This is a genomic window from Lampropedia hyalina DSM 16112, from assembly GCF_900129055.1.
Taxonomy (GTDB): domain Bacteria; phylum Pseudomonadota; class Gammaproteobacteria; order Burkholderiales; family Burkholderiaceae_C; genus Lampropedia; species Lampropedia hyalina.
Window position 1 is genome coordinate 1 of sequence record NZ_FQUZ01000001.1, and the last position, 57,671, is coordinate 57,671.

47 protein-coding genes (1 of these 47 running past the window's edge) are annotated in these 57,671 nt (G+C 62.9%); 22 read left to right on the forward strand and 25 right to left on the reverse strand.

Annotated elements, in window-relative coordinates:
- Positions 1 to 11: 11 nt before the first annotated feature.
- On the forward strand, positions 12 to 1,052 hold the full coding sequence (locus BUE21_RS00005) for an IS110 family RNA-guided transposase (protein WP_073353485.1): 1,041 nt from the start codon (positions 12 to 14) through the stop codon (positions 1,050 to 1,052).
- A 439-nt stretch (positions 1,053 to 1,491) separates the two neighbouring features.
- Here BUE21_RS00005 and BUE21_RS00010 read toward each other — a convergent pair whose 3' ends face one another.
- From BUE21_RS00010 to BUE21_RS00015, 3 genes are all read right to left on the reverse strand, one after another.
- Entirely contained in the window at positions 1,492 to 2,394 is a 903-nt protein-coding gene (locus BUE21_RS00010; RefSeq protein ID WP_073353135.1) for an HNH endonuclease, read from the reverse strand.
- A gap of 16 nt (positions 2,395 to 2,410) precedes the next feature.
- Positions 2,411 to 2,473, reverse strand: coding sequence for a DUF1010 domain-containing protein (locus tag BUE21_RS15155; protein WP_407656049.1), 63 nt, complete (start codon positions 2,471 to 2,473; stop codon positions 2,411 to 2,413).
- A 204-nt stretch (positions 2,474 to 2,677) separates the two neighbouring features.
- Entirely contained in the window at positions 2,678 to 2,923 is a 246-nt protein-coding gene (locus BUE21_RS00015; RefSeq protein ID WP_073353137.1) for a hypothetical protein, read from the reverse strand.
- A 107-nt stretch (positions 2,924 to 3,030) separates the two neighbouring features.
- Between BUE21_RS00015 and BUE21_RS00020 the strand changes: the two genes are divergently transcribed.
- A complete protein-coding gene (locus BUE21_RS00020) occupies positions 3,031 to 3,342 on the forward strand; it encodes a hypothetical protein (protein ID WP_143164341.1) in 312 nt (103 codons plus the stop codon).
- Positions 3,343 to 3,448: 106 nt separating this feature from the next.
- Complete coding sequence (locus tag BUE21_RS00025) at positions 3,449 to 4,459, forward strand: integron integrase (RefSeq protein WP_073353141.1); 1,011 nt, start codon at positions 3,449 to 3,451, stop codon at positions 4,457 to 4,459.
- Between the two features lie 51 nt (positions 4,460 to 4,510).
- Here the strand turns inward: BUE21_RS00025 and BUE21_RS00030 are convergent, their stop codons facing one another.
- From BUE21_RS00030 to BUE21_RS00055, 7 genes are all read right to left on the reverse strand, one after another.
- On the reverse strand, positions 4,511 to 5,407 hold the full coding sequence (locus tag BUE21_RS00030; RefSeq protein ID WP_143164342.1) for a DUF423 domain-containing protein: 897 nt from the start codon (positions 5,405 to 5,407) through the stop codon (positions 4,511 to 4,513).
- Entirely contained in the window at positions 5,407 to 6,792 is a 1,386-nt protein-coding gene (locus tag BUE21_RS00035) for a tetratricopeptide repeat protein (protein WP_159435774.1), read from the reverse strand. Before BUE21_RS00035 ends, BUE21_RS00030 begins: the two co-directional genes overlap by 1 nt.
- A gap of 15 nt (positions 6,793 to 6,807) precedes the next feature.
- Positions 6,808 to 7,425: a biliverdin-producing heme oxygenase gene (locus BUE21_RS00040; RefSeq protein ID WP_073353150.1), complete on the reverse strand. Its 618-nt coding sequence runs from the start codon at positions 7,423 to 7,425 to the stop codon at positions 6,808 to 6,810.
- Between the two features lie 201 nt (positions 7,426 to 7,626).
- Positions 7,627 to 8,076 (reverse strand): hypothetical protein, encoded by a 450-nt coding sequence (locus tag BUE21_RS14285; RefSeq protein WP_143164343.1) that lies wholly within the window; start codon positions 8,074 to 8,076, stop codon positions 7,627 to 7,629.
- 43 nt (positions 8,077 to 8,119) lie between these two features.
- Positions 8,120 to 8,566 (reverse strand): transcriptional regulator NrdR, encoded by a 447-nt coding sequence (nrdR, locus tag BUE21_RS00045; RefSeq protein WP_073353151.1) that lies wholly within the window; start codon positions 8,564 to 8,566, stop codon positions 8,120 to 8,122.
- A 155-nt stretch (positions 8,567 to 8,721) separates the two neighbouring features.
- Entirely contained in the window at positions 8,722 to 9,966 is a 1,245-nt protein-coding gene (gene glyA / locus BUE21_RS00050) for a serine hydroxymethyltransferase (protein WP_073353154.1), read from the reverse strand.
- Positions 9,967 to 10,328: 362 nt separating this feature from the next.
- Entirely contained in the window at positions 10,329 to 11,909 is a 1,581-nt protein-coding gene (locus BUE21_RS00055) for a TerC family protein (RefSeq protein WP_073353157.1), read from the reverse strand.
- A 441-nt stretch (positions 11,910 to 12,350) separates the two neighbouring features.
- On the opposite strand from BUE21_RS00055, the gene BUE21_RS00060 reads away from it, so the two are divergent.
- On the forward strand, positions 12,351 to 18,344 hold the full coding sequence (locus BUE21_RS00060; protein WP_084522563.1) for an alpha-2-macroglobulin family protein: 5,994 nt from the start codon (positions 12,351 to 12,353) through the stop codon (positions 18,342 to 18,344).
- Between the two features lie 56 nt (positions 18,345 to 18,400).
- Here BUE21_RS00060 and BUE21_RS14625 read toward each other — a convergent pair whose 3' ends face one another.
- The 9 genes from BUE21_RS14625 to BUE21_RS00100 form a co-directional block, all read right to left on the reverse strand.
- A complete protein-coding gene (locus BUE21_RS14625; RefSeq protein WP_159435775.1) occupies positions 18,401 to 18,562 on the reverse strand; it encodes a hypothetical protein in 162 nt (53 codons plus the stop codon).
- Between the two features lie 113 nt (positions 18,563 to 18,675).
- Positions 18,676 to 18,921: a cysteine-rich CWC family protein gene (locus BUE21_RS15160; RefSeq protein WP_073353160.1), complete on the reverse strand. Its 246-nt coding sequence runs from the start codon at positions 18,919 to 18,921 to the stop codon at positions 18,676 to 18,678.
- Positions 18,909 to 19,433, reverse strand: a complete 525-nt coding sequence (locus tag BUE21_RS00070; RefSeq protein ID WP_073353162.1) for a phosphoribosyltransferase — start codon at positions 19,431 to 19,433, stop codon at positions 18,909 to 18,911. The genes BUE21_RS15160 and BUE21_RS00070 overlap by 13 nt, the downstream gene beginning before the upstream one ends.
- 163 nt (positions 19,434 to 19,596) lie before the next feature.
- Complete coding sequence (locus tag BUE21_RS00075) at positions 19,597 to 20,976, reverse strand: adenylosuccinate synthase (RefSeq protein ID WP_073353165.1); 1,380 nt, start codon at positions 20,974 to 20,976, stop codon at positions 19,597 to 19,599.
- Positions 20,977 to 21,087: 111 nt separating this feature from the next.
- Entirely contained in the window at positions 21,088 to 22,251 is a 1,164-nt protein-coding gene (locus tag BUE21_RS00080; RefSeq protein WP_073353168.1) for an ATP phosphoribosyltransferase regulatory subunit, read from the reverse strand.
- A 202-nt stretch (positions 22,252 to 22,453) separates the two neighbouring features.
- A complete protein-coding gene (locus tag BUE21_RS00085) occupies positions 22,454 to 24,265 on the reverse strand; it encodes a DEAD/DEAH box helicase (protein WP_073353171.1) in 1,812 nt (603 codons plus the stop codon).
- A 339-nt stretch (positions 24,266 to 24,604) separates the two neighbouring features.
- Positions 24,605 to 25,933, reverse strand: a complete 1,329-nt coding sequence (serS, locus tag BUE21_RS00090) for a serine--tRNA ligase (protein ID WP_073353172.1) — start codon at positions 25,931 to 25,933, stop codon at positions 24,605 to 24,607.
- Positions 25,934 to 26,058: 125 nt separating this feature from the next.
- Entirely contained in the window at positions 26,059 to 27,060 is a 1,002-nt protein-coding gene (gene gap, locus BUE21_RS00095; RefSeq protein WP_073353174.1) for a type I glyceraldehyde-3-phosphate dehydrogenase, read from the reverse strand.
- A 101-nt stretch (positions 27,061 to 27,161) separates the two neighbouring features.
- Positions 27,162 to 27,806, reverse strand: coding sequence for a YqiA/YcfP family alpha/beta fold hydrolase (locus BUE21_RS00100; protein WP_073353177.1), 645 nt, complete (start codon positions 27,804 to 27,806; stop codon positions 27,162 to 27,164).
- Between the two features lie 113 nt (positions 27,807 to 27,919).
- Here BUE21_RS00100 and nrdA point away from each other — a divergent pair, with 113 nt between their 5' ends.
- The 8 genes from nrdA (at position 27,920) to BUE21_RS00140 (ending at position 35,213) form a co-directional block, all read left to right on the forward strand.
- Positions 27,920 to 30,199 carry a class 1a ribonucleoside-diphosphate reductase subunit alpha gene (nrdA, locus tag BUE21_RS00105; RefSeq protein WP_073353180.1) on the forward strand — a complete coding sequence of 760 codons (2,280 nt, stop codon included), beginning with the start codon at positions 27,920 to 27,922 and terminating at the stop codon, positions 30,197 to 30,199.
- Between the two features lie 17 nt (positions 30,200 to 30,216).
- Entirely contained in the window at positions 30,217 to 31,350 is a 1,134-nt protein-coding gene (nrdB, locus tag BUE21_RS00110) for a class Ia ribonucleoside-diphosphate reductase subunit beta (protein WP_073353182.1), read from the forward strand.
- Positions 31,347 to 31,664 carry a class I ribonucleotide reductase maintenance protein YfaE gene (gene yfaE, locus BUE21_RS15130; protein ID WP_073353183.1) on the forward strand — a complete coding sequence of 106 codons (318 nt, stop codon included), beginning with the start codon at positions 31,347 to 31,349 and terminating at the stop codon, positions 31,662 to 31,664. The genes nrdB and yfaE overlap by 4 nt, the downstream gene beginning before the upstream one ends.
- 30 nt (positions 31,665 to 31,694) lie before the next feature.
- A complete protein-coding gene (locus BUE21_RS00120) occupies positions 31,695 to 32,171 on the forward strand; it encodes a hypothetical protein (RefSeq protein WP_073353186.1) in 477 nt (158 codons plus the stop codon).
- Positions 32,172 to 32,222: 51 nt separating this feature from the next.
- Positions 32,223 to 32,618, forward strand: coding sequence for a pyridoxamine 5'-phosphate oxidase family protein (locus BUE21_RS00125; protein WP_073353189.1), 396 nt, complete (start codon positions 32,223 to 32,225; stop codon positions 32,616 to 32,618).
- A gap of 67 nt (positions 32,619 to 32,685) precedes the next feature.
- Positions 32,686 to 33,354: a response regulator transcription factor gene (locus tag BUE21_RS00130; RefSeq protein ID WP_073353191.1), complete on the forward strand. Its 669-nt coding sequence runs from the start codon at positions 32,686 to 32,688 to the stop codon at positions 33,352 to 33,354.
- Positions 33,351 to 34,712, forward strand: a complete 1,362-nt coding sequence (locus tag BUE21_RS00135; RefSeq protein WP_073353193.1) for an ATP-binding protein — start codon at positions 33,351 to 33,353, stop codon at positions 34,710 to 34,712. Before BUE21_RS00130 ends, BUE21_RS00135 begins: the two co-directional genes overlap by 4 nt.
- A gap of 87 nt (positions 34,713 to 34,799) precedes the next feature.
- Positions 34,800 to 35,213, forward strand: a complete 414-nt coding sequence (locus BUE21_RS00140; protein WP_073353195.1) for a YgiW/YdeI family stress tolerance OB fold protein — start codon at positions 34,800 to 34,802, stop codon at positions 35,211 to 35,213.
- Positions 35,214 to 35,254: 41 nt separating this feature from the next.
- Here the strand turns inward: BUE21_RS00140 and BUE21_RS00145 are convergent, their stop codons facing one another.
- Positions 35,255 to 36,595: an LLM class flavin-dependent oxidoreductase gene (locus tag BUE21_RS00145; protein WP_073353197.1), complete on the reverse strand. Its 1,341-nt coding sequence runs from the start codon at positions 36,593 to 36,595 to the stop codon at positions 35,255 to 35,257.
- 211 nt (positions 36,596 to 36,806) lie between these two features.
- Between BUE21_RS00145 and BUE21_RS00150 the strand changes: the two genes are divergently transcribed.
- Together BUE21_RS00150 and BUE21_RS00155 are read left to right on the forward strand one after the other, a co-directional pair.
- Positions 36,807 to 38,642, forward strand: a complete 1,836-nt coding sequence (locus tag BUE21_RS00150) for an ATP-binding protein (RefSeq protein WP_073353200.1) — start codon at positions 36,807 to 36,809, stop codon at positions 38,640 to 38,642.
- 59 nt (positions 38,643 to 38,701) lie between these two features.
- Positions 38,702 to 40,102, forward strand: coding sequence for a sigma-54-dependent transcriptional regulator (locus BUE21_RS00155; RefSeq protein WP_073353203.1), 1,401 nt, complete (start codon positions 38,702 to 38,704; stop codon positions 40,100 to 40,102).
- 181 nt (positions 40,103 to 40,283) lie between these two features.
- Here BUE21_RS00155 and BUE21_RS00160 read toward each other — a convergent pair whose 3' ends face one another.
- The gene (locus tag BUE21_RS00160; RefSeq protein ID WP_073353204.1) at positions 40,284 to 41,630 is read right to left on the reverse strand and encodes a dicarboxylate/amino acid:cation symporter; all 1,347 of its coding nucleotides are present in this window, start codon (positions 41,628 to 41,630) and stop codon (positions 40,284 to 40,286) included.
- Positions 41,631 to 41,980: 350 nt separating this feature from the next.
- Here BUE21_RS00160 and BUE21_RS00165 point away from each other — a divergent pair, with 350 nt between their 5' ends.
- The 3 genes from BUE21_RS00165 (at position 41,981) to BUE21_RS00175 (ending at position 46,598) form a co-directional block, all read left to right on the forward strand.
- Entirely contained in the window at positions 41,981 to 43,294 is a 1,314-nt protein-coding gene (locus tag BUE21_RS00165) for a polyamine export protein PaeA (protein WP_073353207.1), read from the forward strand.
- A 490-nt stretch (positions 43,295 to 43,784) separates the two neighbouring features.
- Positions 43,785 to 45,035, forward strand: coding sequence for an L-lactate MFS transporter (locus tag BUE21_RS00170; protein WP_073353210.1), 1,251 nt, complete (start codon positions 43,785 to 43,787; stop codon positions 45,033 to 45,035).
- 189 nt (positions 45,036 to 45,224) lie between these two features.
- Positions 45,225 to 46,598, forward strand: a complete 1,374-nt coding sequence (locus BUE21_RS00175; RefSeq protein ID WP_073353213.1) for an NAD(P)/FAD-dependent oxidoreductase — start codon at positions 45,225 to 45,227, stop codon at positions 46,596 to 46,598.
- 108 nt (positions 46,599 to 46,706) lie between these two features.
- On the opposite strand, the gene BUE21_RS00180 is transcribed toward BUE21_RS00175, so the two are convergent.
- The 3 genes from BUE21_RS00180 to BUE21_RS00190 are packed head-to-tail and all read right to left on the reverse strand — an operon-like array spanning position 46,707 to position 49,614.
- On the reverse strand, positions 46,707 to 48,128 hold the full coding sequence (locus BUE21_RS00180) for an NAD(P)(+) transhydrogenase (Re/Si-specific) subunit beta (protein WP_073353215.1): 1,422 nt from the start codon (positions 48,126 to 48,128) through the stop codon (positions 46,707 to 46,709).
- Positions 48,129 to 48,452: an NAD(P) transhydrogenase subunit alpha part 2 gene (locus tag BUE21_RS00185; protein WP_073353218.1), complete on the reverse strand. Its 324-nt coding sequence runs from the start codon at positions 48,450 to 48,452 to the stop codon at positions 48,129 to 48,131.
- A 28-nt stretch (positions 48,453 to 48,480) separates the two neighbouring features.
- Entirely contained in the window at positions 48,481 to 49,614 is a 1,134-nt protein-coding gene (locus BUE21_RS00190) for a Re/Si-specific NAD(P)(+) transhydrogenase subunit alpha (protein ID WP_073353221.1), read from the reverse strand.
- A gap of 948 nt (positions 49,615 to 50,562) precedes the next feature.
- Here BUE21_RS00190 and nadC point away from each other — a divergent pair.
- The 5 genes from nadC to rrtA all read left to right on the forward strand — a co-directional run bounded on the left by nadC (position 50,563) and on the right by rrtA (position 56,158).
- A complete protein-coding gene (gene nadC / locus BUE21_RS00200) occupies positions 50,563 to 51,438 on the forward strand; it encodes a carboxylating nicotinate-nucleotide diphosphorylase (protein WP_073353227.1) in 876 nt (291 codons plus the stop codon).
- 103 nt (positions 51,439 to 51,541) lie between these two features.
- Entirely contained in the window at positions 51,542 to 52,747 is a 1,206-nt protein-coding gene (gene nadA, locus BUE21_RS00205; protein WP_084522567.1) for a quinolinate synthase NadA, read from the forward strand.
- Positions 52,747 to 54,408, forward strand: coding sequence for an L-aspartate oxidase (gene nadB, locus BUE21_RS00210; protein ID WP_084522569.1), 1,662 nt, complete (start codon positions 52,747 to 52,749; stop codon positions 54,406 to 54,408). The genes nadA and nadB overlap by 1 nt, the downstream gene beginning before the upstream one ends.
- Before the next feature lie 82 nt (positions 54,409 to 54,490).
- The gene (locus BUE21_RS00215; protein WP_073353494.1) at positions 54,491 to 55,504 is read left to right on the forward strand and encodes a Bug family tripartite tricarboxylate transporter substrate binding protein; all 1,014 of its coding nucleotides are present in this window, start codon (positions 54,491 to 54,493) and stop codon (positions 55,502 to 55,504) included.
- A 39-nt stretch (positions 55,505 to 55,543) separates the two neighbouring features.
- Positions 55,544 to 56,158 (forward strand): rhombosortase, encoded by a 615-nt coding sequence (gene rrtA, locus BUE21_RS00220; protein WP_084522571.1) that lies wholly within the window; start codon positions 55,544 to 55,546, stop codon positions 56,156 to 56,158.
- A 92-nt stretch (positions 56,159 to 56,250) separates the two neighbouring features.
- Here rrtA and BUE21_RS00225 read toward each other — a convergent pair whose 3' ends face one another.
- Positions 56,251 to 57,671 carry the 3' portion of a choice-of-anchor tandem repeat GloVer-containing protein gene (locus BUE21_RS00225; protein ID WP_143164345.1) on the reverse strand. It continues 670 nt past the right edge of the window, so only the last 1,421 of its 2,091 coding nucleotides appear in the window; its start codon lies off the right edge, out of view — the gene reads right to left on this strand; it ends in the stop codon at positions 56,251 to 56,253.

Consider the following 57,671-nt stretch of genomic DNA (forward strand, 5'->3'; position numbering starts at 1 on the left):
GGGGAAAGAAAATGGCAATTATCACCGTAGGAATCGACCTGGCCAAGAACATCTTTGCCGTGCATGGCATCCATGCCGCAGGCAAACCCGAACTGGTACGCCCCAGCGTCAGTCGCGCCAAACTGCTCGACCTTCTCGCCAGCCTGCCGCCTTGCCTGATTGGCATGGAAGCATGTTCCGGTGCCCACCACTGGGCACGGCAATTACAGAAGTTGGGCCACACTGTGCGCATCATCGCCCCCAAGTTCGTCGCTCCATACCGACTCTCAGGCAAACGCGGCAAGAACGACGCTGCCGATGCGGCTGCCATCTGCGAAGCCGTCAGCCGCCCGCACATGCGCTTTGTGCCCATCAAGAACGAAGAACAGCAAGGCCAGCTCATGGTGCATCGCGCACGGCAAGGCTACATTGAACAACGCACCGCCACCATCAACCGCATCCGGGGTCTGTACAGTGAGCTGGGCATTGTCATGCCACTGAAGGCGGCCACGGTACGCCAGCAAGGCCATCAACACCTCGAAGCCCTGCCGGGCTGGGCGCGTACCGTCATCACCGACTTGCTCGATGAAGTCCAGCATCTGGATACGCGAATTGCCCAATACGACCGCCACATTGCCAGCATGGCCCGCCAACACAGCCAGGCCCAGCAGCTCATGCAACTCGGTGGGATTGGAGAGACGACTGCCAGCGCACTCATCAGCACCATAGGCAACGGTCACGACTTTGCCAATGGCAGACAGTTGAGTGCATGGCTGGGCCTGGTGCCGGGCCAGTACAGCTCGGGAGGCAAAAGCAGGCTGGGGCGCATCACCAAGACGGGAGACCGCTACTTGCGCAGTCTGCTCACCCTGGGAGCCAGGGCCGTGCTGGCTGCGGCCATGCGCAAAACAGAGGCTGGAGGCTATGACAAGCAAGACAGCATCAGTCGCTGGGCCAGAAGCGTGGCAGAGCGCAGAGGATACTGGAAGGCAGTGATTGCGATAGCGGCCAAGAACGCACGCCTGTGCTGGGCGGTGCTGAGCAAAGGAGAGCACTTCAAGCTGCCCACCTAGAGCAGAGCATGGGTAGTCAGACAGAGGGAGAAAAGCCGACCACCGTGAGAGAGGCCATCGTTGATGAGAAGCAAGTAAAGGTCAGGACCTGCGCAGGGGAATGCTCGGTTAATTCAATGGGGAAAGAGGCAGACCATGCCCCCAGCCCCGACTAACGAATGGAGCCCCTTGCGCGCGTCTTTCATCAGGGTTTGCAGCCAGCAAACGAAGGCTGCATCAATGACCGTTTGTAGTCACGCCGTCCACAGCCCTTTACCGAGACATCATCGACCCAGGCTCCAAACAGAGTATTGGTGGAAATGAGAGACAGGCACGCCAACAGGCCTGAACCATTGCATGGCAATGATTCAGGGGGGAGTTTTATTGCTTGCTACGGTGGGGAAGCCCTTGTAGCCTGAATTAAGCCGCGCCGCGAAGCGGCTTCGGCTTGAATGAATTGTTAGCCACGGCTGCGACTTATCTGCTCTTTCATCTTGCTTATGCTGAGCATTGGGTCTGTACGATGGATTACGCGGTGGCAGTTTGAACAAACTACCGCCAGATCCTTTAACTCTGTTCTAGTTTTTCCGTCAGATTTAGAGAGTGGCAGGAGATGGTGAACCTCGCAGAACCCCTCACCAATCTCGCCGTAAGTCTCTTGAAAATCAAAATCGCAGACCTCACAGCACAGCCTTCCTGTTGCTTTAAGCGTTGCGGCTTTCTTTGCCTTTACAATTGCCGCACTTCTTTCTCGCCTCAAGTGAGCTACCAATCTTGGGTTGCCTTCTTGAATAGACTTGCTTTGGTCAACGTCGGGGAGCGGTTCGAATATCTTTCTATCAATCAAAGCCGTGACTTGTTCTACAAGTTTCCGGCTTTCTTTGCTCTCCGCAAACCAAACGTTGCTTTGCCCAATGCCACCCTTTACGGCACGCGGGATAATCAACTCCCGCTGCTCTACAGGAAGTAGTACAGCATTTTCTGCTGAGGCATTGGCCCTAAAGTAGGTTACGCCGTTCTCTGTCTGTAGCTTGTTCGGGCTTTTTATCCTTTGGAGATTGCGGTATACCGTTGCCTCTCTGTACCAGCCTACAACTACTGTGCCGCCACTCTCGGGGCCGGCTGTCCAAACGACTGTCACACCATCAATACGGTCATCCTGCTTGGAAGCACCAAGCTTCTCGATTTTTATTGACTCTCCGACGGGTTGCACGTACCCGTACAGGGTGCCTTTGTTATTAGTGAAATTACAAACTTCATGACCGATAGAGTGCTGATTGTACTTTCCGCCGCGTTCAATCGAATCGCCAGCAATGCCGTTGTACTTATTCATCCAGCCGATGTTGAAGAAGATCAACGCCATGATGTCCCCTGAGTGGCTAACGGCCAAAGTAAGCGGCTGGCCGTAGGCCAGTCCGCTTGACTGCCGGGTTAGATTGAATTTATTTTTTTACAGGACAATTTCTAGCATCGTGCCCCCTGCCATTGCAGATACTACAACGACGTGCCTCAGGACATGTTTGTGCGTTGTGCCCAGGTTTATTGCAGACGGAGCAACGATTGACGTTTGGACAATTTCTAAGAGTGTGATTACCGGCACCACAGTGACTACAAGACATAATTTGAAATACCTTTCTTTTCTATTTTTAAGAAATTCTCTCTTTGATTTCTTCTGGCGAGTAGCCTCTACTCTTTAGTTCCTGCATCGCGGCGCCAGCTTTTAGCATAGAGCTTGTTCTTTCCCGTTGAACGATACGAAACAGCTCGTCATCACCCTTGAGCGGCATTTCTTCTTTGTACTGCTTCGTACGTTCCCCTGCGGCTTTCGCTTCGCTTAATGCCGCACTTCCTGCCTTCAACGCAAGATCACCGGCTTTCTTCCAAAAACTCATGCTACGTTCTCCTTTGGACTAACACCGGAGCTAACCCGCGCCGTGAAACGGCGTCGGGTTGAGCGAATTGTTAGGCGGAACGCCACCACAAATACGAGGAACAGCAAGTGGGAATTGACGAACTGAAAAAGCAGTGGAATGCGCAAGCCGACGCGATGAATGGATGGGATGAACTTGGCATTGACGAGATCGTTGAGTTTGCACAAACCGCAGGCAAATGGCAGCCGATTGCGACAGCGCCACATGACAAGCAATTACTGCTGTACAAAGACGGCGGAGACATGCACGTAGGGCGATGGGTAAAAAACCCGTACACGGGCGACGAAGCCTTTGCGATTGCAGAGCTTGGCGAACATGGCCGTGCGATCGTTCACCCCACGCATTGGGCAGAGTTGCCCATGCCACCTAACTACATTTAGACCTACTGATGCTACAGAAAACCAGCGGCCTATGTCAATGAATTGACTGCCACTATACTCGAAAAATGTTTGCATTTGGTGATTTAGACCGCCTAAAATTTCGCGGATGGATAGATCACCAACTGTATCAGCGACACCATTGTCGCAAGATAGGGACAGGCCGGTCAAGCTGCTGGATCAGGTACGTGCAGCGATTCGGGTACGTCACTATTCCATTCGTACGGAGCAGGCTTATGTGGACTGGATTCGTCGCTTCATCTTGTTTCATGGGAAGCGGCATCCGGCTGAGATGGGTGTGGAGCATGTCACTGCTTTTTTAAGCTATTTGGCAGTGGAGCGGGGCGTTTCTGCTTCCACGCAGAATCAAGCCAAGGCTGCCTTGCTGTTTTTGTACAAAGAGGTGTTACAGCAGAATTTGCCTTGGCTGGCCGAGGTGGTGGCAGCCAGAGCGTCGCGTCGTTTGCCGGTGGTGCTGACGCAGCGCGAAGTACGGGATCTGCTGTTGCAAATGAATGGCACGATGTGGCTGGTGGCCTCTTTGCTGTATGGCACAGGAATGCGCCTGCTGGAGTGTTTGCGCTTGCGTGTGAAGGATATTGAGTTTACGCGCCGTGAAATCATGGTACGCGAGGGCAAGGGCAACAAAGACCGGGTGACGGTATTACCTGAAAATCTGCTGGTTCCTTTGCAGGAGCAATTACAAAAGGCACGGGTACTGCATCACAAGGATTTGGGGGGCGGCCTGGGCGAGGTGTATTTACCAGATGCTCTGGCGGTGAAATACCCGGCAGCGGCGCGTGCCTGGGGTTGGCAATATGTATTTCCCAGCCCGGTGCTTTCAGACGATCCGCGCACGGGCAAGCGGCGCAGGCATCATATTTACGAGCAATCGATACAAAAAGCAGTGGCTGCTGCGGCCAAGCGTGCGGGTATAGCCAAACCCTGTACACCGCATGTACTGCGCCATTCGTTTGCCACGCACATGCTACAGGCGGGTTATGACATTCGCACCGTGCAGGAGCTATTGGGACACTCCGATGTGAAAACTACCATGATTTACACCCATGTGCTCAATAAAGGTGGGCGCGGCGTGCTCAGCCCGCTGGATTCTTTATGAGCGGCCCTACAAAAAATAATCAATGCGTGATATTCGTTTTTCTTGAGTAGGCTACTGCACCGATTTGCCCCCCGCCCCCCAGGCGGCTGCTCCCAGCGTGAGCCACGCCAGAATGAGGCTGGAGCCGCCCCAGGGCACAAATGGGCGCAGGGTCTGGATGCTGGTGAGGGTCTGGAGGTAGATCAGGCCGCTGAACAGCAGTATGCCTGCCAGAAACAGCAAGGCTGCTGCCACCAGAATGCGGTTGCCCCCGGTGAGGCGGAACCACAGCCCCACGGCAAGCAGCACGACCGAGTGCAGCAACTGGTAATTGACGGCGGTGTGCATGCTGGCCCGTGCCGCTTCGCGGGCTTCGGGGGATGCGATAAAGCCCAGTCCATGGGCGGTGTAGGCTCCCATGACCACGCCGCTGGCTCCGAGCAAGGCGGCCAGCATGATGCAGAATCGTCCCATTGTCTTTGTTCCTTTTCGGGTTTCAGAATTGGCCATGACCGAGCGGCCCATGGCATTGGCATTGTCAGGCTCCGGTCTGCGCCACAGCCAGACTTGCACGCCAACCATGCAGGCAATGGCGGCAGCGACGAACCAGGGGTGCGGCACGGTCAAAACCATCAGCACGGCACAGGCCGACATGGAAGCGGTGGCCGCCCACTTGGCCTTGCGGCTGACCATTTTGCCCTGTTGCCAGTGGCGCAGCATGGCTCCAAACAAACGATGGTGCAGCAGCCACTGGTGAAAACGCGTGGAACTGCGTGCCGCCGCCCAGGCAGAGAGCAGCACAAATTCGGTGCTGGGCAGGCCCGGCACGACCAGCCCGACACATGCCAGCCCCAGACTGAGTACGGCCACCAGCAGCCAGAAGCCACGCATCCACCTGGAGCGCGAGCGTGTGGATGCGATCTCCGGCTCGGTGGCCATCGCCACAACGGGCATGGGCGTGGGTGGCATTATGGCTTCTGCGCCTCTTTGATGCGTTCGACCCGACGGCGATACTGTGCGGCTTCGGAAGATCGGCCCTGGCTGATTTTGAGGGTTTCCAGATTTTCCAGTACGGGCAACAGGCGTTCGTCATCCGTGCCCACGGCCTGCTCCAGCAGATTCAGGGCTTGCAGAAACTGTGCTTCGGCTTCGCCAAAGCGGCGTTTGCGGTAGTCGAATCCTGCCAGAAAATTCAGGGTTTGCGCCTGCCCCAGCAGCACCGGTTGTTCGCGTGGCAGTTGCTCAAAAAGGGCCAATGCCTGCTGGTGCAAGGTCTTCGATGGGTTTTCATGGCCCTGCACGCCTTCGAGTTGCGCCAGATTGCTGGTCATATGGGCCACAGGCAGGCTCACGTCGCCCTGGTGTTGCCGTGCCAGCTCCAGTGCCTGCTCCAGCAGTGGGCGGGCCTGTTCGTATTCCTTGCGTTGCCAGTGCCACAACGCCAGTTCGTTGAGGTGTCCGGCCAGTGCCGGGTCTTGCGGGTTGGCGGCACGGCGCAGTTCCACGGCCTGGCGATGCAGCGGCTCGGCCAATGCGTATTCATTCTGCTGCTGGTAGAGGGCCGCCAGCGCGGACAGGGCATTGATGCGGCTGCCATGGGGCGTTTGCCCCGGTTCGGCCTGTGCCTGGTAGAGCTGCACGGCTTGTTCCAGCAGCGGGCGTGCCTGTGCCAGTTGCCCTTGTTGCTGCAATTCCAGCCCCTGCCGCAACAGGGTTTCGGCATGCCGTGCTTGCGGCAGGGCCGTCGTGCCTTCCAGCAACCGCTGGTGGTAGGCCGCCGCCTGCTCGGATTGTCCCAGGGCGGCATGGACACGTCCCAACGATGCCAGGGCCTCCTGCTGCACCTGTGCCGTGTGGGGGTCGCTGGCATCGGCCAGCGCGTCGGTGATTTGCAAGGCACGGGCATAGGCTGGCAGGGCCTGCTGCGGCTGTTGCAGGCCATCGAGCGCGTTGCCCAGATTCAGTGCCAGCGAGGCCGTATTCAGATGCTCGCCCAATGCGGTTTCGCTGATTTCCAGTGCGCGGCGCAACAGGGCCACGGCTTCTTCCGGCTCTCCCTGCTGCTGGCGCACCAGCGCGAGGATGTTGAGGCTGCTGGCAATATACGGCTGGACATTGCCCTGCCCGGCTTCGGCCACACGCAGGGCTTCTCGGGCAGCCTGTTCGGCAGCCGCGTGATCCTGGGACTGGTAGTGTTGCTGCGCCTGCTGGTAGAGGGTCTGCCACTGGGCCTGTGTGCGTCCTTCGGCCTCTGCACCGCTGGCGAGAGCGGCACTGCCTGCCAGTGCCAGCAATACGGCGGCCAGTCCCGAACGCCACAGAGGTTTTGCGGCAGGCGAATGCGGCCATTTCATGGGCATGGCCTTCATTCAAGCCTGGGCAGGCAATGGGCAATACTGCTCGACATAGGCCAGCACCTGGGCAAATGCGGCCTGCGCACCGGCCACGGCACGGCTTTCTTCTTCGGCGGTGAGCGATACCTCATCGAGTTGTTCAATGAAGTTGCGCCAGTTGGCAGCCCGGCCATCGGGGTGAGGGGCCAGATGGCGTGCGCCGTGGCTGGCATCCAGACCCAGTTTGGCGGCAAACTTCAGCAGGAATGCCGCGCCGATATTGGAGCCTTCCACCGCATACAGCCAGCCCAGTGCCGTGGCAGCATCGATGGCAGACCCCTGGGTGAAGGCGGGTGGCGGCAGGCTTTGCGCCGGTACGGCAACGCCCAGGTCCTGCAAGTCCTGCTCCACGAGTGCCAGACGGCTGCGTTGCCCCAGTTGCGGCAGCAACTGGTTCAGATTCGGGTCATCGAACAGTGCCTGAACGTCCCGATGCAGGCGGAATTGGGTGTGCAGAAAATCGGCGTAATGCGTGCGGTCTGCAAAGGGGTTGAAGGCCATGATGCGTTGATCCAACACATCGTGAATATCGTGGGTGGCAGCTTTCAGGCGCAGGCGGCGGCTGGTTTCGGGAGTGGCGTGGTGTGCGGTCATGGCAATGCAGAAAAATGGCAAGCCCCTGCTCCCGGCAATGCCCGTTCAGTGGCATGGTTCGGGTGCGACAGGGGCCATCGCAAAAAGAGGCCGTCCACCCACACGGCATCCGTGTTGCGGGTGAAACTGCCAGCGGTGGGTTCAACAAACCCTTCGCCTTCTATAGGGAAGACGAACGAGCAGGCCAAAACCCTCCATATTTTACGAATTTTTACAACAATCGAACACAAATGCTGCTTGCGGCGGTTTTGGCGGCAGATTGCTGCGGAATCGGCTTGAGTTTTTGCGCAAGGCATCACGCCCTAGCACGTCATTCCAGTCTGCGCGCACTGCTGTCCGGAACGTTTTGGAAGAAGTTTGCCAAGTGGCCATTGCAGCCTTACTCAAAGCACCAGACATCGTCATGCCGGACTTGATCCGGCATCCAGTCGCAAAGCAAGCCATTGGCAAACAAGGTGTTTTCGCAAGCGTCGTCACTGGATGCCGGATCAAGTCCGGCATGACGTGGCGGGGATCAATACGACGCTCAAAAATGGGGCTCTCTTTTCGTGGAAATCGCAAAAGAATCCGATAGTTCTTGGCATTGCAGACATTTCCGAAATTTATTCCGGACAGCAGTGGACAAACCCAGCATGACGGGGTGATGGACATCCACCGTGGCCAGAATCGCCCTGCCTGCCCCTCAGCTTGGTGGCTACCGCACTTCGTCCACCAGACTTTTGAAGTCCTCGATGCGGTCAAAGCTGCGATAGACGCTGGCATAGCGGATGTAGGCCACCTTGTCGAGCTTGCGCAGTTCGCCCATGACCCATTCGCCTATGAGAGTCGAGGGCACTTCGCGGCTGCCCTGGGTGAAGAGGTTTTCCTCGATGCGGGCAATGGCGGTGTCCACGTCCACGGTCTTGACCGGGCGTTTGCGCAGTGCCAGATTCAGTGAGCTGCGCAGTTTGCCGACTTCGTATTCCACGCGACGGCCGTCTTTCTTCACCACGGCAGGCATCAGCAACTCTGCCCGTTCGTAGGTGGTGAAGCGTTTTTCGCAGGCTGCACACTGGCGGCGTCTGCGGATGGAGGTGCTGTCTTCCGACAGGCGGGTTTCCACGACCTGGGTTTCGGTGTGGCTGCAAAACGGGCACTTCATGGGTGCTCACCTGCCTGCGGCAGCGTGGCCGGGCACAAAAAAGCCCCTGCCAGCCCGGTGAACACCACAGGGCAAAGGCGAGGGGCATGGAGGGAGCATGGCATCCCTCTACAGTCCATTGCGAATGGCAACAGCGTCCATACGGCGGTTCAGGCTCAGCCGTACACCGGGAAGCGGTAGGTCAGTTGGTGCACCTGTTCGCGGATTTTCTCGATGTGCTTGGCATCGTGCGGATTGTCCAGCACATCGGCGATCAGGTTGGCGGTGAGGAAGGCTTCCTCGTCCTTGAAGCCACGGGTGGTCATGGCCGGGGTGCCGACGCGGATGCCGCTGGTGACCATGGGTTTTTCCGGGTCGTTCGGGATGGCATTCTTGTTCACGGTGATGTGCGCCTCGCCCAGCACGGCTTCGGCTTCCTTGCCGGTGATGTTCTTGGCGCGCAAGTCCACCAGGGCCAGATGGCTCTGGGTGCGGCCACTGACGATGCGCAGGCCACGCTGGGTCAGCACGCTGGCCAGGATGTTGGCATTGGTCAGCACCTGCTGCTGGTACACCTTGAAGTCGGGTTGCAGGGCTTCCTTGAAGGCCACGGCCTTGGCGGCAATGACGTGCATCAGCGGGCCACCTTGCAGGCCGGGGAAGACGGCACTGTTGATGGCCTTCTCGTGTTCTTTCTTGCACAGGATGATGCCGCCGCGCGGGCCACGCAGGCTCTTGTGGGTGGTGGAGGTGACCACATCGGCATGGGGCACGGGGTTGGGGTACAGGCCAGCGGCCACCAGACCGGCATAGTGCGCCATATCGACCATGAAGATCGCGCCGACTTCCTTGGCGATGCGGGCAAAGCGCGCAAAGTCAATGTGCAGGCTGTAGGCGGAGGCACCGGCGATGATGAGCTTGGGCTTGGATTCGCGGGCCTTGCGCTCCATTTCCTCGTAGTCGATTTCTTCGGCGGCATTCAGGCCATACGAGACGACGTTGAACCACTTGCCGCTCATGTTGAGGGCCATGCCGTGGGTCAGGTGGCCGCCTTCGGCCAGGCTCAGGCCCATGATGGTGTCGCCGGGCTGGAGGAAGGCCAGGAACACGGCCTGGTTGGCCGACGCGCCACAGTGCGGCTGCACGTTGGCAGCTTCCGCGCCGAACAGGGTCTTGACGCGGTCGATGGCCAGTTGTTCGGCCACGTCCACGAATTCACATCCGCCGTAGTAACGGCGGCCAGGGTAGCCCTCGGCATATTTGTTGGTCAGTTGCGAGCCTTGTGCCCACATGACGGCGGGCGAGGCGTAGTTCTCGCTGGCGATCAGTTCGATATGGTCTTCCTGACGCTGGTTTTCTGCCGTGATGGCTGCAAACAGTTCGGGATCGGCTTGTTCAACCAGAATATTGCGTTGGTACATGGTTTCGGTAGTCCTATGGTCTCTAGCAAGTCCCCGCGATGCGGGCGGGGCTACCCAGGCGAGCGATGATGGTGCGCCATGCCTCTTTCTGGTCTGTCCGGGTCAAACCGGCATCCAGAACAGCCGACGGTACGCTTCCAAGTGGTTGATGATGGAGTGGGGCAAGGCCTGTGTGCCTGCCGCCATCCATGCCACATCAGCACGGTTGCCCGGAGGGAAGACCCCTCGCAGGCAGCCCATTGCCTATCGCCAGTTGCGTACAGCCGCTAGTGTAGTGCGGCGATTCGGAAGGAATCGGGAAAACAGCGGTTTTTTGTCTCAGGCCGGGCGAAAACGGCGGTCACAGCGGCTGGCTGAGGGCATCAGGCTCCCTGCTGGCCTTCCGCCTGCAATGGCTCATCGTGGAGTTTGCGCACGTCCACACGGGTGACGCGGCGGTCGTCCATTTCGGTGATTTCCAGCCGCAGACCGGCGTATTCCAGCGTCTGGCCCACTTCCGGCAGCATCTCCAGCTCGTGCAGCATCAGGCCCGCCACGGTGGTGTACTCCTCGTCTTCGTCGGTCAGTTGGTGGATGCCGGTGGCCTGTTCCAGCGCGTGCAGGTTGGCTCCGCCATCCACGCTCCAGTGCTCGGCTCCCACAGGCTGGATGTCCAGCACTTCGCCCACGTCGGGGAATTCACCGGCAATGGCTTCGAGCACGTCCATGGGCGTGACCAGCCCCAGGATGGTGCCGTACTCGTCGCTGATGAGGGCCATCTGGCGGCGCGAGTGGCGCAGCATTTCGGTCAGCTTGATGACGGAAATGGATTCGGGCACGATCAGCGGCTGGCGCACGCTGGCCTTGGTGTCAATGCCACCGCTCTGCACCACATCGGCGAGCAAATCCTTGGCACGGGCAATGCCCAGTACGTTGTCCAGGCCGTTGCGGTCGCACACCGGGAACAGGCCGTGGGGATTGGCCACCAGTTGCTGGTACAGGTCTTCCTTGCTGGCGGTGATGTCGATCCACTCAACATCGGCACGCGGGGTCATGACGGACAGCACCGAGCGTTCGGCCAGCGTCAGCACGCCACTGACCATCTTGCGCTCCTCGTCGCCGAAAGCTTCGGGCAGGGAGTTGGCCACCTGGCTGGCTTGCGAGGAGCCAGTTTCTTCCAGGCCGTGACGGTCGCCCAGCAGACGCAGCACGGTGCGGGCCGTGCGGTCGCGGTAGGGCGTGAGCGATTCATGCCGGAGCATGTTGCGCTGCCGCCACTGATTGAGCGACTCGATCAGGATGGAGAAGCCAATGGCTGCATACAGATAGCCCTTGGGGAAGTGGAAGCCCAGGCCTTCGGCCACCAGCGTGAGGCCGATCATCAGCAGGAAGCCCAGACACAGCACCACCACGGTGGGGTGGCGATTGACGAACTGGGTCAATGGCTTGGATGCGACGATCATCACCACCATGGCGATGATGACGGCGGCCATCATCACCGGCAGATGCTGCACCATGCCCACGGCAGTGATGATGGAGTCCAGCGAGAACACCGCGTCCAGAATCACGATCTGCACCAGCACCAGCCCGAAGCTGGCGTAGCCCTTGCGGGCCGGGCCGGCGTGCAGCACGCCTTCAAGGCGTTCGTGCAGTTCCGTCGTGGCCTTCCAGAGCAGGAACAGCCCGCCACCGAGCAAAATCAGGTCTCGCCAGGAGAAATCGAAAATCCAGAAGCCAAAAATCGGGGTGGTGAGCTTGATGATCTGTGCCATCACGCTCAGCAATGCCAGCCGCATCACCAGTGCCAGCGTCAGGCCGATGATGCGGGCCTTGTCGCGCTGGTGCTGCGGGAGTTTGTCTGCCAGGATGGCGATGAATACCAGATTGTCGATGCCCAGGACGATTTCGAGCACGATCAACGTCAAAAGACCGATCCAGACGGCCGGGTCAGATAACCATTCCATAGTGATAAAAAGCCGTCACACCTTGCGGCACTCCGGCATTTGAAGTGAGGGGGAGAGGGGATGGGATACCGGCACACAGCCCGTCAATGGGGATGCAGGACTGGGTGCGGTCGAGACAACAGCCAGTCGGGAGCAACTGGCTGCCAGGGGAAAATGAAAGCGATTCCGCCGAGGGAGGTTCCATGATTGCAGGCATTCTATGTGATTCTTGGCGGCAGTGCCCATGAATTTGTGGTGGTGTGGGCGACCTGCCTCCCGCGACTGGGCGAAAACATCACACCCCATGTCCCTTGCCGGTTCGGCCATTTCCCTCTGATGGCCAGCGCGAATGGCCGGGAGCAGTTGCGCAATATATGGACGATAATCGGCCTTGTTCTGGCAACCCATTCCCGGCTGGCCGGTTTGCCCGTCGCAAGCCATGCCCGCAGAAAGAGACCGACCATGTCCCCTGTATCGCGCGTGTGGAAATTGAAGCGTTCGAGGAAAACACCGCTCCTCGTCGGTCTGGGACTGCTGGCAGGGTTGGGCGGATCGCTGGCCCATGCGAATGCCGTGCAGCGCGTCTTGCCGCAAGGCTCCGTCTCGCAGGTGCGGCAGGTGCAGGTGGACTTTGCCCAGGCCGTGGTGGCACTGGGGCAGCCCGATGCCACCGCACCGGTGCAATGGCAATGCGAGGGCGCGGATGCCCGGCAGATGCAGGGACAGGGCCGCTGGCTGAATGCGCAACGCTGGGTGTTCGAGTTTGCCGAACCACTGCCTGCCGGGGTGCGTTGTGCCGTCAGCGCGAACCCCAGCTTCCGGGGGCTGAACCAACAGGCCATCAGCGCACTGGGCACACACCGCTTCGACACCGGCGGGCCGCGCCCGCTCACGGTGCTGCCCTACCCGTGGAACGACATCGACGAGCAGCAGCACTTCCTCATCCAGACCTCCGGCGTGGCCACGCCGCAAAGTCTGCTGGCCAACGTCTGGTGCGAAGCCGCCGATGTGGGCGAACGCATTCCCGTGCGCCTGCTCAGCGACGTGGAATTGCAGGCGGCCCTGCAAGCCACCGACAACCAGGAGCAGGCACAACAGGCTCCCGAGCAGTGGCGCGGACTGGCCTGCCAGCGTCGCCTCAGCCCCGGCGTGGACGTGCAACTGGTGTGGGGCGCGGGCGTGGCCTCACCTGCGGGCGTGGTATCGCAACAGGCCGAACGCCACGACTACACGGTGCGTGAACCCTTCACCGCCGAATTCACCTGCCAGCGCGAACAGGCCAGCCAGAAGTGCATCCCCCTGCTGCCCCTGCGCCTGAACTTCAATGCCGAATTCGACCGGCAATGGGTCGAACAATTCCGGCTGGTCAGCGGCGGACGAAGCTGGCCGGCCACCGTGGAAGGCGACGAGGCCAGCGGCAAGGGTACGCCCCCGCCCACCACACCGGTGGACAGGCTGGTGTTCCAGGGGCCATTCCCGGCCAACACCGCATTCACACTGGAAGTGCCTGCCGGTCTGCAAGACGATGCCAGCCGCCCCCTGCGCAACGCTGCGGCCTTTCCGCTGCAAGTGGCCACTGGCGACATCCCGCCGCTGGCCAAGTTCGCTTCGGGGGATTTCGCCATCATCGAACGCTTTGCCGAAGGGCGCGATGCCCCGGCCCTGCTGCCCGTGACCCTGCGCAAGGTCGAATCGGAACTGCCCCTGAAGGTGCTGCGCTTGCAGGACGACCGTTCCATTCTCGACTGGATGCGCCGCATGGAGCAGTTCAGCCCCGGCAACCACGTCGCCCGCGAACAGGCCGAGCAGGCTGGCCTTGGCGCACTGCCGCCCCGCGCCAGCGCATCGGAAGACGACGACGGCTGGCTGCCCACCCGCACCCTCTCGCTGCTGAATGCCCAAGCCCAGGCACGCGCCCTGCGCATCCCCGCCCCTGCCAGCACCCCCCAGCGGCAGGAAGCCGAAGTGGTCGGCATTCCGCTGGAGCCGGGTTACCAGATCGTGGAAATCGCCTCGCCGCTGCTGGGCAAGGCCCTGCTGGATGCCACCGAAGGCGCGCCCCCTGTGCTCTATGCCCGCACCGCCGTGCTGGTGACCAACCTGTCCGTGCACTTCAAGCTGGGGCAGGAAAACGCGCTGGCCTGGGTGACTTCGCTGGACGATGGCCGCCCGGTCAAGAATGCCACGGTGCGCGTCAATCACTGTGACGGCAGTGTGCTGGCCGAAGGCAAGACCGACTCGCAGGGACGCGCGCTGTTCCCACAGATTCGGGGCACCGCCCCGGAATGCGAATATGCCGATGGCGGCTACCGCAACGCCTACTTCATCACGGCCCGTTCGGCAGACGAGAAAGACCTGGGGCTGGTCTGGAGCGACTGGCAGAACGGCATCGAGCCGTGGCGTTTCAACGTGCCCACCCAGTACGGATACCACGAGGGCGAAGACCTGACCGCCCACAGCGTCACCGACCGCAGCCTGTTGCGGGCGGGGGAAACCATCTCGATGAAGCATTACCTGCGCCGCCCGACGCTGCAAGGCTTTGCCACCCCCGAACAGCCGCCTGCCGAAATGATCGTCACCCACCAGGGCAGCGGCCAGGAATTCACCCAGCCCTTGCAGTGGTACCAAACTGCCGATGGCGGCCTCAATGCCCACAGCAGCCTGAAACTGCCTGCCCTCGCCCCGCTGGGACACTACAGCATCCGCCTCTACGGCGACGGCGTGAACCACTACAGCGGCAGTTTCCGCGTGGAAGAATTCCGCCTGCCGGTGTTCCGTGGCTCCCTTGTGCCGGTGGGCAATGCCCCGCTGGTGCACGCCAGTGCGGTAGACATGAACGTCCAGCTTCAGTATGTGGCCGGTGGCGCGGCGGCGCATTGGCCCGCGCAGGCATCCGCCCTGCTGGAGCCGCACGACATCCGGTTCGCTCAGTACACCGACTACCGCTTCACCAGCCCGCTGACCCCGGCTGAACGCCAGGCGCGCGAGAGTGGCCGCAGCATCGAGACCACCCGCCAACTGGTGCTCGACAAGCAAGCCCTCACCCTGGATGCCCAGGGCAATGCCCGCATCGCGCTGGCCGGTCTGCCCACTCCGGCGGGCCTGCCCCAATCCCTGCGCACCGAAATCACCTACGCCGACCCCAGCGGTGAAACCCATACCCTGAGCCAGCAGCAAACCATCTGGCCCGCCAGCGTGCTGGTCGGCCTGAAAACCGAAAGCTGGGTGTCCGAGCGCGAACCCGTCAAACTCCATGCCATCGTCCTCACCCCGGATGGCAAGCCCGCTGCGGGCATTCCCGTACAGGTCGTCGCGCAATCGCACACCACGCTGAGCACCCGCAAGCGGCTGGTGGGCGGCTTCTACCAGTACGACCACCAGTACCAGAGCCGCACTCTGGGCACGGTGTGCGAAGGCAAGAGCGACCGCAGCGGACGGGTGGAATGCAGCATCACCCTCCAGCAATCGGGCGAAGTGGAGCTGATTGCCACCGTGCAGGACGATCAGCAGCGTCGCCACAGTGCCACCACCAGCATCTGGGTCAGCCGTGCCGGTCAATGGTGGTTCGATGGCGAAGCCTCCGACCGCATGGACGTTCTGCCGGAAAAGCCCGCCTACGAGCCGGGCGAAACCGCCCGCTTCCAGGTGCGCATGCCCTTCCGCAAGGCCCAGGCACTGGTGGCCATCGAGCGCGAAGGCGTGCTGGAGAGCCAGGTCATCGAGTTGAGCGGCGACAACCCCAGCTTCAGCCTCAAGGTCGGCTCCAACTGGGGGCCGAACACCTACATCAGCGTGCTGGCCGTGCGCGGCCGCCTGCGCGACGTGCCCTGGCAAAGCTTCTTCTCCTGGGGATTCAAGGCCCCGGTGGTCTGGTGGCGTGCCTGGCGTGACGACCAGGGCGAAGCCGCGCCCGCCACTGCGCTGGTCGATCTGAGCAAGCCCGCCTATCGCCTGGGCGTAGCCGCCATCCAGGTTGGCCATGCCGCGCACCGCCTGAACGTCAGCGTCCAGGCCGACAAGCCACGCTACGCCACCCGCGACACCGCCACGCTCCAGATCGAGGCCAAGCTGCCCAACGGCAAACCCGCTGCCCATGCCGAAATCGCCCTCGCCGTGGTGGACAAGGCCCTGCTGGAACTCGCCCCCAACACCAGTTGGGAACTGCTGCAAGCCATGATGCAGACCCGTCCCTGGGGCGTGGCCACCGCTACCGCCCAGATGGAAGTGCTGGGCCGCCGCCACTATGGGCGCAAGGCCGCTCCGGCAGGCGGCGGTGGTGGCGCGGACGGCGCAACCCGCGAACTGTTCGACACCCTGCTGCTGTGGCAACCCCGCATCACGCTGGATGCACAGGGCAAGGCCAAGGTCTCCGTGCCGCTGAACGACAGCATCACCACGTTCCATGCCCAGGCCATCGCCGATGCCGGAACCAGCCAGTTCGGCAGTGGCAGCACCGAGCTTCAGGTGGCACAAGAGCTGCAAATCATCAGCGGTCTGCCGCCCGTCGTGCGCGAGAAAGACCACTTCGACGCGCAATTCACCCTGCGCAACAGCACGGGCAAAGCGCAGCGCACCACCGTCACTGCCCGCATCAACGGCCCCGCTGGCACGCAAACCCTGCCCGACCAGACCGTGGACGTGCCCGCCGGAGCCGCGCAGACCGTGCAATGGCGCGTGCAGGCCCCGCTGCTGGGCGAACAATTGCTGCAAGACCACTGGGAATGGCAACTGGATGCCCGCGTCGAAGGCTCGAACACCATCCGCGACAGCCTGCGCAGCACCCAGACCCTGTTGCCCGCCGTGCCTGTCACCGTGCGGCAAGCCAGCCTGCACCAGCTCTCGGCCAGCCAGCCGCTGCAACTGCAAGCCAGCCTGCCCACCCAGGCTCTGGAAGGGCGCGGCAGCCTGCGCATCGAAGCCCAGGCCAGCCTCGCCGCCCCCCTGCCCGGCGTGCTGGACTGGTGGCAACGCTATCCCTACGCCTGCCTGGAGCAGCGTTATGGCAAGAGCATCGGCCTGCGCGATGCCGCCCTGTGGGCCAGCGTGGCCGAAGACCTGCCCGCCTACCTCGACAGTGACGGGCTGGCCAGCTACTTCCCGCCACAACAGCACAACGACGGCAGCCCGCTGCTCACCGCCCACCTGCTGGCCGTCGATGCCACGCTCAAGGCACTGGGTGAAACCGGCCACTTCCGCCTGCCCGATGCCGCACGCCAGCAGATGATTCAGGGCCTGACCGGCTTCGTCGAAGGCCGTACCGAACGCACGGCCAGCCCCCTGCGCAGCATCGGCTCCGGCAGCCAGCAGGCCGCCATCTACCGGCTCAGTGCCATTGCAGCCCTGGCCCAGCACGGCGCAGCCACCCCGGCCATGCTGGAGAGCATTGCCATCAACCCGCGTGCCTGGCCCACCCACGCGCTGATCGACTGGCTGCAAATCCTGCAACATCTGCCCCAAATCCCCCAGCAGGCGCAGCACCTGCAACAGGTGCAGAACGAACTGCGCAGCCGCCTGCTCCAGACCGGCGTGCAAACCCAGTTCAGCACCGAAGCCAGCGACCACTGGTGGTGGGCCATGCAGAACGGCGATGTCAATGCCGCCCGCCTGCTGCTGGTCACCGCCGCCCTGCCCGCCTGGAAGGACGACATGGGCGCGCTTGCCACCGGCCTGCTGGCACGGCAAAGCCACGGCGCGTGGAGCACCACGGTCGCCAACCTCTGGGGGCCGCTGGCACTGCAACGCTTTGCGCAACTGCATGAAAGCACCCCGGTGAATGGCCGCCTCCAGGGCCAACTGGGTGCGCAAACGCACAGCCGTGACTGGCCCGCTCTGCCCTCCGGCAGCACTGGAAGCACGGGCAGCACTGCCGCCAACCCCCTGCGCATCGACTTCGACTGGCCCGATGCCATCGCCCGCAAGGGCAACCCGGCCAGCAGCCAGTTGCGGGTGCAACAGCAGGGCAGCGGCAGCCCCTGGGTCACCATCAGCACCCTGGCCGCCGTGCCCAGCCAGCAGCCAGTGGCCTCCGGCCTGCAAGTGGCACGCACCATCACCCCTGTGGTGCAACGCCAGCCCGGCCAATGGAGCCGGGGCGACATCTACCGCGTCCACCTGCGCATCACCGCCAGCGCGGCCACCGGCATCAGTGCCATCACCGACCCGGTTCCGGCGGGCAGCACCATCCTGGGCAGCGGCCTGGGGCGTGACTCCAGCCTGGCCACCGCCGATGAAGCCGAAAGCGACAGCTACCACCTGGCCTGGGTCGAGCGCAAGATGGATGCCATGCGCGTGTACTACCACGCCCTGCCCCAAGGCACCACCGAGTACGAATACACGGTGCGCCTGAACCAGCCTGGTGAATTCTTCCTGCCCCCCACCCGTGCCGAAGCCCTCTACAGCCCGCAGGTGTTTGGCGAAGTGCCCAACAATCCGATGCGCATACAGGGCACCCCATGAAAAACACCCACCCCGCCATGCCAATCGCCATGACGGGGTGGGTGTTATATAGAGGCTCAATGCAGCAATGCGTCGATCTCAACTGCGATTGCAGCAGCTTTGAGCTTTTTCGGTATCGTCATGCCGGGCTTGATCCGGCATCCAGCGACTAGGCTGGCAAAAACACCTTGGTTGCCAATGGTTTGCACCGCAACTGGATGCCGGATCAAGTCCGGCATGACGCTGTGGAGTGCGGATGCCTGAATCGGAAATAGCAATCGGGCTTTGCAGAAGACTGCGAACAGCACCCCATTGATTACGGACAGTATCGTAAACCCGTGGGTTTGACGAACTACGCAGGCAAATGCCACTGCCCTGCTGCACAACTCAGGCACAGGCAGGACGGTGTGGCAATTGAAGGCTGTGCCTGCCGCTGCTGTGCCAGTGCCTCGAGGGCTTGTGCGCTGATGTGGGTATTCATGCACCAGCAGGCCGATGCGTCTTCACCGCCAGCACCGGCCATGGCGCACTGATTGCCGCGCCCGCACAGCGGGCAATTGCCTTGGCCTTGGAGCTGTGGCTCCGTCACAGGTGCCATTTGCCGATCAGGCTTTCCGGGCGCAGGCTGTCGTAGTGCTCGAAGGGCTGGTGAATCCACGGATTGGTGGGCAGGTGCTCGGCGCAGTAATCGGCCTGGAAGGTGGAGATGCCCTTGGTCCAGACCACGGCGGAACGCAGGTCGGTGATGGGGCTGTAGCGTTGCCGCAGCATATCTACCACGGCATGCAGGGTGTGGCCGGTGTCGGCCAGATCGTCCACCAGCAGCACACGCCCGGCCAGTTCGGCGCGGGGGGTGGTGATGTACTTGGCAATGTCCAGATGCCCCTGCACCGTACCCGCATTGGCCCGGTAGGAACTGGTGGACATGATGGCCAGCGGTTTATCGAAAATGCGGCTGAGCACATCGCCAGGGCGCATGCCCCCGCGTGCCAGACACAGAATGGTGTCGAACTCCCAGCCAGACTGGTGAATCTGTATGGCCAGTTTTTCGATCAGGTCGTGGTATTCGTCATAACTGACGTACAGGTGTTTGCCATCTTCTGTCAGCATGGTGGTGACTCCTGGGGGTTTTCGTGGGACGGGGGAAGGATGCAAAGGCAGTCCATTAGCAACGGCCTGTGCGCCCGCACCGGAGCCAGGTGGCCGGAGCGGATAGAGGTGGTGCAACCCCTGCCCATATACGGACGGGCAGGAGATCGGGAAGCATCCGGCTTCAGAGACCGTGTTCAAACGGCTTGTGGCGCAGGATGGTGTGGTCGCGGTCGGGGCTGGTGGAGATGACGGCAATCGGCACGCCGGTGATGGCTTCGATGCGTTCCAGGTACTGGCGTGCCTGTGATGGCAGTTGCGCATACTCGGTGACACCGACCGTCGATTCTGTCCAGCCCGGCAGGGTTTCGTACAGGGGCTTGCAGGCGGCAATGTCGTCGGCTCCCAGCGGCAGGATGTCGATGGTGCGGCCATCGAGTTCATAGCCCACGCACAGTTGCAGGGTTTCCAGGCCATCGAGCACGTCCAGCTTGGTGATGCACAGGCCGGTGAGGCCATTGACCTGGGCACTGCGCTTGAGCAGTGCCGCATCGAACCAGCCACAGCGGCGGCTGCGCCCGGTGGTCACGCCTTTTTCCGCGCCCACGGTGCTCATGTGGTAGCCGGGAGTGCCAGGGGTTTCCCATTCCAGTTCGGTCGGGAAGGGGCCGCTGCCCACGCGCGTGCAGTAGGCCTTGGTGATGCCCAGCACATAGTGCAGCAGGCCGGGGCCTACGCCTGCACCCGCAGCGGCATTGCCTGCCACGCAGTTGCTGGAGGTGACATACGGATAGGTGCCGTGGTCCACGTCCAGCAGCGTGCCCTGCGCGCCTTCGAACAGCAGGTTCTCGCCGCGCTGGTGGGCGGCATTGAGTTCCACGGATACGTCGGCAATCATGGGGCGCAGCCATTCGGCATGGCGCATGGCTTCTTCGTAAATGGGGTCGAAGCGCAGTTGGCCGCCTTCCACATAGGGCTGGAGCACTTCGGGCGTGGGCAGTTCGCTGGAGTTCAGGTACTCGCGCAGAACGTGGTTGTAGAGGTCCAGCAGATCGCGCAGCTTGGCGGCGAAGCGTTCGGGGTGCAGCAAATCCTGCACGCGCAAAGCGCGGCGTGCCACCTTGTCTTCGTAGGCCGGGCCAATGCCCCGGCCCGTGGTGCCGATGCGCTGCTGGCCACCACGTTCGCGGGCGAATTCGCGCACGATGTCCAGATAGGCATGCAAAGGCAGAATCAGCGGACAGGCTTCGCTGACGCGCAGACGCTCGCGCACCTGCACCCCGGCCGCTTCCAGCCCCTGCACTTCCTCAATGAGCTTGGCCACCGAAACGACCACGCCGTTGGCAATGTAGCAGGTCACGCCTTCGCGCATGATGCCACTGGGAACCAGGTGCAGCGCGGTTTTCACGCCGTTGATGACCAGCGTGTGCCCGGCATTGTGTCCGCCGTGGAAACGCACGACCCCCTGGGCACTTTCCGTCAGCCAGTCCACCAGTTTGCCTTTGCCTTCGTCACCCCATTGGGTGCCTACCACAACCACGTTGCGGCCTTTTGTTGTGCTCATTTCAGTTCCAGTTTCACGAAAAAATCGAATCGGCGATGGCGGCCGCCTGTGACGCGCCATCCTGACAGGCCGGAGCACCATGCCCCTGCGCCCATGACGTTACGGTACCTCTCAGGCGGCAGGGGTACATGCTTGCAGCCGCCACTGCCCATCCTCCTGCACCAGTTGCCGGGTGCAGTGGAATTCCTCGGCCTCGTTGGCATGGCCGGGCATGGCGAAGATGACGGTCTGGCCACTGGCGCGCAGTTCGGCCACCAGGGATTGAAGGGCAGCATCTTCCGACCAGGGAGCCAGAATGGCCTGGCGCAGATCGCGCTTGCGCACGGCCGTGACCAGTTGCTTCAAATCCAGGCTGAACCCTGCGGCCGGGCGGTTGCGCCCGTAGGCCGCGCCCACTTCGTCGTAGCGACCGCCGCGCACCAATGCGTCGGTGCAATGCGGCGAATAGATGGTGAAGCGCATGCCGCTGTAATAGGCGTAGCCGCGCAGATCGGCCAGATCGTAGGAAACGGCGGCCTGTTGCCCCAGCCGGTCGGCCAGCCATTGCAGCCCATCCAATACCGCCAGTGCCTTGGGGAAGGCAGCCAGCACACGGCGGGCCTCATCCAGCACTTCCGGGCCGCCGTACAGCCCCGGCAAGGCCAGCAGGGCCTGCCGTGCCACAGCCGGGAAGTCGCGCGTGAGCACGGCCAGTTCGGAAACATCCTTGGCAGCGAGCGCGGCATGCACCTGGCGCAGGATATCCATGCTCACCAGCAGGCCACCCAGCAGGCTGCGGGCGACGCGCACATCGCCCATGACGGCAACGGCCTGAGCCACACCGGCCTGCCGCAGACAGTCGAGTGCGAGTTGCAGGGCTTCCAGATCGGCCTCACGCCCTTCGTGGCCGTAGATTTCCGCACCAAACTGAAGGGGTTCACGCGAGGCGTAGGGGCGTTCCGGGCGGGTATGCAGCACCGGGCCGCAGTAGCACAGGCGCGTGACACCCTGGCGGTTGAGCAGGTGCGCATCGATGCGGGCCACCTGCTGGGTGCTGTCGGCGCGGATGCCCACGGTGCGGCCAGAGAGGGAATCGACGGCCTTGAAGGTCTGCAAGTCCAGTGCCTGGCCCGTGCCGGTGAGCAGCGACTCCAGATGCTCCATCAGGGGCGGGATGACCAGTTCATAGCCATAGGTGGAAGCCGTATCCAGCAAAGTGCGCCGCAACTCTTCAATGTGGCGCGCTTCCGAAGGCAGAACATCGGCAATGTGATCGGGTAGAACCCAGGCAGACATGGCAAAAGTCGGATGCTGTTAAAAACCTTATTCTACCGGAACGGTCAGGCAGGAAAAGGTCTGTATCGTGTTCAAGGCATGGGCCTGCACCCACCCAGACATCGGCGCATGGCTCGTTGCAAACGAAACGGGTGTGGCCACCCGTTGGCAACCACACCCGTTATCCATGTCATAGGCGTTGTGCGAATGCCTTGGAACCTGTTTACGCCATGCCACCCCGGCGGCCACCACCGCTGCGGCCGTTGTTGTTGCGGGGGCCACGCGGTGCGGCAGGATGACCGTTGTTGAAATGGCCAGCTCCGCCGCCACCGCCCGCAAAGCCGCGCTGGCTGCGGTTGCGGCCATTGCGCTGGGTCATGCTGTCCACGCTGGTGCGCATGGGGTCGGGCTGACCAGTGCCACCGCTGCGACGCGGTGCGGCCAGCGAGGTACCCGCCTGGGTTCCCAGATGGGCATCTTCACGCAACAGTGGCAGGCGTTCCTTGGCTGGGTAATCCTGCGCGGCACTGCGAGGGGCTGCTCCACGCCCGTTGCCTGCATTGCCACCTCCGGCAGGGCGATTGCCCTGCCCCTGGCGGTTCTGCGGGCCACTACTGCGCGGCTTGCCTGAATGCGGGGTGGCGGCGCGGTTGCGTCCCTGTCCCTGCCGTGCCGCTGGCCGTCCACCTGATTCGTCATCGGAAAACGCCTGGGCGGCATCGCCAGCAGGAGCAGAACGGGGCGAAGCCGAGGGAGGGGTTTTGGTGCGCACGCGATCCAGCATTTCCTTGCGGGCTTTCTTGGCGGCAGCCTGCATCACGTCGCGGCCCGGTGGGCGGCCTGCACCACCCCAGAGGGTCTGGCGGCCCATGGCAATGGGTTCGGCCACTTCATCGGCTTCGGGGGCGAATTCAGACATGATGTCCACGGGAATCTCCTGCTTGGTGAAGCGTTCGATTTCCATCATGAAGCCTTCTTCATCCAGACACACCAGGCTGATGGCATGGCCATCGGCTCCCGCGCGGCCTGTGCGGCCAATGCGGTGGACGTAGTCTTCGGGCACATTCGGAATTTCGTAATTGACGACATGTGGCAGTTCGTCGATGTCGATGCCGCGTGCGGCAATGTCGGTGGCCACCAGTGCCCGCAACTGTCCGGTCTTGAAGCCGGCCAGTGCCTGGGTGCGGGCGGTCTGGCTCTTGTTGCCATGCAGGGCCATGGCACTCACGCCGTGCTTGTTCAGGTATTCGGCCACATGGTTTGCGCCGAACTTGGTGCGGGTGAACACCAGCACCTGGTTCCAGTTGCGGCTGGTGATGATGTGCAGCAGCGCGGCCTTTTTCTGGTTGCGTCCCACCGGGCAGATCACCTGGCTGATGCGCTGCACCGTGGTGTTGGGCGGCGTGACCTGCACCTGCTCGGGCTGGTTCAGCAGGGTGTTGGCCAGTTGCTTGATGTCGTCGCTGAAGGTGGCAGAGAACAGCAGCGACTGCTTTTGCCGGGGCAGCAGGGCCAGCACCTTGCGCACGTCGTGGATGAAGCCCATGTCCAGCATGCGGTCGGCCTCGTCCAGCACCAGGAATTCGACCTGGGAGAGATCGGCATGCGACTGGGATTGCAGATCGAGCAGGCGGCCCGGCGTGGCCACGAGGATGTCCACGCCCCGGTTCAGTTGGGCGATCTGCGCGGCCATGCCCACGCCACCAAAAATCACCGTGGCGCGCAATGGCAGGTTCTTGGCGTAGGCGCGGATGTTTTCCTCGATCTGTGCGGCCAGTTCGCGGGTGGGGGTGAGGATGAGGGCACGCACCGGGCGTTTGCCGCGCTCGTCCTGCGGCTGGCGCGAGAGCATTTCCAGCAGCGGCAGTGCGAAGGCGGCGGTCTTGCCGGTGCCGGTCTGTGCGCCGGCCAGCAGGTCTTTGCCCTGCAAGATCAATGGGATGGCTTGTGTCTGAATGGGGGTGGGCTGGGTGTAGCCCATGTCGCTGACGGCCGACACAATGGCCTCGGACAGATTCAATGATGCAAAAGTCACAGTTGAATGAAGGCATTCATTTGCAGATGCCTTGGGTTATGGGTTGTTGGATACTCGCCCTTCTGCCGGGTCAGGACAGTTCAGTGCAGGGCAGATCAGCGTGTGCGCGCACGGGCGACTGGAAATCCAGCCAGCAACCGGGCCGTTCCTGTTCAGGAGCGGTACGCATTCAGTGACGAACTTGCGGCTGACTGAAGGCCGCAAGGTCTTCATTTTTACACAGGTTGGCTGTTTTCGCCAAGCACAACCCACGCAAAATGCTGCTGTGCAGCGTGACAACGACACCACCGGCCCCGGATGATGCCATTGCCGCCTGCACAGCGGATGGCAAAACCCTGTTCAGCCGATTTTTTCCAGTCCACCCAGATAGGGGCGCAGAGCCGCCGGAATGGTGACGCTGCCATCGGCATTCTGGTGGTTTTCCAGAATGGCCACCAGCGTGCGGCCCACGGCCAGGCCGGAACCGTTGAGCGTATGCACGAGTTCGTTCTTGCCTGCTGCGTTCTTGAAGCGTGCCTGCATCCGGCGCGCCTGGAAGGCTTCGCAGTTGCTCACCGAGCTGATTTCGCGGTAGGTGTCCTGCGCCGGGAGCCACACTTCCAGATCGTAGGTCTTGGCCGCGCCAAAGCCCATGTCGCCGGTGGACAGGGCCACCACGCGGTAAGGCAGTTCCAGCTTCTGCAGGATGGCTTCGGCGTGGCCGACCATTTCTTCCAATGCCGCATTGCTGTGTTCCGGGTGGGTGATCTGCACCATTTCCACCTTGTCGAACTGGTGCTGGCGAATGAGGCCGCGCGTGTCGCGCCCGTAGCTGCCCGCTTCGGAGCGGAAGCAAGGGGTGTGGGCGGTGAGGCGAATGGGCAGATCGGCTTCGGCCACGATGGTGTCGCGCACGAAGTTGGTCAGCGGCACTTCGCTGGTGGGAATGAGGTAGAGCGCGGCATGGTCGGGCACGGGTTCGGCATCCTGGCCGCCCTTTTGCGCCGCGAACAGGTCGTCGGCAAACTTGGGCAACTGGCCGGTGCCGCGCAGCGAATCGCCATTGACGATGTAGGGCACATAGTTTTCCTGGTAGCCGTGCTCCTGGGTCTGCACGTCCAGCATGAACTGGGTCAGGGCACGGTGCAGGCGCGCGATCTGCCCGCGCATCACGGTGAAGCGCGTGCCGGTGAGCTTGCTGCCCAGCTCGAAGTCCAGCCCCAGCGGCTCGCCCACGTCCACATGGTCCTTGGGCGCAAAGCCCAGGCTGACCGCAGTGGCAGGCTCGCGCCCTGCCGGATGCCAGCGGCGCACTTCGACATTGGCCGCTTCATCGGCTCCCAACGGCACGGAATCCTGCGGCAGGTTCGGCACGGCCAGCAGCAGGGCCTGCAATTCGGCCTGAATCTGCTCCAGACGGGCGGCGGAAGTTTCCAGCTCTGCCTTGATGTCGGCCACCTGCGCCAGCACGACATCGGCACTCTCGCCCTTGGACTTGAGCTGGCCGATCTGGCGCGAGAGGCTGTTGCGCTGGGCCTGCAAGTCCTCGGTGCGGGACTGGAGGGTCTTGCGCTCGGCTTCCAGGGCGGTGAAGGCTTCCACGTTCAGGAAGGACTGGGGGCTTTTGCGGGTTTCCAGACGCGCGATGACGCGATCCAGTTCTTTGCGCAGCAGGAGGATGTCAAGCATGGGAGTGGATGAACAAGAAAGTCAAAACGGCTATTGTCCCCGATGACACGCCCTAAGCCAAACATCCGGGCCAAAAGCAAAAAGACGCATCGTGCGTCTTTTTGCGGGGTGGGTGCTATCGATGCTTACTTGGCGTTCACAACGCGCGCCAGTTCCAGGCACTTGTTGGAGTAGCCCCACTCGTTGTCGTACCAGGACACCAGCTTGACGAAGGAGCCATCCAGCGCGATACCGGCATCGGCATCGAAGATGGAAGTGCGGGCATCACCACGGAAGTCGGTGGCCACCACCTTGTCTTCGGTGTAGCCCAGAATGCCCTTGAGCGCGCCTTCGGACTGGGCCTTGATTTCGGCGCAGATCTCGGCGTAGCTGGCGGGGTTTTCCAGTTCCACGGTCAGATCGACCACGGAAACGTTGGAAGTGGGCACGCGGAAGCTCATGCCGGTGAGCTTGCCCTTGAGGGCGGGCAACACCACGCCCACGGCCTTGGCCGCGCCGGTGCTGGAGGGGATGATGTTCTCCAGGATGCCACGGCCACCGCGCCAGTCCTTGTTGGACGGGCCATCGACGGTTTTCTGGGTGGCAGTGGCCGCGTGCACGGTGGTCATCAGGCCGCGCTTGATGCCCCATTTGTCGTTGAGCACCTTGGCAAGAGGGGCCAGGCAGTTGGTGGTACAGGAAGCGTTGGAGACGATGGTTTCCCCAGCGTAGCTTGCGCAGTTCACGCCGCGCACGAACATGGGGGTGTCGTCCTTGGAAGGCGCGCTGAGGATGACTTTCTTCGCGCCTGCGTCGATATGCTTCTGGGCGGTTTCCTTGGTCAGGAACAGGCCGGTGGACTCGATCACCACGTCCACGTCCAGCTCGCCCCATTTCAGGTTGGCGGGGTCGCGCTCCTGGGTCAGGCGCACTTTCTTGCCATTGACGATCAGGGTGTTGCCTTCGACCGAGACATCGGCATCGAAGCGGCCATGCACGCTGTCGTACTGGAGCATATAGGCCAGGTACTCTGGCTCCAGCAGGTCGTTGATGCCAACGATTTCAATATCGTCAAAACTCTGTGTGGCGGCACGGAATACGTTGCGTCCGATGCGTCCGAAACCGTTGATACCTACCTTGATGGTCATGTCTGTCCCTTGGATTGTGCAGTGAAGAATGGGCGGCTGGCCCGTTTTCGCCAGACGGCGACGCGGGCGACGGCTGTGCGGTGCGCACAAGCAGCATCATTTTAATGGTTTATGACAGCTTGCCCCGCATCGGCACCCAGCGTGCACAGGAACTGCGCCAGCGCGGGCAGATAAAGCTCGAAACTGTCGGACAGCGCGTGATCGCTGCCTGCCAGCACGGTCTGCCGCGCCAGCGGGTAACGCGCCACCATCTCGCGCCAGTCCAGCACCTCGTCGCCCTGGGCAATCAGCCCCCATTGCGGCGCAGACGGGGGCTGTGACGGGTCGATGGCCAGTGCCTGCAACTGGCCGATGTATTCGGGCTGGAAGAACTGCTTTTCCTGCGGGTCGTGCCAACTGGTGACTTCCCCGATGTGCTGCGCCAGGTCACGCGCGGGAAACACCGCCGGGTTGAGCAGCACGGCAGGGCAGGCATATTGCGCGGCCACCCAGGTGGCGTAGTAGCCGCCCAGCGACGACCCCATCACCGCCATACTTTTCTTCGGCCAGGCGCGCACCAGCTCCTGCACCTGCTGCATGGCCTGCCGTGGTGATGCAGGCAGATGCGGAATCGCAACGTGAACCTGCGGGTGATGCCGGGCAAACCACTCCAGCGTCCGCCTGGCCTTGAAAGACTGCGGAGACGAGCGGAAACCATGCAGGTACAGCAGATGCGTGAGCACTGGGGTGGATGGCGGGGTGGACATGGCAGGCTCCTGGCGAAAAACACGACCCTGCCATTGTCCAACAGGATGCCGCACCCCAAATTAATTAGCACATGCTATACTTTTTATAGTAACAGCTTATTCTGATTGATCCCATGACCTCCTCTGGAACCCTGCAAGTGACCAAACGCGATGGGCGGCTTGAAGCCATCGACCTCGACAAAATTCACCGCGTCATCACCTGGGCGGCACAGGGGCTGGAGAAGGTTTCCGTCTCGCAGGTGGAGTTGCAGGCACAGCTCCAGTTCTACGATGGCATCCGCACCCGCGACATTCACGAAACCCTCATCAAGTCTGCCGCCGACCTGATTGCCGAAGACACGCCCGACTACCAGTATCTGGCGGCACGGCTGGCGATTTTTCATCTGCGCAAGATTGCCTATGGTCAGTTCGAGCCACCGCATTTGCACACCCATGTGAGTCGGCTGGTGGCCCTGGGCAAGTACGACGGCCATCTGCTGGACGACTACAGCGCGGCCGATTTCGACGCACTCAATGCCCACCTCGACCACTGGCGTGATATGGACTTTGCCTACGCCGCCGTGCAGCAACTCGAAGGCAAGTACCTGGTGCAGGATCGTGTGACACGGCAGGTCTATGAAAGCCCACAGTTTCTGTTCATGCTGGTGGCCATGTGCCTGTTTGCCGCATATCCGACCGCCACACGCCTGGATCATGTGCGACGCTTTTACGACGCGCTGTCGCGCTTTCGCATCAGCCTGCCCACGCCCATCATGGCCGGGGTGCGCACGCCCACGCGGCAGTTCAGCTCCTGCGTGCTGATCGAATGCGACGACAGTCTGGACAGCATCAACGCCACCACCAGTGCCATCGTGCGCTATGTATCGCAGCGGGCGGGCATCGGCATCAACGCCGGGCGCATCCGCGCGGTGGGCAGTCCGATTCGCGGTGGCGAAGCGCAGCACACCGGCTGCCTGCCGTTCTTCAAGCTGTTTCAGGCCGCCGTCAAGTCCTGCTCGCAGGGCGGTGTACGCGGCGGTGCGGCCACGCTGTTCTATCCGCTGTGGCATTGGGAGGTGGAATCGCTGCTGGTGCTGAAAAACAACCGGGGCGTGGAAGAAAACCGCGTGCGCCATCTGGACTATGGCGTGCAGATCAACCGCCTGCTGTACCAGAGGCTCATCAAGGGGCAGTCCATCACGCTGTTCTCACCGCACGAAGTGCCCGATCTGTACGAGGCGTTTTTTGCCGATCAGGAAGCCTTCGAGCGTTTGTATGTGCAATACGAACAGCATGAATCCATCCGCAAGCGCAGCCTGCCCGCCACCGAACTGTTCTCGCTGCTGATGCAGGAGCGTGCGGGCACCGGGCGCATCTACATCCAGAACGTCGATCACTGCAACACGCACAGCCCATTCGACCCGGCCAGCGCGCCGGTGCGCCAGTCCAACCTGTGCATGGAAATCGCCCTGCCCACCCGGCCCTTGCAAGACTTGCACGACCCCGAAGGCGAGATCGCGCTGTGCACGCTCTCGGCCATCAACCTGGGCACGCTGCAATCACTGGACGAACTGCCGCAACTGGCCGACCTGCTGGTGCGCGCACTCGATGCCCTGCTGGACTACCAGGATTACCCGGTCGCCGCCGCACAGCATGCCACGCGCCAGCGGCGCACGCTGGGCATAGGTGTCATCAACTACGCCTGCTATCTGGCGCGGCATGGCCTGCGCTATTCCGATGGCAGCGCGCTGGCCCTGACGCACCGCACCTTTGAAGCCATTCAATACCACTTGCTGAAAGCATCCGTGCAACGGGCGCGCGAGGCAGGAGCCTGCCCCGGCTTTTCCGAGACGCGCTACGCGCAAGGCATTCTGCCCATCGATACCTACAAGAAAGACCTTGACGGCATCTGCCACGAACCGCTGCATCTGGACTGGGAGGGCCTGCGTGCCGACATTCGCCACTGGGGTTTGCGCCACTCCACGCTGACCGCGCTGATGCCGTCGGAAACCTCCAGCCAGATCGCCAATGCCACCAACGGCATCGAGCCGCCGCGCGGGCTGGTATCCGTCAAACAGTCCAAGGACGGCATTCTGCGCCAGGTCGTGCCGGACATCGGCCCACTGCGCGACCGTTACGAACTGTTGTGGCAGATGCCGGGCAACGAAGGCTACCTCCAATTGGTGGGCGTGATGCAGAAATTCGTCGATCAGGCCATTTCTGCCAACACCAGCTACGACCCGCAACGCTTCGAGGGCGGGCGCGTGCCGATGAAGCAACTGCTCAAGGATTTGCTTACCGCCTACAAATACGGCCTGAAAACCCTCTACTACCACCACACCCGCGACGGCGCGGACGATGCCCACGGCAGCCTGCCCGAAGACGACTGCGCCAGCGGCGCGTGCGCAATTTGAGCAGGGCAGGCACCGGCATGGGCTACAGCATCTTCACCCCCGCAGACAACGACCAGTTGTGCGAGCCGATGTTCTTCGGCCAGCCAGTCAATGTCTCGCGCTACGACCAGCAGAAATACCCGGTATTCGAGAAGCTGATCGAGAAACAGCTCTCCTTCTTCTGGCGACCGGAAGAAGTGGACATCTCGCAAGACCGCATCGACTACCAGAACCTGCCCGCGCACGAGCAGCACATCTTCATCAGCAACCTCAAGTACCAGACCCTGCTGGATTCCATTCAAGGGCGCAGCCCCAACATCGCCCTGCTGCCGCTGGTGTCGCTGCCGGAGCTGGAGACCTGGGTGGAAACCTGGTCGTTTTCCGAGACCATCCACTCGCGCTCCTACACCCACATCATCCGCAACATCGTGGCCGACCCAGCCGTGGTGTTCGACGACATCATGCGCAACCGGCACGTGCGCGAACGCGCCACCGACATCGCTGGCTGGTACGACGCGCTGATCCGCGACGGCATGCTCTACGCCCAACTGGGCGCGGGCGAGCACCGCATCAACGGCACCCCCTACCGCATCGACCTGCGCGACCTCAAGCAAAAGCTCTACCTGTGCCTGATGAGCGTGAACATCCTCGAAGCCATCCGCTTCTACGTCAGCTTTGCCTGCTCGTTCGCGTTTGCCGAGCGCAAGCTGATGGAGGGCAACGCCAAGATCATCCGCCTGATCGCCCGCGACGAAGCCCTGCACCTGAGCGGCACGCAGCACATTCTGGGCATTTTGCGCAGTGGCCAGGACGACCCGGAATACGCACAGATCGCCCAGGAGCTGCAACCGCGCTGCATCGCCATGTTCCGCGAAGCCGCCGAGCAGGAAAAGCAATGGGCCGACTACCTGTTCAAGGACGGTTCCATGATCGGACTGAACCGCGACATCCTCGCGCAGTACGTCGAGTACATCACCAACATCCGCATGCAGGCCGTGGGGCTGGAGCCGGCCTTCCCGGCCACACGGCACAACCCGATTCCGTGGATCAACACCTGGCTGGCCTCCGACACCGTGCAGGTCGCGCCGCAGGAAGTGGAGCTGAGTTCCTACCTGATCGGCCAGATCGATGCCAGCGTCAGCAGCGACGACTTGCAGGACTTCGAGCTGTGAACCTGCTGTTCACCCACGCAGGCACATTCCCACTGGCCTACGACGAGCGGCTGCTGGACGCGCTGCTGCGCACCGGCCACGCCGTGGACTACCAATGCCGCGAAGGCTGGTGTGGCTCCTGCCGCACCCGGCTGCTGCAAGGCACTGTGCACTACCCGCACAAGCCGCTGGCGCACCTGAATGCAGGCGAGATATTGCCCTGCTGCTGTCAGGCCGCCAGCCCCATCGTGCGGCTGGACTGCGAGCGCGATCACCGCCTCGGCACGAACGACCTCACAAAAACAAGCCATTCATCCGATGGTTGCCCCCGATGAAAGCCACCTCAACCCAAGGAGCACCACTGCATGAGCACCACCTCACCCCCGCTGCCATCCACCACCCTGCACCCCGGCCTGGGAGAGCACTTCCTTGCCTGGGAGCAGGCCATCGAAGCCGCCAACCACGCCTGCAATGCAGCCAGCACGCACACCGCCCACCAACTCTACGAACAGGCCCAGACATTGGCACACGCCCTGCTGGCAGGCAAGCCCTGGCTGCACCCGCACTGCGCCAGTGCCTGCCAGCAGCAGATGGCACTGGATGCCAGTCTGGCTGCCGTGGTCGTCACCTGCCACAACCGCGCCCACCTCTACCAGCAGGAGAACCACGCCAGCCACAGTGCCGCCTGCTGCCAGCAGGCACATGCCTGCGTACAAAGACTGCTGGCTGACCCCAGCCTGCCCGAGCACCTCTATCCCATCGTCTCGCGCCATCTGCTGCGCACCCTGGTGCAACTGCCCGCATTGCCTGCCGACACAGCCACCCGCATGGGTCTGCACTGACGAACCGTACCCAACACCACCACTTTCTTCACCTCAACAGGAGCCTACCCAATGAACACCCTCAACGACACCATCAAGGCCATGCTGGCCACGCAACTGCCCATTCAGGCCACCGTTGGCCCGGACGGCATTCCCGACATCGGCCCCAAGCGTTCGCTGCGCGCCTATGACGACCAGACGCTGATCTACAACGAGAACACCGGCGGCCAGACGCTGCGCAACCTCAAGGATGGCTCGAAAATCGCCGTGGCCATCATCGACCGCGAAGCCCTGGACGGCTACCGGTTTCTGGGCCGTGCCGAAATCTTCCACGAAGGCAAGCCCTACGATAACGCCGTCGCTTTCGCCGCCAAAAACGGCATGAAAACCCCGCTGTGCGCCGTACTGATTCACATCGAGGCAATCTTCACGCTCCGCTCCGGCCCCACGGCGGGCACGCGGCTGTGAATCGGTCGGCACTGGTTTCAGGCACGCATCAGACTGCCTTCAGCTCCAGCGTGTAAGCTGCGCATTCATGCGCATTCTCCTGATCGAAGACGACCCCTCGCTGGGCAGTTCCCTGCAATCGTGGCTGCGGCTGGATGGCTATGCCGTGGACTGGCTCCAGCGTGGCGATCAGGCGGCAGCGGCCCTGGCCACGCACGAATACCACTGCATTCTGCTGGACCGGGGCCTGCCGGGGCTGGACGGCGATGCCGTGCTGCGCGCGCTGCGGGCCTCCCGCCCCCCTGCTGGCGAAGTGCCGGTCATTCTGATTACCGCGCGCGACACGCTGGCCGACCGCGTGCAGGGGCTGGATGGGGGGGCCGACGACTATCTGGTCAAGCCTTTCGATCTGGAAGAACTCTCGGCGCGGGTGCGTGCCGCGCTGCGCCGGGGTGCGGCCCAGCAGCATCCGACCCTGCGACATGGGGCGGTGGAACTGGACCCCTCTGCCAAAACGGTGACACGCAATGGCCAGTCCGTCACGCTGACGGCGCGTGAATTTGCGGTGTTGCAGGCACTGATGCGGCATCCTGGCCACATTCTCAGCCGTGCGCAACTGGAAGAATCGCTCTATGGCTGGGGGCAGGAGATCGAGAGCAACGCCATCGAGGTACACGTTTACAAACTGCGCAAGAAGCTGGGCAGCGGCTTCATCGTCACCGCCCGCAATCAGGGCTACACGCTGGCATCGGCATGACCACGTCCCGCACCTGGTCGCTGCGCCAACGCCTGCTGTGGATGGTGATGGGCATCAGCATGGGGCTGTGGCTGGTCAGTCTGGCCATTGTGATTGGCGTGGCGTGGTTCGCCACCAGCGAGGTTTTCGATGAGGCACTGGAAGAAGGCGCGCGCCTGGTGCTGCAACTGGGCACCGGCAGCGAGAACCCGTCCCTGCGCAACGGCCATCTGGCCGATGGACGCGGCGATACCCTGAAGCTACGCATGTACTACCAGCTCGTTGGCCCGGATGGCCGGGTGCTGCTGCGCGGTGAGGACACACCGGAAGAAGCATTCTTGCCCCATTTTCCGCACCGCAAGGGCTTTGCCACCGTACACCGCGACGGGGAGTTCTGGCGCGTGCATGTGCGCCAACGCCAGGACGGCATCGCCGCCCAGGTGGCCCAGCCCCTGGAAGAACGCCTCGACCTGCTGGAAGACATGGCCGAGAATCTGGCATGGCCCGCGCTGCTGCTGCTGGCCCTGCTGGGGCTGGCGAGCTGGTTCACCATCCGCCACCTGCTGCGGCCACTGGAGGAGCTGGCCACCCGCATCGCCAGCAAGTCTCCCACCGATCTGTCGCCCGTGAGCACGCCCCATCCGCCGCGCGAACTACAGCCCATGCTCGCCGCACTCAATTCCCTGCTGGCCCGGCTGGAAACCACGCTCGACAACGAACGCCGCTTCACCGCCGATGCCGCCCATGAGCTGCGCACGCCCCTGTCTGCCCTGCGCATGCGCACCCAGTTGATCGAACGCGAACTGGGGCTGCCCGTGCCCCAGCTTCGGCAGTTGCGGGCAGATGTGGATCGCTGCACCGCGCTGGTGGAAAGCCTGCTGGCCCTGGCGCGGCTGGATGCCCAGCCGCTGGAGCGCGAAACCGTGGCCCTGTCCGCGCTGGTGGCTTCGCTGGACCTCGCGGCAGTGCAGGCACGCGGCATGGTGCTGGAGTGCGCGCTGGCTGCGTCGCACCTACAGGCATCCCCCACCCTGCTGGCGAGTGCGCTGCGCAACCTGGTCGATAACGCCGTGCGCTATGGCCGCGAGCAGGGGCGCATCCGCATCGAATCGCAACCCTTGCCCGCTGGCGGGGTGCGGCTGGCCGTGCGCGACGATGGCCCTGGCGTTGCGGCATCGGCCCGTGCGCAACTGGGGCAACGCTTTTTCCGCATTCTGGGCACGGGCCAGAGCGGCAACGGCCTGGGCCTGTCCATCGTGGCTCGCATTGCCACCCTGCACGCGGCCACCCTGCATTTCGAGGACGGACTGGAAGGCCGGGGCCTGGGGGTGGTGCTGGACTTTCCGGGCGAAGTGCCGCCGGATACCGCATCAGATTGACTTCAGCTTGGGCTGCTCCAATGCAAGGGCAGTGCCGTTCGGGCACCCTTTTCTGTCTTTCTGCATTACCCACCACGGAGCCATACCATGCGCAAAACCACCGCTTCCCTTGCAATCGCCGCCCTTCTCGTTCTGGGCACCACTGCCAGCCTGGCACAGGCCCCCGGCTACCAAGGCCCCAGCAATGCCCCGGCCCCCCAGCCCACCGCTCCGCACTACAGCGGCCCCAGCAGCGTGCAGCTGATGACGGTCAAACAACTGCTGGACACTGGCCGCGACGACCAGCACGCCCGCCTGCAAGGGCGCATCGTCTCGCACGACGGCGGCGACCGCTACACGTTCGCCGACGACAGCGGGCGCATTACCGTGGAAATCGACAACAAGGATTTCCCGCCCGGACAGACCATCAGTGCCGAACAAAAGGTCGAACTGCTGGGCGAGCTGGACAAAGACCTGCGCAAGGTGGAACTGGAAGTCGATCGCATCACGCTGATTCCCTGAGATCGTAAACACGTTCGCCCCCTCTGACACGCAGACCCTGTTCAAGACCGGGGCGCGAAAAACCGGTTCTGCGGGCGTGGCAGCCCCAGGTTTTCGCGCAGGGTCGTGCCCTCGTATTCGCGGCGCAGCAGGCCACGCGCCTGCAACTCGGGCACCAGCTTGTCCACGAACGCATCCAGCCCGCCAGGCAGCCACGGAAACATGACGTTGAAGCCATCGGCTGCATCGGTTTCCAGCCATTGCTGCATCTCGTCGGCAATGCTGCGGGGCGTTCCCACGAACGACAGGCCCGCATAGCCCCCCAGCCGCTGGGCCAGCTGGCGCACCGTCAGGTTCTCGCGCCGCGCCAGGGCCATCACCCGCTCACGGCCACTCTTGCTGGCGTTGGATTCGGGGAGGGAATCGGGCAGGGGGCCATCGGGGTCGAGGTGGCTGACATCGCTGCCCAGGGCCACCGACAGCGACGAGATGGCACTGTCGTAGTGCACCAGAGCATCCAGCCGTGCCCGAATGGCCCGCGCTTCGTCCACGGTATCGGCCACGACCACGAAGGCTCCCGGCAGGATTTTGAGGTGATCGGGGTCACGCCCCAGGCTGCGCATGCGGCCCTTCACGTCCGCATGGAACCGCTGCCCTTCTTCCAGCGTGCCGTGTGCGGCAAACACCACTTCGGCGGTCTCGGCCGCCAGTTGCCGCCCCGCCTCCGATGCCCCGGCCTGCACGATCACGGGCCAGCCCTGCACCGGACGGGCAATGTGCAAAGGCCCACGCACCGAGAAATGCGGCCCCGCGTGCCCCAGCACATGCAGCCGCTCAGGGTCGAAATAATCGCCGCTGGCGGCATCGCGCACAAAGGCATCGTCGGCCCAGGTATCCCACAGACCGGTCACCACATCGTAGAACTCGCGCGCCCGCGCATAGCGGTCGGCATGTTCCACATGGGTTTCCAGACCGAAATTGCGTGCCGCATCGGGGTTGCTGGTGGTGACGATGTTCCAGCCCGCCCGCCCCTCGGACAGATGATCGAGCGAGGCAAAACGCCGCGCAATATGGAACGGCTCCTCGAAGGTGGTGGAAGCCGTGGCCACCAGCCCCAGGTGCGTGGTGTGCTGCGCCAGGGCCGACAGCAGCGTGAACGGCTCGAATGAAGTGACCGTATGGCTGCGCCGCAGGGCCTCCATCGGCATGTTCAGCACCGCCAGATGGTCTGCCATGAAGAACGCATCGAAGCGTCCCTGCTCCAGCCGCTGGGCCAGGTACTTCAGGCGGGTGAAATTGAAGTTGGCATCGCGCCATGCGCCGGGGTAACGCCAGGCCCCGGTGTGGATGCTGACCGGGCGCATGAATGCACCGAGCTTGAGCTGGCGGGTGACAGTACTCATGGGAAAAATCCTTGCTGGACAGTGAATGGACGGCACAGCTTAAATCGATCTTCCCGAGAGTGCTGGGGCGGGGTTTTTACTGAAGTGCAGAGAGTGGCAGCACGGGCGACACGGCACGGTCTTGCCACAGGCATCTGCCGGCCCCACGCCAAACCGCCACACCGCATAGAATGCCCGGTTTGGCCCATCACTTTTGATCGATTGCAGCAGAATGCGCACTTTTCCTACCCTGGGTATCCGTCTGCGCCTGTGGCTGGTGGCAGGCGTGGGGTTGGCAGGCGTGGTCGGCGCACTCGCCTACACCGCCGTGTGGCGCAGTGGCCTGGCAGAGCGGCAGGCCGCGCAGCAGCACCGGCTGGACCTGGTGGCTCTGGACATGCAGTCCGCACTGGCACGCTTCGATTACCTGCCCGCCCTGCTGGAAATGGGGCCGGGCGTGCTGGAGTTGCTGCGCCAGCCCACCGACACCGAATTGCAGCGCACCGTCAGCCGCTATCTGAACCGCATCAATGCCGCCGCCGGGGCCGAACTGCTGTATCTGGCCAACCGGCAAGGGCTGGCCGTGGCCGCCGACGATGCCGGTGAACCCGGCTCGCCACTGGGAGCCATTTTTGACTTTCGCCCCTATGTGCGCGATGCCCTGGCCACGGGGCATGGGCGTTTCTTCGGGGTGGGCATCACCTCGGGTCGCCCTGGCTTCTACCTCTCGTATGCCTTGCCCTACACCTCGGGCCACACCGCTTCCACGCCCGCCGACGCATGGGGCGTGGCCGTGGTGAAAGTGGGTTTTGCCGGACTGGAGGCACGCTGGCGCAACCTGCCGGGGCAGGTACTGGTGGTGGACCAACACGGCGTGGTGGTGTTGAGCACCCAAGACCCATGGCGTTACCGCCCATTGAACGACCTGCCTGCCGCCACGGTGGCTGAAATTGCCCGCACCCGCGCCTACCAAACACCACTGAACAGGCCGCTGCACTGGCACAGCCAGCCTGCCGCATCCGCAGGCCCACAGGCAGATGGCGTGCAGGAAGTCCGGCTGGATGGGCAAGCGGGCTGGCTGGCCTCGCAACGCCCGCTGGAAAACGGGCTGCTGCATGTCGTGGTGCTGGAAGAAAGCCAGCCTGTGCGGCAACAGGCCCGACTGGCCGCCACACTGGCGGCATTGGCCACCACCGTGCTGCTGCTGCTGCTGGTCCTGGTGGGGCGTTTGCGCCGCCAGAGCTGGCGGCAACGGCTGGCCACACAGGCCGCCCTGCAAGCCGCACACGACAGCCTGGAAGCCCAGGTGCAACAGCGCACCGCCCAGTTGCAGCAGGCACAGCAGGAACTGGTTCAGTCCGAGAAGATGGCCGCCCTGGGGCAAATGTCCGCCGGGCTGGCACACGAGATCAACCAGCCCCTGGCCGCCCTGCGCACCCTCTCGGACAACACCCAGCGGCTGCTGGCACAGCAACGCCACGATGACGTGGTGCGCAACCTGCAACGCATGGCGCACCTGGTGGATCGCCTCGCCAGCATCAGCCAGCGGCTCAAGGTCTTTGCCTACAAGCCGCAGACACCCCCGCAGCCGGTGGCCATCGCCGCCCTGCTGCGGCAGGTGCGCCAGTTGCTGGAGCCGCGCCTGCAAGCGGCGGGGGTGGCCTGCTCCATCGACGTGGAGCCGCACACGCTGTGCGCCGTGGCCGATGCCATACGGCTGGAGCAGGTGCTGGACAACCTGATGGGCAACGCCCTGGACGCGCTGCACACCCGCGATGCCGCCTCCACACCGCCGCACATGGCCCTGCGGGCCTGGGCGCAAGACGGGCAATGCCACATCAGCGTCCACGACAGCGGCCCCGGCATCGATGCCGCCATCCTGCTCCGGCTGTTCGAGCCATTCGTCACCAGCAAACCTGCGGGCAAGGGGCTGGGCCTGGGGCTGGTGATTTGTGCCCATCTGGTGCGGGAAATGGGGGGAAACCTGCAAGGCGGGAATGCACCGGAAGGTGGTGCGCGGTTTATCATTTCACTGCCACTGGCATCGGTTCCGGGGCAACCGGCCTGAGAACGCAAACACGTTCCAACAACCACACCACCTCCCCCCACTACGACTGCCCCACCGCCATGACCGCTGCCGCCACCACCCCGCCCATACAGGTATTGCTGATCGAAGACGATGCCGACGTGCGGCTGGGCAGCCAGCAGGCCCTGGAACTGGAAGGCATTGCCGTACAGCCTTTCGAGAGCGTGGAAGCAGCGCGCCGGGCCATCCATGCCGGCGCGCCGGTCGTGGTCGTCTGCGATGTGCGTCTGCCCGGCCTCAGCGGCCTGGAATGGCTGCCACAGGTGCTGGCGCAGGATGCGCAGATTCCCTTCATCCTCGTCACCGGCCACGGCGATGTCAGCATGGCCGTGCATGCCATGCGCGACGGAGCCTATGACTTCATCGAAAAACCCTTCTCGTCCGACCACCTCGTCAGCACCGTGCGCCGTGCCATGGACAAACGCGCCCTGGTGCTGCAAGTGCAGTCTCTGCACACCCAACTGGCCCAGCGCGACAGCGAGGCCGTGCAGGACATCCAGTCCGTGCTCATCGGGCGTTCCGCCGCCATGGAACAGGTGCGCCAGACCATCCTCGCGCTGGCAGGCACCAATGCCGATGTGCTGATCTACGGCGAAACCGGCACCGGCAAGGAACTGGTGGCCCGCTGCCTGCACGATTTCAGCCCGCGCAGAAACCACGCCTTCGTGCCCCTCAACTGCGGCGGCATGCCCGAGAACCTGGCAGAAAGCGAGCTGTTCGGGCACGAGGCCGGTTCCTTCACCAGTGCCCAGAAAATGCGCACCGGCAAGTTCGAGCACGCCCACCGGGGCACCCTGTTTCTCGATGAGATCGAGACCATGCCGATTGCCATCCAGATCAAGCTGCTGCGGGTGTTGCAGGAGCGGCAGATCGAGCGCGTCGGCTCCAACACCGCCATCCCGATTGACACCCGCGTGATTGCCGCCAGCAAGGCCGACCTCAAGCAATGGGCCGAGCACAAGCAGTTCCGGGCCGACCTGTACTACCGCATTGCCGTGGCCCTGGTGGAACTGCCACCCCTGCGCGAGCGGCGCGAGGATATTCCGCTGCTGTTCGAGCACTTCTGCCTGCTGGCAGCCAAACGCTACCAGCAAACCCAGCGCAACCCCGATGCCCGGCTGATGGCCCAGCTCATGGCCCACTCCTGGCCCGGCAATGTGCGGGAGCTGAAAAATGTGGCCGACCGGCTGGTGCTGGGGTTGCCGCTGGGCAGCGTCACCGCCGCGCCCGCCAGCGAAGCGGCTGCACCCACCGCCACCGGCACGCCCGGCCTGGGCCAGCAGATGGCGCGGTTCGAGGAAATCCTCATTACCCAGGCACTGCGCCAGCACCAGGGCGATGTGGGTGCGGCAGCACAAACGCTGCAAGTGCCCCGCCCCACGCTCTACGACAAAATGCGCAAGCTGGGCATCGACAACAGCCAGATTCGCCAGCAAGGCTAGGGAAGGTCTGCAAAACTCTTGCGGTAAGCCCGCGCCCGCCAACGGGATGCAGCGCAAGGCGGATTTTGCGGTCAATAGCGGGGCTATTGACCGCAGAAGCCAACGCGGCGATGCGCCCAGTGGCGGGATGCGGGCGGCGCAACGGGTTTTGCAGACCTTCCCTAGCGAAATCTGCAAGTCATCAGGCCGAGTGCTTGGCCGACTCGTCCGAGGTCAGCGGTGGCGGCGGGTTGTCGCTGAGCACCTTGTTCATGCGCTCGGTGTCCAGATCACCTGTCCACTTCGCCACCACGACCGTGGCCACGCCATTGCCGATGAGGTTGGTGAGCGCGCGCGCTTCCGACATGAAGCGGTCAATGCCCAGAATCAGCGCAATACTGGCCACCGGCACATGGCCCACGGCCGACAGCGTGGCCGCCAGCACGATGAAGCCACTGCCCGTCACCCCGGCCGCGCCCTTGGATGTCAGCAACAGCACCGCCAGCAGCGTGACCTGCTCCATCAGCGTCATGGGCGTGTTGGTGGCCTGCGCCAGAAACACGGCGGCCATCGTCAGGTAAATCGACGTGCCATCCAGATTGAAGGAATAGCCCGTCGGAATGACCAGCCCCACCACCGACTTGCGTGCGCCGAGGTTTTCCATCTTGTCCATCATGCGCGGCAGCACCGATTCCGACGACGATGTGCCCAGCACGATCAGCAGCTCTTCCTTGATGTACTTGATGAACTTGACGATGGAAAAGCCCGTCGCCTTGGCAATCGACCCCAGCACCATGAAGATGAAAATCAGGCAGGTGACATAGAAGGTCAGCATCAACTGGCCCAGTTGCAGCAGGGAGCTGAGGCCGTACTTGCCAATCGTGAAGGCCATGGCACCGAAGGCACCGATGGGGGCGACTTTCATGATGTAGCCCACAATCACGAACAGCACATGCGAGAACTTCTCGATGAAGTCGAACACCATGTGCCCACGCCCGCCAAAGCGGTGCAGCGCGAAGCCGAACATCACCGCCACCAGCAGCACTTGCAGGATTTCACCGTTGGCGAAGGCTCCCACGGCCGTGGTCGGAATCACATTCAGCAGGAACTGGGTGGTGCTCTGCATCTGGTCGGGGCCGGTGTAGGCCGCCACACTGCTGGCATCCAGACTGGCTGCATCGATGTTCATGCCCTCACCGGGCTTGACCAGGTTGATGATGAGCAGCCCCACCACCAGCGCAATCGTGCTGACGATCTCGAAATACAGCAAGGCCATGCCGCCGGTCTTGCCCACGCGCTTCATGTCCTCCATGCCCGCGATGCCCACCACCACGGTACAGAAGATGATGGGCGCAATAATCATCTTGATGAGCTTGATGAAGCCATCGCCCAGCGGCTTCATGGCCGCGCCGGTCTCCGGGTAAAAGTGCCCCAGAAAAATGCCGATCACAATGGCGACGATCACCTGGAAATACAGGGTGCGATACAGCGGGGTCTTGCGGCGACTGCGCTGCGAGGCAGCCGCCGGTTGGTCATGGGTAGTTTGCATGGTCTTGTCTCCTGATTGAAACGAACCGGCAGGCCAGACACGACACCAATACATGCCGCCATACCAGCCAGACCGCCGCAACGCGCGGAACCAGACTTACGCAAAACCAATGCCAAACCCAATATACTCATAACACATTGATATAAAACAATATTGAAAATGGCACGGACACGCCATGTATGAAAAACCATTGCATGGCACACCCATCTTTATGATTTTTCATAATCATCCTGTACCTTAGGGCATGTCATCCATCAGATTCACCCCGGCATGAAAAATACCCGGACGAATGGACTTGCCAGCAGCACACGCCCAGAAAAAACATGCTAATCTGATGCGGGGTTTTTTCCATGACTGCCCAACAAAGCTTTCTTTTCATCGTCGTCCTGATCGCTGCCAGCGGATTTTTTTCGCTGGCAGAAATCTCACTGGCTGCTTCCCGGCGCATTCGCCTGCGCAAGCTGGCCGCCGAAGGCGACACCCGCGCACCGCGCGTACTCGCCCTGCAAGAGCAGCCGGGCGACTATTTCACCGTCGTGCAGATTGCCCAGAACGCCGTCGCCATTCTGGGCGGCATCGTGGGCGAAGGGGCATTCAGCCCCTTCTTCACGCAACTGCTGGGATACTGGTTCAGCGAGCCGGTGGCGCAGAGCGCAGGCTTCGTGCTGTCGTTCCTGATGGTCATCTCGCTGTTCATCCTGTTTGCCGACCTGTTTCCCAAGCGGCTGGGCATGGCCGAGCCGGAAAAACTCGCCATGGCCGTGCACGGGGGCATGCGCCTGTTCACCATCCTGCTGCGGCCGCTGGTGTGGGTGTACAGCCGCCTCACCGACACCCTGTTCAAGCTCACCGGCCTGCCCATGCTGCGCGACGACCGCGTCACCTCCGAAGACGTGCTGGCCATGACCGAGGCCGTCACCCAGGCGGGCATCCTGGCGCAGAACGAACAGCGCGTCATCGCCAACGTGTTCGACCTGGACAACCGCTCCGTGGCCAGTGCCATGTCTGGCCGCGACCGCATCGCCTACTTCTTCCGCGACGACCCCGACGAAGTCATCCGCGCCCGCATTGCCGAGGAACCCTACGCCACCTACCCGGTCTGCGACGGCGACATCGACCATGTGATCGGCTATGTGGATTCGCGCGACCTCTACCAGCGGGTGCTCAACGGCCAGCCCCTGACCCTGCGCGACGACGCGCTGCTGCACAAGGTGCTGGTGATTCCCGACCGCCTATCGCTGGCCGAAACGCTCGACCAGTTCCGTCAGGTGCAGGAAGACTTCGCGGTGGTCGTGAACGAATACAGCCTGGTGGTGGGCGTGGTCACGCTCAACGATGTCATGAGCACCGTGATGGGCGACCTGATGGGGCCGGACGACGAGGAACTGATCGTGCGCCGCGACGAGAACTCCTGGCTGATCGACGGCAGCACCCCCATCGAAGACGTGCTGCATGTGCTCAAGATCGACGAATTCCCGCACTTCGAGGAATACGACACGCTGGCGGGCTTTCTCATCGTCATGCTGCGCCGCATCCCCCGCCGCACCGATTCGGTGGTCTGGGCAGGCTACAAGTTCGAGGTGATGGACGTGGACAGCTACCGCATCGATCAGGTGCTGGTCACGCGGCTGGAAACAGGCGAAGCCGCCGCCCCAACGCCATAGGGCGTGCTCCCGTGTGGCATGCCACACACACCGGGAGCCATCTGCTTTTTGCGAATCCCGAAAACGCATTTCTCCAGAAGAAAAAACATTGCAGAACATCATCTTGCAATGCCTGCTCAACCCTTCAAAACGACATTTTTCGCATTTGCACTTAATGTGAATAAGGGTTTTCCTGCACCTAGGGTTTTCGATGATAGACTGCGCACGCGCCACATGTTTGTGCGCTGCACAACCGCCCTCGGATTGCAGCTCCAGACCCTGTGGTTGGCATGAATCACCTCGTGCAGGATCGCCCCGTTTTCCGGGCTCCAGAGCGAGTTCTTTCATTTGTTCCCAGCCGTCCTGCACCAGCCCAGCCAGCCACACCGCCAGCCATCTGTGCCAATCCCGATCTGAAACCTGTTTGCACTTCAGGGTGGGGGAAGCATGGACATCGGTGCGCGACGCAAACCCCTCTTCCACTTCTTCTACCAATAAACCAGGAGGCAAGATGCAACAAAAGGATTACAACCGGTGGCTGGTCGTCACCGGCGCATTGATCTGCCAGTTCGTGATTGGCGCGCTCTACACTTGGAGCGTCTTCAGAAACCCCATTCAGCAAGCCACCGGCTGGTCGGCCACCGATGTCTCGCTGGCGTTCACCATCAACCTCGCCAGCATTCCATTCTGGATGATTTTTGCCGGTCGCCTGCTGCCCAAGATGGGGCCGACCAAGCTGGCCATCGTGGGGTCATCCGTGCTGGCCGTCGGTCTGCTGATCTCCAGCCAGACGCAGAACATTGGCTCGCTGTGGGCACTGTACCTGGGCTATGGCGTGTTGGCCGGTGCAGGCATCGGCATCGTCTATGGCATCCCGATTGCCACCTGCCTGAAGTGGTTCCCGGACAAACGCGGCTTCATCACCGGCCTGGCCGTGATGGGCTTTGGCATCGGCTCGGTTGCCTTCGCACCCGTGGCATCGTTCCTGGTGGGCGAACTCGGCCCGTTCAAGACCTTCTTCTATCAGGCCATCTACAGCATCGTGGGTGTGGGCCTGGGCGCGCAACTGATGCGCGTGGCTCCCGATGGCTACAAGCCCAAGGGCTGGACACCCCCGGCCCCCAAGCCCGGCCAGCAAGCCGTCCCCGCTGTGCGACCTGACTTCACTGCCGGGCAAATGCTCCAGACCCCCCAGTACTGGATGATTCTGGTGCTCTACGCCTTCGCCAACGTCGCCGGGCTGATGATTATTGCCCACGCTTCTCCCATCGGCCAGCAACTGGCTGAAATGACTGCCGTACAGGCCGCAGGAGCCGTGGGCATTCTCAACATCTTCAACAGCCTGGGCCGCCTCTTCTGGGGCACCGTCTCCGACAAGCTCGGGCGCATGAACACCGTGGCGGTGATGTACATCATCAGCGCGGCCGTCATGTTCAGCATGGGCAGCATCAGCAGCATGGTGCCGTATGTGATTGCCGTCTCGCTGATCGCCTTCTGCTTCGGTGGTGCCATGGGCACGTTCCCGTCGCTGACCGCCGACTTCTTCGGTGCCAAGAACCTCAGCGTGAACTACGGCCTGATCTTCATCGCCTACAGCCTGGGAGCCATCATCGGCCCCATCATGGCCACCACCGTGCTGGCGCGCACCGGCGGCAGCTACAACGCGGCGTTCGTCATCAGCGGCACACTGTGCGCCATTGGTGTGGTCATGGCATTCATCACCAAGCCACCCAAGGCACCCAAGGCACCCAAGACGGCGTAAGCTGCAAGACAGCCCAAGCCGGTTCTTCGGACAACCTGAACGGGTTCAAAAATCGCAGTTGGCTGCGGGGTTTGAACCCGTTGCTTTTTGAACCTGTTCACGACCCCGGAACCCGGCAGGCAGCGGCAGGGTGTGCGCCACTGGTGTTTCTCGTTTCTTTTTCTTTTTTTGACATCAGGAGTTTCAAGAATGGCAAAACCTCGGATCATCATCGTCGGCGGTGGCTTTGGCGGGCTGGAAGTCACCAAGGCCCTGCGCCATGCCGACGTGGACATCCTGCTCATCAACAACACCAACCACCACCTGTTCCAGCCCCTGCTCTACCAGGTGGCCACTGCCGGGCTGGCCGCGCCCTCCATCGGCGCGCCCATCCGCAGCCTGATGCGCGCGCGCAAGAACATCTCCACCATCCTGGGCGAAGTCGTGGACGTATTGCCCGCCTCGCGCGAAGTGGTGCTCTCCAACGGCCTGTACTACGGCTACGACTACCTGATCGTGGCCACCGGGGCCACCCACAGCTACTTCGGCAACGATGCCTGGCAGGCCCACGCCCCCGGCATGAAAACCCTGCGCGATGCCTTCACCATCCGCAGCAAGATCACCCACGCCTTCGAGAACGCAGAAATCGAACCCGACCCGGTCAAGCGGGCCGCCTACCTGACCTTTGCCGTCATCGGGGCTGGCCCCACCGGAGTGGAAATGGCCGGCTCGATGGCCGAAATCGCCCGCCACACCCTGCGCGGCGAATTCCGCCACATCGACCCCTCCCGGGCACGCATCCTGCTCATCGAAGGCGGCCCGCGCGTGCTGCAAAGCATGCCCGACAAACTCAGCCAGCGTGCCCTGGAACAGCTCGACCGTCTGGGCGTGCAGGTCATGCTCAACGCCCGCGTCACCCACATCGACGAAGACGGACTGGACGTGGAGCACCTCAACCCCGCCCCACCCGCCAGCACCGGGCAGAACGGCAAGCCCCACGCACCGCGCACCGAACGCATTCCCAGCCAGTGCGTCATCTGGGCAGCGGGCGTGGCCGCCTCGCCACTGGGCAAGACCCTGGCCAAGGCCACTGGTGCCCAGACCGACCGGGCCGGGCGCGTCATCGTCAATCCCGACCTCACGGTGGCCAGCGACGAGCGCATCTTCGTCATCGGCGACCTCGCATCCGCCCAAAGCCACCGCGCTGGCCAGCCCCCGCAACCCGTACCCGGTGTCTCGCCCGCCGCCAAGCAAATGGGCCAACTGGCTGCCGACAACATCCTGCGCCACCTCAAGGGGCAGGCCAGCCGCCAGTTCGTCTATACCAACTATGGCAACCTCGCCACCATTGGCCGCCTCGCCGCCGTGGTCGATCTGCCCCTGTGGCGCGGCAAACACCTGCGCATGAGCGGCATGCTGGCCTGGCAGTTCTGGCTGTTCGCGCACATTTACTTCCTGATTGGCTTTCGCAACCGTTTCGTCGTGCTGATGGACTGGGCCAGTGCCTACTGGACGTTCAACCGCAGTGCCCGCGTCGTGGCCGAAGGCGAACAGAAACCCGCCACACCGCCTTCCGAAACGTAAAAATCCCAAAAACCACAAGCACCCAAAAAAACAGGGGCGTGATGCACAACATCACGCCCCTGCGGCATTCAGGATGCTGGCACAGGCCAGCCCCCTGAACGTCGAGCCTTACTCCACGGCCTTGGTGATGTCCTCCACCACCTTTTTGGCATCGCCGAAGACCATCATGGTTTTGTCCATGTAGAACAGTTCGTTGTCCAGCCCGGCGTAGCCTGCGGCCATGGATCGCTTGTTCACGATGATGGTCTTGGCCTTGTAGGCTTCCAGAATCGGCATGCCGTAGATCGCGCTGCCCTTGACGTGTGCGGCGGGGTTCACCACGTCGTTCGCGCCCAGGATGATGGCAACATCGACCTGACCGAATTCGCCGTTGATGTCTTCCATCTCGAACACCTGGTCGTAGGGCACTTCGGCCTCGGCCAGCAGCACGTTCATGTGGCCGGGCATGCGGCCTGCCACCGGGTGGATGGCGTATTTCACGTCGATGCCGTTTTCGGTGAGCTTGGCGGCCAGTTCCTTGACGGCGTGCTGGGCACGCGCCACGGCCAGGCCGTAGCCGGGCACGATCACCACGCTTTCGGCATTGCCCAGCACAAAGGCTGCGTCGTCGGCACTGCCACTTTTGACGCTGCGCTGCTCCTGCGTGCCGCCTGCGGCAGCGGCGGCATCACCGCCAAAGCCGCCCAGAATGACGTTGAAGAAGCTGCGGTTCATGGCCTTGCACATGATGTAGCTCAGAATCGCACCCGACGACCCCACCAGCGAACCGGCAATGATGAGCATGGAGTTGTTCAGCGAGAAGCCGATGCCCGCTGCCGCCCAGCCGGAATAGCTGTTGAGCATGGAGACGACCACGGGCATGTCTGCGCCACCAATCGGGATGATGAGCAGCACGCCCAGCGCGAAGCCGATGGCAATGACCAGCACGATGTCGATCCAGCTTTGCGAATGCCAGAAGCCGAACACGAAGAAGGCCGCCAGCAGCCCCAGCGCAAGGTTCAGCCAGTGCTGCCCGGCAAACACCACCGGGCGGCCCTGGAACAGGCGGAACTTGTACTTGCCCGAGAGCTTGCCGAACGCAATGATGGAGCCGGTAAAGGTGATCGCACCGATGAACGCGCCCAGTGCCAGTTCCACGCGGTTGCCACCGGGAATCAGCCCGCCCTTTTCGGTGATCTGGAAGGCCCAGGGTTCTGCCACGGCGGCCACGGCAATGAACACCGCCGCCAGACCGATCATGCTGTGCATGAAGGCCACCAGCTCGGGCATTTTGGTCATTTCCACGCGCTTGGCCATGATGGAGCCAGCCGTGCCGCCCACCAGCAGGCCCAGCAGCACCCAGCCCAGCCCGAGCGCGCCACCGGCCAGCTCCACGATGAGCGCGGCGGTGGTGAGCACGGCAATGAGCATGCCGGTCATGCCAAAGAAGTTGCCGCGAATCGAGGTGGTGGGGTGCGACAGCCCCTTGAGTGCCTGAATGAAGCAGACACTGGCCACCAGATACAGCAGGGTTACAAGGTTCATGCTCATTTATTGTTCTCCCTCCGCCTTGGCGGGTGTCTTGCGTTCTTTTTTCTTGAACATTTCCAGCATCCGGCGCGTGACCAGAAAGCCGCCGAACACGTTCACGGCAGCCAGTGCCACGGCCAATACGCCCATGGTTTTGCCCAGCGGGGTTTCGGTCAGGGCGGCGGCCAGCATGGCACCGACGATGACGATGGCGGAGATGGCATTGGTCACGGCCATCAGCGGGGTGTGCAGCGCGGGCGTGACCGTCCAGACGACGTGGTAGCCCACATAAATGGCCAGCACGAAAATAATCAGATTGGTAACGATGGGGGATACGAAATCCATGATGGTTTCTCCTCTCGGTCTTTCAAAATCACGCGGCGCGGGTCACCTGGCCGTCGCGTGCCACCAGACAGGCGGCCACGATGTCGTCTTCCAGATCGATCTTCAAGCCTTCGTCCTTGGGCAGAATGAGCTTGAGGAAGTCCAGCACGTTGCGCGCGAACAGCGCGGAGGCATCGGCAGCCACCAGCGCGGCCAGATTGGTCTCGCCAACGATGCGCACGCCATGCTGGGTCACGGTCTGGTCGGCCACGGTCAGCGTGCAGTTGCCGCTGATGCCGTCGGCTCCCCGGCCTGCGGCAATATCGACGATGACCGAGCCGGGCTTCATGCTGCGCACCATCTCCTCGGTGACCAGCGTGGGCGCGGCACGGCCCGGAATCAGCGCGGTGGTGATGACGACATCGGCGGCGGCCACGCGCTTGGCCACTTCCACCTTCTGGCGTTCCAGCCAGCTTGGGGGCATGGGGCGAGCGTAACCGCCCACGCCTTCGGCGGCTTCTTTTTCTTCGGCGGTTTCGTAGGGCACATCGATGAACTTCGCACCCAGCGATTCGACTTGCTCTTTCACGCTGGGGCGCACGTCGCTGGCCTCGATGGTCGCGCCCAGCCGCTTGGCCGTGGCAATCGCTTGAAGGCCCGCCACGCCCACGCCCAGAATCACGACCTTGGCGGCCTTGACCGTACCGGCAGCCGTCATCAGCATCGGGAAGAATCGCTGGTACTCGTTGGCCGCAATGATGACGGCCTTGTACCCGGCAATATTGGCCTGGGACGAGAGAATATCCAGGCTCTGCGCCCGCGTGGTACGCGGTGCGGCCTCCAGTGCAAAAGCCGCCACCCGCGCATCGGCCAGGCGTTGCAGGCCCTCGCGGTCGAACGGGTTCAGGCTGCCCACCAGCACCGCACCGGGCCGAAGCTGCGTGGCCTCCTGGGCATCGGGCGCGCGCACCTTCAGCACGAGGTCTGCGCCCCACGCGCCCTGCGCGTCGGTAATTTCTGCGCCCACCGCCTGGTAGGCGGCATCGGGGGCGGCAGCAGCAATGCCTGCGCCTGCCTGCACCCGCACCACATGGCCCTGCGCAATCAGTTTCTTGGCCGTTTCCGGCGTGACTGCCACGCGGGTTTCACCAGCGGCTGTTTCTGCTGGCACTCCTATCTGCATAAAGCACTCCTTCGTTGATTTGTTTGTTGTTGCATGGATGGAAAAAATGTCCGAACCCGACCTTCGGGGCCACCGTATTCGCGCAGCATGAAGCCATCGGCAATACGGCAGATGATCCGAAACGGCAGGATTCGTACAGCAGGGAAGGCCCGCAAGGGCCAGTCTCGCGGCTTGGGCACCAGCAGGGCCAAGGCATGGAGACCCAAATCCGACGAGAAAAAGAAAAGGTGGAAAAACCCCGGCAGCGACACGCACAAGGCATGCGATGCCGGGGTCGATGGGCAGGGGCAAGGCATTGTCAGCAATGCCCAAAACCCTGTATCCCGGCGCAGTGCGCAGATTCAACTTCGGTAAAAATGATCCATTGGATTTTTAACCCTTCATGCCCGGATGGTTGAAAACCATTTTGCCGAAATTGTTTTCCAGGGAATTGCCATTGATGGTGTGGTGGCAATCCATCGGTTTGCAGGGCATTACCCAGAGTCCGCAGAACACGGTGCGGGAGCGAATGGGCATGCCAGTCAGGCTGCAACGCCCGGAATAATATCACCGGCTTTGTCGATTTTGCAGCGGATTTTCACATAATCAATTATTCATTATTACAGGGAGAATAACCCTTCTTTCAGCAAGGCCACGTTCGGTATGTACGCAGGGCGATCGCGCTATGTCAAAAGCATCCGATACGCACCCATTTTTGCCAAACACAAACCCCACTTACCGCGTCATGCCGGGCTTGACCCGGCATCCAGTGGCAACGTCTGCCTTGAAAGTCCCGGTAGCCTGGGTCGCGCAATGCTTCTGGATGCCGGGTCAAGCCCGGCATGACGCGGTGAGTGAGTTTCACCATAGCGCGATCGCCCTGGATATCCACGCAAGAGGCTTGCCTCTCTGGAAAAAACATTTCCTCACTGAACGGGCACTATCCAGGTAGCATTCTTTTACTATAAAATGCTCAACATGAGCAAATCAAACACCCTCCCATTGGATCCGCTGCCCCGCCTCATGCTGGAGCCGCTGGTGCGCGCCGCGCTGCTGGAAGACCTGGGGCGCAGTGGCGACATCACCAGTCAGGCCATCGTGCCCGCACAGGAAACGTCCACGCTGCAACTGCGTGCCCGCCAACCGGGTGTGCTGGCCGGGCTGGAGCTGGCGCGGCTGGCCTTTGAGCTGATCGACCCGGCCATCGGCTTCAGCGTGGAGTGCGACGATGGCACGCGTTTGCAGCCGGGCGACTGCATCGCCCAGGTGCACGGGTCGGCACGGGCGATTCTGACTGCCGAGCGCGTCGCGCTGAACTTTCTGGGCATGGCCAGCGGCGTGGCCACTGCGACGGCACAGATTGCCGATGCGATTGCCCACACGCAGGCGCGCGTGACCTGCACGCGCAAGACCCTGCCGGGGCTGCGGGCGGTGCAGAAGTACGCGGTGCGCGTGGGCGGCGGGCGCAACCACCGCTTCGGGCTGGACGATGCCATCCTCATCAAGGACAACCACATTGCCATTGCGGGCGGCATTCGCCCCGCCGTGGAACGCGCCCGCGCCGCTGCCGGGCACATGGTGCAGATTGAGCTGGAAGTGGACACCCTCGCGCAATTGCAGGAGGCCCTGGACTTGCAGGTTCGCGTCGTGCTGCTGGACAACATGGACATCCCCACGCTGGAGCAGGCCGTGCGCATGGTCGATGGCCGTGCCGTGACCGAGGCATCCGGGCGGGTGAATGCCAGCACCGCCCCGGCCATTGCGGCCACTGGCGTGAACCTGATTGCCGTGGGCTGGATTACCCACAGCGCACCCGTGCTGGACATTGGCCTGGACGTGATTTGACATCCGCGCCCGCCCCCTGCCCTGACCGGCAAGGGGCGATATTGCCGTTTTTTTTGATTCATTAATACTCTGAATGAGTATATAAAAACCCGGAGAGACACCCATGACCCACCCCATCAGCAGCGAAGCCCCTCAGAAATGGTTCGACTACGATCACCCGCGCCTGGAGCCAACCGCCCCGATTGCGCCACCACAAGCCCCACCCGATAGCGACAGCGGCACGGCCTGTTCAGCCGTGGGCTGGGCGTGGGCACGGGTGCCAGCCGCACTGCAAAAAGCCGAGCGCGAAGCCTTGCGCACCCGCATTCGCCACCTGCTGCAACGCGAAAACGCCGTGCTGGTGGCGCACTACTACGTCGATGCCGACCTGCAAGACCTCGCCCGCGAAACCGGCGGCTGCGTGGGCGATTCGCTGGAGATGGCGCGGTTTGGCCGCGACCACCCGGCCGACACCATCGTGGTGGCCGGGGTGCGCTTCATGGGCGAAACCGCCAAGATTCTGGGGATGCACAAGCGCGTGCTGATGCCCGATCTGGAAGCCAACTGCTCGCTCGATCTGGGCTGCCCTGCCGACGCATTCGCACAGTTCTGCGACGCACACCCCGACCGCACCGTGGTCGTCTATGCCAACACCAGCGCGGCGGTGAAGGCACGGGCCGACTGGGTCGTGACCTCCTCGATCGGGCTGGAAATCGTCACCCACCTGCACCAGTGCGGCGAAAAAATCCTCTGGGCACCCGACCGGCATCTGGGCCGCTACATCCAGCAGCAAACCGGCGCGGACATGCTGCTGTGGCAAGGCTCCTGCATGGTGCACAACGAATTCAAGGGCTACGAGCTGGAAGGGCTGCGCACCGAATACCCGCACGCCAAGGTGCTGGTGCACCCGGAATCACCCGAAGCCGTAGTGGCGCAGGCCGATGTCGTCGGCTCCACGTCACGGCTGATTCAGGCTGCGGTGGAACTGGATGCCACGCATTTCATCGTCGCCACCGACCTGGGCATCCTGCACGAGATGCGCGCCCGCGCCCCCGGCAAGGTGTTTCTGGCCGCGCCCACGGCAGGCAACAGTGCCACCTGCAAAAGCTGTGCGTTCTGCCCGTGGATGGCCATGAACGGACTGGCCGGTGTGGCGCACGCGCTGGAGCACGGCGCAGGCGAAATCCACCTCGATGCCCGTCTGGCCGATGCCGCCCGCCGCCCGATGGCCCGCATGCTGGACTTTGCCGCCGCCCACAAGGCGCGGGTGCAGACCAGCGGCGACATCGAGCAAGACACCCCCCTGTTCACCCACGTCGGAGCCGCCTGATGCCAAATCAAGCCACACTCTCTGCTTCGGCACAGGTCGCTGCCACACCTGCCACACCTGCCAAAGAGGCCTACGATGCCATCATCGTCGGAGCCGGGCTGGCTGGCCTGAGCGTTGCACTGCAACTGCCCGCACACTGGCGCGTTGCGCTGCTGCTCAAAGGCGCGCAGGCCGAATGCGCCAGCAGCCGTGCGCAGGGCGGCATTGCCGCCGTCATGGATGCCCACGACAGCCTGGAGCACCATGTGCAAGACACCCTGGTGGCCGGGGCCGGTCTGTGCGACGAACACAGCGTGCGACACATTCTGGCGCGGGCACCACAGGCACTGACGTGGTTGCAGCAGCAGGCCGTGCCCTTCACCCGGCTGGCCGATGGCAGCGGCCTGCACCTCACGCGCGAAGGCGGCCACAGCCACCGTCGCATTGCCCACGCCGCCGATGCCACCGGCAAGGCCATCATGACCAGCCTGTGGCAGCGGCTGCGCCAATGTGCGCACATCCGCGTGCTGGAACACCATGCCGCCATCGACCTGCACACCGTGCCATCCCCCGAGGGCACACCCATCTGCCAGGGCGTGTGGGTACAGGACGTGCACCGCGCACGCCGCCGCCTGCTGGCCGCGCCGCGCGTGGTGCTGGCCTCCGGCGGCATGGGCCAGCTCTACCCGCGCACCACCAACCCGCCTGCCGCTACGGCTGACGGCGTGGCGATGGCCTGGCGGGCAGGTTGCGCGGTGCGCGATCTGGAATTTTTGCAGTTCCACCCCACCGGCCTGTGCACCCCGAATGCCAACGGCTTTCTGATTTCCGAAGCCCTGCGCGGCGAAGGCGGGCTGCTGTGCCTGCCCGATGGCACCCGCTTCATGCCCGCACACGATGCGCGTGCCGAACTCGCCCCGCGCGACGTGGTGGCGCGCGCCATCTTCCACGAAATGCAGCAGCACCGCCTGCCCTTCGTGCACCTGGACATGCGCCACAAGGGCGCGGCGTTTCTGCACCAGCATTTCCCCACCATCCTGGCCGAATGCCTGCGCCACGGCATCGACATCACGCGCCAGCCCATTCCCGTCGCCCCGGTGGCGCACTATGCCTGCGGCGGCATCGTCACCGACCTGCACGCCCGCACCGCACTGCCCGGCCTGTACGCCGTGGGTGAAGATGCCTGCACCGGCCTGCACGGAGCCAACCGGCTGGCCAGCAACTCGCTGCTGGAATGCGTGGTGATGGGCCATGCCGCCGCCCACGACATGGTGCAAACCAACGCCGCCCTGAAAGACGCAACCAGCACCGTGCCACCCCGGCCACGCACCACCGCCTACCGGGGCTGGAGTGCCGCCCAATGCACCGCCCTGCGCCAGCAACTGACCCAGGCCATGTGGCAGGGTGCAGGCATTGTGCGCAACGCCCGCGACCTGCGCATCGCCCAGAAAGTGGTGCAGGCCATGCGCAGCCAGTGGCTGGCCTGCCCCGACCACCTGTCTGCCTCTGCGCCACTGGCCAGCCTGGAACTGCGCAACCTGCTGGACGTGGCCGCGCTGCTGCTCGAAGCCGCGCTGACCCGCACCCAAAGCTGTGGCCTGCACACCCGCAGCGATGCGCCAGCCACCGCACCCGCACCCCCGGCCGTGGGCCTGCCAGATACGGTCGCACAGGCCGCCTGACCCTTTGAACCTGCCTGCTTTTTTGACCACCACCATGCGCCTGTTTGTCTCCTCCATGTTGTCCGGCCTTGCCACCCGTCTGATGCGCCAAGCCTCATCGGCCACAGTGCAAACACCCCTGGCCGCGCTGTTCCTCGCCGTGCTGATCGCCCCCGCCAGCGCACAGGCCGACGCATTGCGCGAAAGCAGCCCACCGGCCTATCCGCAACGGCCCCTCACCATCATCGTCACCTTTCCACCCGGCGGCGGCACCGACTTGCTGGCCCGCAAGCTCGCCCCACTGCTGGAGCAGGCACTGGGGCAAAGCGTCGTGGTGGACAACCGCCCCGGAGCCAGCGGCAACATCGGCGCACGCGCCGTGGCCCAGTCCGCCCCCGATGGCCATACCCTGCTGATGGTGAACAGCTCGTTTGCCATCACCCCCCATGTGCTGGGCACACCGGGCTTTGATGCCGCACGGGATTTTCAGGCCGTCATCAACGTCGGCTTCATCCCCTCCCTGCTGGTGACCCGCGCCGACAGCCCGTGGCACACACTGGCGCAATGGCTGCACCCCCTGCCCGATGCCGCCCCGCACCTGTTCGCCTCCTGCGGCACCGGCACGCCCCAGCACCTGGCCGGGGCCATGATGCAGGCCCACCAGCCAGCCGTGCAGTTGCAGCAAGTGCCCTACAAGGGCTGCGGCCCCGCGCTGGTCGATGTGCTGGGCGGACAGGTTCCGGTGGGCATCGTCACCGCCTCCAGTGCCATGCCGTACCTGTCCAGCGGGCGACTGCGCGCCCTGGCCGTCACGGCCCCGCAGCGCGCCCCGCAATGGCCCGACGTGCCCACCGTGGCCGAACACGCCATGCCCGGCTACCACCTCAACCAGTGGCATGGCCTGCTCGTGCCCGCTGGCACCGATGCCGCCATCGTCCATCGCCTGAACCACATCCTGCAACAGGCACTGGCTCAGGACACCTTGCAGGAAGAACTGCGCCAGTTGGGCTATACTCCCACCAGCGGCAGCGATACCAGCCCCCAGGCATTCCAGCAACTGGTACAAGATGATCTGGCACGTTTTGCCGAAATGGCCCCAGGCCTGACGCAGCCCTGAGAACGTGTTCACGATCTCTGCCAGACACACCACACCCGCATGACCGGCGCAACCACAGCCCCCCAGCAGCAGCCATCCAGCAGACCGAACCGGGCGGCAAGCCTGTGCGCATGCCTGCTGCTGCTCGTGCTGCTTGCACTGGCCGCAGGCGCAGACCCCGTGCGCGAAGCCCTGCGCTACGACCGACAGGCCATCGCAGCAGGGCAATGGTGGCGGCTGCTGACCGCCCATCTGGTGCATCTGGGCTGGGCGCACGCCCTGCTCAACGGCATAGGCATCCTGCTGTGCGCAGGGCTGGCACCTGCGGTTTTTGCCTGCAAAAAGTTTCTACTGCTGATGCTGTTTCTGGGCACCGGCATCGGCGTACTGATGTACAGCGGCTACCCCGACATTGGCCGTTATGTGGGCTTCTCTGGCGTGCTGTACGGCCTGTTTGTGGTGGGCCTGTGGCCCCAGCGGCACGATGCGCTGATGCGGTGCGCCCTGATACTCGTGCTCGGCTGGGCAGGCTGGCAACTGCTGTTGGCTCCGCTGCCCTCGGAAGAACAGATGATTGGCGGACGCATCGTTGCAGAAGCCCACTTCCTGGGCGTATTGCTGGCAGGTGCATGGCTGATGGCTCTGGCAGGCATCCGCAGAATGCCACGCCCCTGAAGCTGCCGCCCGTCAGCCAGCCGCTGCGGTTGCCGTTGTGTCAGGCTGATTCGGCAATATGCAACAGGGGAAATGCCCAAACTGCGACGACATTAGCGTGCCGCCTTTCTTCGACGCCGCACATAACCAGCACCCAGCAGTGGCAAAAGCACCAGTGCGGGGGTGAAAGAGCCGCCGCCATCATTGCCCACCGTTTCTTCTTGCGATTCAGCCGTGACCACTTCAATGGTGATGTTTTTACTCACCGGGTCAGTATCGGCAATGGTGGAATCGCATTTCAGCGTGTAAGTCCAGGTGCCGATGGTGTTGAAGGTCAGTGCTTTGGTGCCGTTGGCGGTGGTTGCGCCACCCCATTGCGTTTCACCCGTCGGGTCGGTGGTAGTGGCCTGGCAGTTGGTGGTCAGCCAGCTCGACCAGACGATTTCCCGGCTGTAGCCTTGCGCCACTGTCAGGCTGGCAAGCTCTGGCTGCCAGCTCAGATTGACGGAGGTGCTGCCCGGCAGTTCATCGCCCGGCGTGAACTTGAACAGTGTGCCCCAGCCGGTGTTGCCACCATACTGTGTGTAGCCGTACAGCGCGTCACCACTACGAATCAGCTTGGAGGGCTGCATGCCGTCCAGGTTGATGCCATTGGGGGCTGCATTGGGGGAATCTCCGGTGGATGCCCCGAATGAGTACATGCGTTGGTAGCCATCGGTCTTGTGGTAGCGGAAGATCACCCCCTGGCCGAACAGGCCGCCACTGGAAGCCGCTCCGTAGATATGCCCATCCGCGCCTTGCACCAGTGCGGTCGGCACCCGACCCGGCGTGACATCTGCCGCTGAGGCAGCAGGGAAGGAATACAGCAATTCCAGTTCATGGCTACTGCCTTCGGCACCAGCATCCGGGTGGAAGCGCCACAATGCCCCGCCATTTTGGGCCCCGCCACTCTGGGAAACTACATAAACCATGCCGTCATCGGCATCTTCCACCATGGCCTGAATATTTTGAACTGTAACGATGCCTGTGCTCTGTGTGCTTACCTCAAAGGCATGGATGATTCTTCGATCTGATGGGTTGGCGGGGTCAATACTGACAAAAGCATTGGGACCAGGGCCGTAGGCCGAACTACTGCGCACCATGCCGTAAAGCCGACCGGTCTGGCTGTGTGCCAAGTAAATCTTGGCGCCCCAATCGGTGTCAACGACATCGTTGCCGACGACGCTGCCATCTTTTTCCAGTGCCAGAAGGTTGGTACGGTTCGATATGAAATAAAAGCGGTCATTCAGTTCTACGGCCTGCCCAAATACCTGGTTGGTTCCAGTGGTCGGAAGGCTCGAATTGAGAGTCAGCAATTGCTGTGAAGCTGGGTCATAGCTGAACATGCCATTGAGTGTGCCTTCCGCCGTTGAAAGACGACCAAAGTTGTAAAGCACGCCGTCACTGCCCCATTTCAGTATTTGCAGCCATCTGTTGTTGCTGTAGCTGGAGGTCAGCAAGGGTTGGAATTCGCTGTTTTCCAGGTCGTAGCGGA

Excerpts from the sequence above, each read along its gene's own strand:
- BUE21_RS00015 (WP_073353137.1), bottom strand. The coding sequence starts at position 2,923 with ATGAGTTTTTGGAAGAAAGCCGGTGATCTTGCGTTGAAGGCAGGAAGT.
- BUE21_RS00140 (WP_073353195.1), top strand. The coding sequence starts at position 34,800 with ATGCGCAAAACCACCGCTTCCCTTGCAATCGCCGCCCTTCTCGTTCTG.
- BUE21_RS00080 (WP_073353168.1), bottom strand. The coding sequence starts at position 22,251 with ATGTCTGCCTGGGTTCTACCCGATCACATTGCCGATGTTCTGCCTTCG.
- BUE21_RS00070 (WP_073353162.1), bottom strand. The coding sequence starts at position 19,433 with ATGCTGACAGAAGATGGCAAACACCTGTACGTCAGTTATGACGAATAC.
- BUE21_RS00120 (WP_073353186.1), top strand. The coding sequence starts at position 31,695 with ATGAGCACCACCTCACCCCCGCTGCCATCCACCACCCTGCACCCCGGC.
- BUE21_RS00215 (WP_073353494.1), top strand. The coding sequence starts at position 54,491 with ATGCGCCAAGCCTCATCGGCCACAGTGCAAACACCCCTGGCCGCGCTG.
- BUE21_RS00180 (WP_073353215.1), bottom strand. The coding sequence starts at position 48,128 with ATGAGCATGAACCTTGTAACCCTGCTGTATCTGGTGGCCAGTGTCTGC.
- nadB (WP_084522569.1), top strand. The coding sequence starts at position 52,747 with ATGCCAAATCAAGCCACACTCTCTGCTTCGGCACAGGTCGCTGCCACA.
- nrdR (WP_073353151.1), bottom strand. The coding sequence starts at position 8,566 with ATGAAGTGCCCGTTTTGCAGCCACACCGAAACCCAGGTCGTGGAAACC.
- BUE21_RS00005 (WP_073353485.1), top strand. The coding sequence starts at position 12 with ATGGCAATTATCACCGTAGGAATCGACCTGGCCAAGAACATCTTTGCC.
- BUE21_RS00175 (WP_073353213.1), top strand. The coding sequence starts at position 45,225 with ATGGCAAAACCTCGGATCATCATCGTCGGCGGTGGCTTTGGCGGGCTG.
- BUE21_RS00025 (WP_073353141.1), top strand. The coding sequence starts at position 3,449 with ATGGATAGATCACCAACTGTATCAGCGACACCATTGTCGCAAGATAGG.
- BUE21_RS00190 (WP_073353221.1), bottom strand. The coding sequence starts at position 49,614 with ATGCAGATAGGAGTGCCAGCAGAAACAGCCGCTGGTGAAACCCGCGTG.
- nadC (WP_073353227.1), top strand. The coding sequence starts at position 50,563 with ATGCTCAACATGAGCAAATCAAACACCCTCCCATTGGATCCGCTGCCC.
- BUE21_RS00060 (WP_084522563.1), top strand. The coding sequence starts at position 12,351 with ATGTCCCCTGTATCGCGCGTGTGGAAATTGAAGCGTTCGAGGAAAACA.
- BUE21_RS00130 (WP_073353191.1), top strand. The coding sequence starts at position 32,686 with ATGCGCATTCTCCTGATCGAAGACGACCCCTCGCTGGGCAGTTCCCTG.
- BUE21_RS14625 (WP_159435775.1), bottom strand. The coding sequence starts at position 18,562 with ATGCCGGACTTGATCCGGCATCCAGTTGCGGTGCAAACCATTGGCAAC.
- BUE21_RS00170 (WP_073353210.1), top strand. The coding sequence starts at position 43,785 with ATGCAACAAAAGGATTACAACCGGTGGCTGGTCGTCACCGGCGCATTG.
- BUE21_RS00035 (WP_159435774.1), bottom strand. The coding sequence starts at position 6,792 with ATGAAATGGCCGCATTCGCCTGCCGCAAAACCTCTGTGGCGTTCGGGA.
- glyA (WP_073353154.1), bottom strand. The coding sequence starts at position 9,966 with ATGTACCAACGCAATATTCTGGTTGAACAAGCCGATCCCGAACTGTTT.
- BUE21_RS14285 (WP_143164343.1), bottom strand. The coding sequence starts at position 8,076 with ATGTCCATCACCCCGTCATGCTGGGTTTGTCCACTGCTGTCCGGAATA.
- BUE21_RS00165 (WP_073353207.1), top strand. The coding sequence starts at position 41,981 with ATGACTGCCCAACAAAGCTTTCTTTTCATCGTCGTCCTGATCGCTGCC.
- BUE21_RS00030 (WP_143164342.1), bottom strand. The coding sequence starts at position 5,407 with ATGCCACCCACGCCCATGCCCGTTGTGGCGATGGCCACCGAGCCGGAG.
- BUE21_RS00125 (WP_073353189.1), top strand. The coding sequence starts at position 32,223 with ATGAACACCCTCAACGACACCATCAAGGCCATGCTGGCCACGCAACTG.
- BUE21_RS00145 (WP_073353197.1), bottom strand. The coding sequence starts at position 36,595 with ATGAGTACTGTCACCCGCCAGCTCAAGCTCGGTGCATTCATGCGCCCG.
- nrdB (WP_073353182.1), top strand. The coding sequence starts at position 30,217 with ATGGGCTACAGCATCTTCACCCCCGCAGACAACGACCAGTTGTGCGAG.
- BUE21_RS00185 (WP_073353218.1), bottom strand. The coding sequence starts at position 48,452 with ATGGATTTCGTATCCCCCATCGTTACCAATCTGATTATTTTCGTGCTG.
- nadA (WP_084522567.1), top strand. The coding sequence starts at position 51,542 with ATGACCCACCCCATCAGCAGCGAAGCCCCTCAGAAATGGTTCGACTAC.
- BUE21_RS00155 (WP_073353203.1), top strand. The coding sequence starts at position 38,702 with ATGACCGCTGCCGCCACCACCCCGCCCATACAGGTATTGCTGATCGAA.
- BUE21_RS00010 (WP_073353135.1), bottom strand. The coding sequence starts at position 2,394 with ATGGCGTTGATCTTCTTCAACATCGGCTGGATGAATAAGTACAACGGC.
- BUE21_RS00100 (WP_073353177.1), bottom strand. The coding sequence starts at position 27,806 with ATGTCCACCCCGCCATCCACCCCAGTGCTCACGCATCTGCTGTACCTG.
- gap (WP_073353174.1), bottom strand. The coding sequence starts at position 27,060 with ATGACCATCAAGGTAGGTATCAACGGTTTCGGACGCATCGGACGCAAC.
- BUE21_RS15160 (WP_073353160.1), bottom strand. The coding sequence starts at position 18,921 with ATGGCACCTGTGACGGAGCCACAGCTCCAAGGCCAAGGCAATTGCCCG.
- BUE21_RS00135 (WP_073353193.1), top strand. The coding sequence starts at position 33,351 with ATGACCACGTCCCGCACCTGGTCGCTGCGCCAACGCCTGCTGTGGATG.
- BUE21_RS00160 (WP_073353204.1), bottom strand. The coding sequence starts at position 41,630 with ATGCAAACTACCCATGACCAACCGGCGGCTGCCTCGCAGCGCAGTCGC.
- BUE21_RS00075 (WP_073353165.1), bottom strand. The coding sequence starts at position 20,976 with ATGAGCACAACAAAAGGCCGCAACGTGGTTGTGGTAGGCACCCAATGG.
- BUE21_RS00055 (WP_073353157.1), bottom strand. The coding sequence starts at position 11,909 with ATGGAATGGTTATCTGACCCGGCCGTCTGGATCGGTCTTTTGACGTTG.
- nrdA (WP_073353180.1), top strand. The coding sequence starts at position 27,920 with ATGACCTCCTCTGGAACCCTGCAAGTGACCAAACGCGATGGGCGGCTT.
- BUE21_RS00150 (WP_073353200.1), top strand. The coding sequence starts at position 36,807 with ATGCGCACTTTTCCTACCCTGGGTATCCGTCTGCGCCTGTGGCTGGTG.
- rrtA (WP_084522571.1), top strand. The coding sequence starts at position 55,544 with ATGACCGGCGCAACCACAGCCCCCCAGCAGCAGCCATCCAGCAGACCG.
- serS (WP_073353172.1), bottom strand. The coding sequence starts at position 25,933 with ATGCTTGACATCCTCCTGCTGCGCAAAGAACTGGATCGCGTCATCGCG.
- BUE21_RS00040 (WP_073353150.1), bottom strand. The coding sequence starts at position 7,425 with ATGACCGCACACCACGCCACTCCCGAAACCAGCCGCCGCCTGCGCCTG.